Here is a 57671-nt window from a genome sequence, read left to right on the forward strand (position 1 = left end):
AAACGCTTCGGCGATTTTCAGCCGGACCATGGCATCGCGGTAATCCTTTTATTTCAATGGCGTAATATCATCGCTGGGTAAAGACAAAAATGACTAGGGAACCCTCAGCCCTGTGGTTGAGGGCAACAGACCGCAGGTATTTGCAACGTCGTACACCTTTTCTGAAGCCGCCTCGCAGGTTTCAACTTCTCTTTTCTTACCCTCTTTTTCGTAGGGTTATTCGAGCGTATGTTTCTTCCACGCCAGCAAAATCTGGCGTCGGGATTGGCATCCTGGTTATTATTGGAGACGGCGTAAGTTCTTGTTACGCCGCGCGTCTGGCTACATCTCAATGGTGGGCTGGGCGGGGGCGTCGCAAGACGCGCCGGTACACTCCAAGCCGGTAATGCCAACTCCGTTCAGACCTGCCACCCGGGAAATTGGCATTTCCCTGGTCGGTTTATTAACTGATTGGAGAAAAATATGAATACCAGCAACGCACTTTTCACTACCCCATTCGATCACAACACCAACTTCATCGACCTTGCCGACAACTGCGAACGGTTTTGCGAGGCTCTGGTAGAAGAAAACGATCCTGCAAGAAAAATGGCTCTTTGTGGCCGTCTTGCCACCAGCCTCGCCCTGCTCCGCCCCATGCTGCTGGAGCCTGTTCCCGAATATTTGCAGGAACGTCTTACAGTGGATGCTTTTCCCTTCATTCGCCCCCAATTTGCCCCTGAGCCAGATCAGCAGTGCCGTTACTGCGAAGAGATCACTCAATTGCTCATTAGCGGCGTACTTGCACCCGAAGCCGTTTGTTCCCCCTCACCCTAACCCTCTCCCAAAAGGAGAGGGGACAGTCCGTGATCGCATTCCCTCTTCCACAGGAAGCGAGCATCAGACCACACTATTTTTCACATATATAAACAAGGTATTAATCATGGATCTACGTATACCCACCGGACCAGGCGCTGATCGCCAATAAAATCCCCCTTACCGCTGATATGGCTTCCCGTCTCGCAAAGACATTCAACACCAGTGTCGAATTCTGGCTGAACCTACAGAAAAATTCTGATAACCCGCGGTAATAATCCGCCACCAGTAACACACCAACCACCACGTACCTGCTACGATAAACCACACTCATTTTTCAGGAAGAAACCATGCGTCAACGTACGATTGTCTGTCCGATCATTCAGAACAACGGGGCTTATCTGCTGTGCAAAATGGCCGATGACCGTGGGGTATTCCCCGGCCAGTGGGCGCTTTCCGGGGGCGGGATGGAGCCAGGAGAAACCATGGAGCAGGCGCTGCGCCGTGAAATTCGCGAAGAGCTGGGCGACGCACTGGAAATAACCGACGTGAAGCCCTGGGCCTTTCGCGATGATATCCGCGTGAAAACTTACGCCGACGGCAGCACGGAAGAGATTTATATGATTTACCTGATCTTCGACTGCTACAGCGCCAACCGTGAAGTGACGTTTAACGAAGAGTTTCAGGAGATAGCCTGGGTACAGCCGGAGTCGCTTAAAACCCTGGATCTGAACGAAGCCACACGCATCACCTTCGCCCAGAAAGGGTTGCTGTAATCCTCACGCGGGTACGCGGGCGAGAAAAACGCTCGTGTACCGGATAAATTTACCAATAAACACCCCGGCAAACACCCCACCGGAGATAATTGCAAAGGCGCTCATGGCGGGCTGTTGCAGTGTTTGCGGCGAAATGGCGCTCATCACACCCAGCACATATTTCACCAGAAACGCCAGCATCATAAACGGCAGCGCGGTATAGTCGGCCGCACGGGAAATACTGCGCGGTGCGGCAGCTCGGGCAACGGCTGTAGACCGAATCAAAACGTACCCCAGCGCAGCCCCCGCCAGAATACCTGCAACCCACAACGCGAGTGTTGTCACTGTAATCTGGCGGTAGATAACCAGGTCATAAATATCCCATACCAGAAAAATGGCGGGAACAATCGCGAGTTTTTCCAGGGTGACCGTGGCAGGCTTGCGCGCCCGGATCCCGCGAGAGATAAGAAACACAAACAGCACCCATACCCAAACGGGCGTATGAGTCAGAATACCATTCAGGAAATCGAACATGGCGCTCACCGCGTGTTATAGCGACCGTTATCGCATCGGATAATTATTGCGCAAATTAATCCGGACGCAATCCCGATCAGGTTATTTGAACGTCACGGTAAATGTGGCTGTCGCGCTGTAATCACCAGGAAGCGGTGCATTCGTCGTCCAGACAAATCCTGCATAGTAATCGTGCGTAAGCTGCTCCCCACTAATCACACCAATGGACTGCGGTGTGTTCAACGCAATACGCGGCTCCATCAGACTATTGGCGGAAATAATGAAACCAAAACCACTGCTAGCCGTTGGCATAATAATTACGCCATCTTTTACCGGATTCGTTGAACTTAGCGTCATCAGCAGCGTCTCACCGGTGCAAGTTTTGCCGCTGGATTCGCGGGTTAAATCCACCTGAAGGGTAAAAGGCTTGGTTTTTTCTAGCTTACCCGGCGTGGCCCAGCTTCCGTTGATCGTCCCGAAATCGAGCGTGTCCGGCACCAGCAACACTTTCGGCGTGCAGGCCAGAAACGTGATTTTATCCAGCCCGGTGATGGTCAGGTTAAAGTTACCATCTTCGGTTACCGTTCCGCCCCGTAAGCCACCTACCCCATCCACCTGGAACAGCGACAGGCTGACATCCCCCATCACTTTGCCATTTGCCGCCGCGGGACGCCCTGTGGTTTTAATGTAAACCTGATAGGTAAGTGAGAAGGTCTGCGACGTGGCAGGTGAAGAGCATCCCCCTTTCCCGTCAGACTTGCACACCGTGCCGGGGCCGATTTCAATTCTTTCGCCTTTTTTCAACTTATAATCGACATTTCTGAAAGTAATGCCAATCTCCAGCGAATCGTGCACATTCTTCACCGCATCCTTCGGATCCAGCCATAGATAGGCACTTTCGCCTTGTGGGTGCTTGTCCGAATCAGAGCAGGTAAACGTCGCAGTAATAGGCGATGAAACCCATATTTTGGTGTTGGTGCCAAAATCACCTACGGATGCCTTTATCACGCTATCAATAGCGACATATTGGCTAACCGAGCCTTGCGCCTTGCAGGTTAGCGCCATCGCGGTGGAAGAAAATAACCCGAAGCAAAAGACCACGACGGCGTAGACCAGGTGTCGTCCCTGAATTTGCATTGCGCTCTCCTTTATCGACAAATTGCGTTAATTTCGCGATAACCCGCTTTTGCCTGATTATCCGGATGTTCATCCGGAAGCTTAATGCGGCACTGTTCGTCAGCGCCTGCACCCCAGCGAATCGTGATCTCTTCACCTGCCGTTACGCCGGAAACAAAAATATCCCCGTCAGTCCCGACGATGCCATTGTTACGCTCGCCACGGCTATAGGCTTGCGCCCCAACCGGGGGAACGCTGCTATCCGGGAGCTTGCTGTGGATCAACACGCTGTCCCCTCGCCAGGTTTCAAACGTGACCCGCGTGATAGCACCCCGGGTAGGTACGTTATTCTGCGTCGCCACGGGCACGTCAAGATCGTCCGGGAAATCACGGGTGTTTAACGACCAGGCATTGTTGCGGTACGGGATCGCATTCGGCGCAATCGCATAGCCCGAATCGTTAATCCGCACGCCGGTCTGATTCTCAACGCCCACACCTTGCGCATTTTGCGCTTCAATTAAGGTAAACGTGGTTCCCGGCGGCTGCGACAGCGTCACCCCACCCCGGTGAGCAACAATGCCTCCCGCCAGGTTCATGCTCGTTTGCTGCACATTTTCCGCCGTGGAGTAGCCCAGCCACAGGTTCCCGGCTCCGCCGCGATACCCCATGCTCAGATCGCCTGCCGTTCGTTCCGAATCATTCTGCTCAACCTGCATGGCATAGCTGAGGCGGTTATCTTCCAGCATTGATCCGCTTAAACCGGCTGATGACGACACGTTACCAGCGCGATCGGCATGAAGATCGGTGGTCGCCGTCGCCGGATGGCTGCCAAAGTTCAACGGTAGCGACAACCGCAGATTGACGCTGCTGTCATTTGAGAAGTAGTGGTTACGGGTGTTCTGGTAATAAAGGCTCCAGCTCACATTACCCAGTCGTGAGGCAAAACCGGACTGAACCGTGGTGTCTTTTCCCGCCTCTTTCCAGTAGCTTTGCTGGCTGAACGTCAGATAAAACTGGCTTGTATCGCCAATCTGCTGGCTCATCGAGATATCCAGCCGCGCTTTTTTGGTCGCATAGTGAGTGTCATAACCCACTTCAGGCTTCGAAATGACCCACTCAGAATCGGTCATACTGGTGTCGTCCCAGTAATACGTTTTGTACCGACCATTATCCCAGCGACGACGCTCCTGAACGGATTCCTGAAAGTCGTAATAGCCAGAAGAAGAGTAACGGTAACCCGCTACCTGAAAATCCGTTCGGGAGTCCATAAATGACTTGGCGTAGAGGAAACGTGCACTGCCCCCCTGCTCAGCATCACCGCGTGCCAGGCGCGTATCCGATAAAGAGAGATCGACCGATACTGCGCCAAAATGCCCCATATTTTTGCCGACACCCAGCGCCGCACTCCGATAATGCTCGGCTGAAAGCATGCCACCAGAAAGAGTGATCGAGTCGCTTGCCCCATAGGAAAGCTGGCCTTCCGCAAATGCCGGGGCATAACCATCAGCACCGTCGTGATACTTCCCGGCGGCGATATCATAGTTCCACTGACCGTTTCGTATCAGGCCTGGCAGAACGGTATAAGGGATCACCATGTTCGTTCTGCGCCCGTCGGTTTCGATAACCGTGATGTACAGATCGCCACTCTGGCTAACAGGGACGACGTCATCAAAAGCAAACGGCCCTGGCGGGACGTTAGTGGAGTAGATCAGGTATTTATTCTGACGCACCTCCACACGGGCGTTGCTTTCCGCCACGCCTCTGACGACCGGCGCATAGCGTGACTGACTCTCTGCGCGCATCATGGGCTCCGACGCCAGCTGGGCTCCACGAAACGGAATGCTGTCGAAGAGCGCCGTTCCGGTGCTCGTCTGCCCGAGCAGCAGGCGGCTCTTGAGCGAAGGGATCGCCCTTTCTGCCCATGAAGAGACATTTTGCCAGTAACTCGACTCCCCGCTTCGCTTAGTCAGATTCGCCATATGACGCAAGCGCCATGCGCCAATGTTGATGCCATTATTCAGATAAAGATAAGCGTATTGACTCTCCTGACCACCGCTCTTGTTGTTGCTTGCCACGAGGTTATAGTTCACAAAAGCGGCGTTAATACCGTCGTCGTAACGCGTCGAGGAGACAGCCCCTCTCGGCTGAGTGAGCATACTCAACTGAGGGACCTGAATATCCAGCCGATGCTCCGCCATCGTGAACCCTATCGACGCCCCGTTAATTCGTTGTTCGAGAGGATAGCAACTCTCTTTATCGTCGGCAGGTATCGCGACTGACCAGGCACGAAGCTGCTCCGCACTGATGCAGGGGTGGAGCATGTTGTCGGCTTTATCCTGCAAAATCTCGACGTCACGCTGTTCGACCAGTTTCTGGTTTACATATATATCGAGTGAATAGGTTCCGGGAATAATACCGGAGTCAGGATCAATCAAATTGATGAAAGATTGATCCCCATTACCGTGGAAAAAAGAGGTGTTGTACTCGCTCTGAGCCGCACACTCGGTGCCAGAAACCAGCAAAGAGGTGAGAGCACACAGGGGAATCCATGCTCGTTGCATAATGGTTCATCCATGACATTATTAAATAACCCGCAACGGTGGCTTAATTTATATTGACGTCAACAATGCCGCCATAGTCATTAATATAGGTTAAGCCAACAATCCGCGATCCTTTTGGAAAAGAGATGGTTTCACTACTAAAAGGTAAAACCATAGGTGCACTCATTTTTAATTGCTTTGATTTAGGAGGCTGAATAATTAATTGACTCAGGCTGATATGCAATGGCCCGTCATTTTTAACGTTCAAAGAATCCGTTTTCTTTATAAATTTTAAATGACTTACCTGCTCCTCAAGCGTGGTTTTTAAACCCACTGGACGATAAAAAAGTTTGAGACGTGTCCGGATAGCCAGTTGCATTACATTTGGCTCGCTGGCGCGAGGAGGAATTTCTTGTACGTTAATCCAGTACAGACTTTCTCGATCGCTCGGCAATCCCTTACCGGAGTAAATAAAACGCAACACGGCAGATTGATCGGATTTTACTTTCAGGACCGGTGGAGTCACCACCATCTCTTTCCCGGGTTTATCAGAATCTTCATCAAGCCATGTCTGAACGATATAGTTCTTCTCCGACGCATTATGCAGCGTCAGGGAAGCGGATTTGTACTCACTCGAATAAATAACCCGCGAACTCTCAATCTGGATAGCTGAAAAGGCCGATACGGAATACAACACCAGTAAACCAATAATGAGCGACTTCATAATACCACCCTAAAAAGCAGGCCCGAAGGCCTGCTCCTGCTATTGCTGAACAATGGTGAAATTAGCCGTTGCGTTTGCTTCCCCGGTGGTAAGCGCAGCCTGGTTGTAGGCGTAATAGTTGGCTTTCAGGAAGAATGTTCCACCGCCCTGATCGTTTTCAGTAATCGTAATGCTGGCATCATCTTTATCCAGCGTCTTGGATAAGGTGATATTATTATCTGAAATATCCTTGATCTGAATCCCCACCCCTTTCGCCGTAGTGCTGGCGCTGGTGTTTTCTAAATCAAGAACGTTCGGTTGACCAGACGGGCTCGTTCCATCGAGCACGAGATAGTAAGTTCCTGGCTGGCAGTTCGTCAGGTTGATAGCAAAACCGACTTCAGGGCCACTGGCATCTTTTAACAGCGTTTCCTTCGGTACTGTCCCCATAGGTACGGTAATCTCGGCCTTATCCGCACCAGAAATCTGGCATGTTGAGGAACCAATTTTACCAATGAACTTCAATTTACCGTCCGCTGCATGAGCGAAAGAGGTAGCGAGTCCCAACACAACCATGGCCGCGCAAAGTGATTTTAATTTCATATACAGCTCCTTCTGTTTTTTACAATAAATAACGGGCGAACACCGGGTTATCATCCTTTCCTGGCTGAAACACGGTTTTCAGAATGCCTTTACATCCGTAGTGAGATAATTATAAAGCCCTGTCAGGCTATCAACATGTAACTTGTTATAAATATTCCGGCGGTGAATGCTGACCATCTTCTCGCTAATATCGACCTGCCGGGAGATCTCTTTATTTCCCTTCCCAGTGATAATAAAAGGCATAAGATCAATTTCTCTGTGCGTGAGAGTTGCTTTTTTCTTAATCATCGCCCAGGTTTTATTGGTTACGGATTTTGAAATAATCTGCCCGGCGTTATCTTTAATCATGAAACTACTTATTTTTTCGCGAGACTCACTATTATCAATCAAAAAATCCGCAACAGAATCAAGTACAATATTCTCAGTAACGTCAACAATTCGTTCATTGGCTGTAATGATAAGAATATTATTTAATATGTTTTTGCGCTTTAATTTCAATAGCAGAAACAACAAATCATGACTGGCGAAAGCGTAATCAACTATAATCGTTACTGGAGATGCCATTGCGATATCAGGCAACATACCTTTCGCTTTTTTAAAGCTCAAAAAAAAGAGTTCGCGTTTCTCTTTAGAACAGGTTTGTATGATTTCTTTAAGCCCAATCCTGAACCAGGAATTATCAGATACACAAATAATCATCGTCCATAGCCTTATAATGATCCATGTATAACATTCCGCGAATAGAGCCTGTGAATAGATTTACCCCTGTGCTACTGCAAAAAAATCACCCAGCCACTGTGCTTATTCCATATGACATTATTCAGATCAAAATGAATGAGATGCAAATAAGAATATGGGCACCAAGTGTAAGAGCAATCCTAAAAATGATGCTACAAAAAGTGCGATCCTTAGAAAAAAATTACGACAAATTAGTTAGTTAGAATATGTTAATTTAAGTATAACCATTTTAATACAATCCAAAAACATGGTTGAGGCATGATCCTGCGCAAATTAATGTGAAGTTTTTTAAAACACTACTTTGCCTTCACAGATTAAATTACATGCAGAATCATGCCTCCACGCTGAATTACAGCGATATTTTCAGGCGTCTTACGGCCTCTTTCAGCTGCTCATCCGTTGGCGTAACGAATGACATACGCAGCGTGGTGTGATCCGGTTCGTTGCAGTAGAAGAACTCACCCGGCACAAATACGACACCGTTGCTGAGCGTTTTTTCCAGCCAGCGGGTGGTATTGATGCCGTTATTCATCTTCGCCCACAGGAACATACCGCCTTTTGGCTTATGGAATGACATCACATCGCCCAGCTCCGCTTCCAGCTCACTGGCGAAGGTCTGATATTTCTGGCGATAGGCTTCGCGGATCATTTTAATTTGATCCGCCAGACGGCCGGTTTTCAGATATTCATAGGTCATCAGCTGCGACAGGGTGCTGGTATGCAAATCGGTCGTCTGTTTCAGATTCACCACCGCGCGTTTCAGCCACTCCGGTACCAGCACCCAGCCCACGCGAGTTCCCGGCGCGAGGATTTTAGAGAAGGTGGAGGTATAAACCACGTTCTCTTCGTTGCCAATATCTTTGGCATGGGCAATTAGCGGGCGGAAGACTTCGTCCGTGTAATTAATTTCGCTGTACGGATCGTCTTCAATAATCACGAAATCATAACGCAGGGATAATTCCACCAGCTGCTTACGACGGGCTTCAGACAGCGTTACGCCGCCAGGATTACCAAAGGTCGGGACAATATAAACCGCTTTGATGGTCTTTTTAGCCACCAGCGCTTCAAGCTCATCAACAATCATGCCGTCGCCGTCGGTACCCACCGATTCAAATTGCGCCTGCGCCAGTCCAAATACCTGCAAAGCAGCCAGATACGTAGGACGTTCCACCACGACGATATCGCCTGGGTTAATTAATGCGCGGGCCAGCACATCAAGGGATTGTTGCGAACCGGACGTAATAACCACGTCATCAGCATTACAGGTAATTCCGCGGCCAATACAAATCTGTTGAATCGCCTCGCGCAGGCCCGGAACCCCCTCTGTCAGACCATACTGAAAGGCCTCACCAAAATGCTGTGATAAAACAGCATCTGCGGCAATTTTAAGGCCTTCGTGATCGAAAAGCGCCGGATTAGGAATACCACCGCCCAGCGAAATCACTCCCGCCATTTTGCTATGTTTTAATAATTCACGGATGGCAGATGATTGCAGGCCTTGTGCACTGCTGGCGAGTTTATTAACAGACATTCTCTTGTAACCTTATTTTTTATGATGTGCTCAATCTTAGTATCACATGCAGATTGCTTTGATAACCCTTTTCAGCGCTGGCCGCACGAATGTTCTGCCTGCAAGTGCGTCAACACCCACCACAAGTCAGAATAACCCTCTGGAGTTACAAGAATAAGCAACATTAACAACTACACACTCTCACACCACCCACAATCAGGAAATGGGTGAGGAAATAACATCATCAATCGTGGTGAGGATATATTTTCTCTCAGTGCACCAAACGCAAATATATTCCCCGATTTCACCTGACCTACCAGATTTAAGGATATTCAGGCTCGGAATCTTCCGAGCTTTAGGATTAATCCCTCTTTTATTACCTCGCCAATATTTAAACAATCTTACACAAATTCACATTGCATCCTTTTTTCTTACATTGCGCGGAACGTTTGATGATAGCCCGACAAAATATAGCGATAATAATATCCACAGCCACTGGCCTGTCTTTAATGCTCTCTGCCCATGCTGCCGAGCCGAATGATCAGTTTATTATTCAGCAGCAACGTCAGAAAGCACTTGAGCAGCAACTGACGCCGCCCGTCCCGGATGTGCGTCTTTCGGAGCCATCATCAAGCTTTGGCAGGATTGATTTCCCCACCGAAACGCCCTGCTTCCCCATTCAGCGTGTCGCGCTGAGCGGCCAGGATGCCCTTCCCCACTGGCTACCCTTGCAGCGTATTGCCGATCAGGCTCAGGGGCGCTGTCTTGGCGGCAAAGGCATTAACCTGCTGATGAGTACGATGCAAAACCGCATTGTCGATCACGGCTGGATCACCACCCGCGTTCTCGCGCCCTCGCAGGATTTAAAAAGCGGCACGCTGAAACTGGCGATTGTCCCGGGCTATGTCCGCCACGTGACGCTCACCAAAGAGAGCGACGATTACATCCAGCTTTACAGCGCCTTCCCGGCCCACGAGGGCAATCTGCTGGATCTGCGTGACATTGAGCAGGGGCTGGAGAATTTACAGCGCCTGCCCACCGTGGAAGCCAACATGGAGATCCTGCCCGGCGAAAAACCCGGCGAGAGCGACGTGGTGATCACCCGTAAGCAGAGCAAGATGTGGCGTCTCGGGCTGTCGCTGGACGACGCAGGAACTGAAACCACCGGGCGCTACCAGGGCGGCATCACCTTGTCCCTGGATAACCCCTTCTCCCTGAGCGACCTGCTGTATGTCTCCGCCAGCCACGACCTTAACGACAAGAGCGGCAAGGGCAGCAAAAACTACACAGCGCACTACTCGGTACCGTTTGGCTACTGGATGCTGGGGGTTACCGGCAGTGATTACGACTATCACCAGACCATCGCCGGGCTGAACGGGGATTACCGCTACAGCGGTAAAAGCAAAAACCTCGACGTGCAACTCAGCCGCGTTCTGCATCGTAGCGGCTCGCAAAAAACCACCTTCACATACGACGTGCTGGCACGCGAGACGCGCAATTACATCGACGACACCGAAGTGGGCGTGCAGCGACGTCAGACGGCGGGCTGGCGCGTGGGGCTGGAACATCGCCACTACATCGGCCAGGCCACGCTGGACGCGGGCATCAGCTACCAGCGTGGTACGCGCTGGTTTGGTGCCCAGCCTGCCCCGGAAGAATTTACTGGCGATGCCACCGCCCTGAGCAAAATTACCCAGTTGAGCGCCCAGCTCGATCTGCCGTTTGACATCGGCTCGCAGAACTTCCGCTACAACGTGCAGTACCAGCGCCAAATCAGCAATACGCCGCTGACGCCGCAGGATCAGTTTGCCATCGGTAACCGCTGGACGGTGCGCGGCTTTGACGGGGAACGCACCCTGAATGCCAGCCACGGCTGGTACGTGCGTAACGACCTGGCCTGGAGCACGCCGCTGCCAAACCAGGAGCTTTATCTTGGCGCGGATTACGGTGAAGTGGGCGGTTACAGCTCGGACTACCTGATTGGCAAACATCTGGCAGGCGGCGTGGTGGGGCTTCGCGGCAGCGCGTTCAACACCGGGTATGACCTGTTTGCCGGCACGCCGTTCTCGAAGCCGGATGGGTTCACCACCAGCAATCTTACCCTCGGCTTTAACCTCAACTGGAGCTGGTGATGCGCATCGGAAATCTGGATATCAAAGCCCCGCTGATCCTCGGCGGTGAAGAGAGCGAAGCGGAAGTGCTGGGTGCTACCGTCTGGCTGTGGATGCACTCGCCCATGCACCGGGATGCGCCCCTGCACGCGCTGCCAACGCTGCTGCTGCCCATTATCAAACGCCGCCAGTACGTTCTGATCAGCGAAAACGAACGCCCGGTGTTTTTCCTGAGCTGGGCCTGGCTTAACGAAGAATCGGAAGCGCGCTACCTCACCCGCCCGTCGATTGAGATGAAAGAAGAGGACTGGGACAGCGGAGACCGGATGTGGTTTTGCGACTGGATCGCCCCGTTTGGCCACACCAGCGCCATCAAAAAACTAATCCGCGATGACATCTTCCCTGACCACTGCTGGCGCGCGCTCTATCACCGTGGTGCAGAGCGCGGCAAACGTGTCGTGATGTTCCACGGCGGACACATCAGCCGTACCACCGCACGCGAATGGCAACTGAAACACCCGCTCACCGTCAATCTGCCGGAAGCGCTGAAAGGAACGAACCATGAATAAGAACCTGTACCGGATTGTCTTTAACAAAGCGCGCGGCATGTTAATGGTCGTGGCGGATATCGCCCGCTCTGGCCGCGCCGGTTCGTCCCGCTCATCCGGCATCGGTCACACCCATAGTCGTCTTGTCGGGAAGGTGAGCGCCCTGAGCTTTAGCCTGTGGATGGCAATGGGAGCCATACACAGCGCCGAAGCGGCCATTGTCGCTAACAACGGTGCACCAAAAAACCAGCAACCAACGGTCATCAAAAGCGCCAACGGGACGCCACAGGTTAACATTCAGACCCCGTCCAAAGCCGGGGTATCACGCAACAACTACACCCAGTTCGACGTGGATAAAAACGGCGCGATCCTCAATAACTCCCACAAGAATGTGCAGACCAATCTTGGTGGCATGGTGGCGGGTAACCCCTGGCTTGCCAAAGGGGAAGCCAAAGTCATTCTGAACGAAGTGAGCTCGCGCGATCCGAGCAAACTCAACGGCATGATTGAAGTGGCCGGGAAAAAAGCGCAGGTGGTGATCGCCAACCCGGCGGGTATCACCTGTAGCGGCTGCGGTTTTATCAATGCCAACCGCGCCACGCTCACCACCGGGCAGGCGCAGATGAAAGACGGCAACCTCACCGGTTTTAACGTCGAGCGTGGTGAAGTAGTGGTGGACGGTAACGGGATGGATACCTCCGGCGCAGATTACACCGATATCATCGCCCGCTCGGTGAAGGTCAACGCCGGGCTGTGGGCGAAAGATCTGAAAATCACAACCGGGCGCAACAAGGTCGATGCCGCCCACGAGAAAATCGAAAAAGGCAGCGATGATGACGCCACGCGACCACAGCTGGCAGTGGATGTTTCCAGTCTTGGCGGCATGTACGCCGGTAAAATCCGCATGGTCGGCACCGAACGTGGCGTGGGCGTGCGCAATGCCGGTGCCATTGGCGCGCAGGCTGGCAACGTAACCCTCACCGCCGATGGCCGAATCGAAAATAGCGGAACCCTTCGCGCCAGCGACAGCGCAGCCCTGCGCACCGCTGGCGAAGTATCCAACACCGGTGTGCTGACGGCGGCAAACAACGTGCAGGTCAATGCAGCGAGCCTGACCAGCAGCAAAGAGAGCGTTCTGGCCGCCGGTGTGAACACCGACGGCAAGCTCGCGGATGCCGGGGATTTGCAGCTGACGACCAGCGGGCAGCTCAGCGCCCACGGTCAGACGCTGGCCGGGGGTAACTTCAGCGCCAGCGGACAGGGCGTGGATGTGAGCGGCAGCCAGACTCAGGGTAAACGTGTCACCCTGAACGGTGGCGCGCAGGATGTGACGACTACCAGCGCCAACGTCCGCGCCAGCGAGCTAACCGTCCGTACCGGTAAAACGCTCAATAACACCGGCGGTACGCTGAGCGCTGAGACGGTGAACGTCAGCGCTCACGATCTCGTGAACCAGAAAGGCAAGCTGCTCCAGAGCGGCAGCGGCGCGCTTGCGGTGACACTGCCGGGCAATATTGATAACCAGGAGGGGCAGATTGGCGCGGCGAATGGCGTGCAGCTCGGCGCGGGTACGCTTAACAACACCGAAGGCCAAATCGTTGCCGTGGCGGGGAAAGCCGGGCTTGATACCGGCAGCCTGAATAACGAGCAGGGGCTGATTTCCGCGGCCGCAGGCGACGGCGAAATTCGCAGCCAGCAAAGCGTAAACAACACCAAAGGGCGTATCGAGGCGGCAAAAACTCAGCACATCAGCGCGGGCGACGTGAACAACCAGCAAGGGGTGATTGTCGCCAGTGGCACCACCCTCGCGCTGGGCAGCGGCACGCTTGATAACCGCTCCGGCTCCCTGCTTTCTCAGGGCGCACTCAATATTGACAGCGGCGCTATCAATAACCAGGACGGCTTCCTTGCCAGCGACGGTAATTTTGCGCTTAACAGCGGGGATGTGGATAACACCCGCGGCCAGATTGGTGCGAACCAGAACCTGAATGCCACCTTTGCCGCGCTGCACAATAGCGGCGGTGCCGTGAAATCGGCCGGCGCGATGACGCTGACTGGCGGCGAGCTTGATAACACCGGCGGCACCACCTTCTCGGGTGCCAGCCTCGCGTTCACAGGCGATACGCTGAACAACACCAGCGGGCAACTGGCAGCAGCCGATGGCCTGTCGCTAAACGCGGCAAGCCAGTTGCTTAACTCTTCTGGCGTGCTTCAGGGCAACGGCATTAACCTGACCACTGGCGCACTCGATAACAGCGCCGGAACGCTCAACAGCCTGGACGGGCTGAACCTCTCGGCGGGAACCCTGAACAACCAGGCGGGTACACTTGCCGCCACGGGTGCGGCCGATATCGCGGCAAACAACGTAGATAACCGCAGCGGCGGGCGCATTATCGGCAAATCGGATGCCGCACTGCACACCGACAGCCTGCAAAATGGCGGCGGGCAGATCCAGACCGTTGGCGACCTGTTGCTCGACAGCGCCAGAGGCCTGGTCGATAACGCGTCCGGGCTTATCCGCAGTGGTAAACAGCTGACGGTCACGGCGCTTAACGTCGTCAATCAGAACACCCAGGGCGAAAATCAGGGGCTGGAGGCGCAGAATGTTGCCCTCAAATCAGAGACGCTCGACAACCAGGGCGGCAGCATTCTGGCGAACAACGCACTGGCGATCCGCAACAATGGCGTGCTGAACAATACCGCCGGTGTCCTGTCATCAGCAGGCACGCTTGATGCCAGCGGCAGCGGGCTGAACCTCATCAATGGCGGCGGTACGCTAAAAGCCGGTGAAAACCTGAACGTGCAGGCCGATACTCTCGATGGCAGCGGTCAGCTGTTATCGCTCGGGAATATGACCCTGAGCAGCGCAAACGGCGTCGCCCTCAGCGGCAGCACCCTTGCCAACGGCAATCTTACCTTCACCACGCCAGGGGATATCACCAACAGCGGTAAGCTGATGGCAGGCAGCGCGCTGAATGTGCAAAGCGCCAATCTCACCAACGTTGCCAGCGGTGAAATTAATGCCGGAAGCACCACCCTGAATGCCTCCGGCGCGGTACTGAACTACGGCCTGATCGACGGCATTGCCACGCGTATCAACGCCGACACGCTGACCAACATCGGCACCGGGCGTCTTTATGGCGATACGGTGGGCGTCAACGCCATCACCTTCAACAACCTGGCGGAAAACGGCACGGCGGCCACGCTCGCCGGGCGCGAGCACGTGGATCTGGGCGTGCAGACCCTGAACAACAGCGGCCACGGGCTGATTTACAGTGCCGGGTCGATGCGCATTGGCGGCGCGCTGGATGAGAACGGTACGCCTGTTGGCCGCGCGGCGGCCATCAACAACCACAGCTCAACCATTGAATCTGCTGGGGATATGGCCATTGCCGCCTCGCAGATCAACAACATCAACGATAACTTCTCAACCGAAGTGGCGCTGGTTTCACAAGAACAGCTGACCGAATACCAGCACACCGGCTCGACCAGCCGCTGGAAAGCGGGTGATGAAGGCGTCTGGGTTGACGGGAACTCTTCCGATGGCCTGCGCAACCTCAACACCCCGGAAAAGAGCGGCCACGGTAACGATAACTTCAACCAGTACGACTACACCCGTACCGTTGAAGAGACACGCATCAAAGAGAGCGACCCGGCGAAGATCCTCGCGGGCGGCAATATGATCCTGACGGGCGACCGCCTGTTTAACGATAAGAGTCAGGTTGTCGCAGGCGGTACACTGCTGATTGACCAACTGGGCAGCGTAAAAAACGACGATGTACCCGGCGTGCGCTATACCACCGATAACGGCAGCGTGACCCATTACTACCGTATTCGCCACAAAGGTGATGACGAACAGGGGCGCAGCAGCACCGCGTACACTCCACCGACAGCGATCCAGAGCATTGCGCTGAAGCCAGGCCAGCTTGTGAGCAACGGCAGCGTAGAGGGCAGCAACCTCAGTATTACCCCGCTGGTGTTGCAGGGAACCAATGTGGCGATTGGTCAGGCGGCAGGCGTCAACGCCACACCTGAGCAGACCGTCTCCCCGGGCGAACCGGTGACGCCGCCTGCCGGGCAGCAGTTTGAAGTGACGCCTGCCGACGGTGCAATCCGCATAATCGGCCCGAACACCACCCTGCCGGACAACAGCCTGTTCAAGGTCAACCCAAACGCCGACGTGCCGTATCTGGTGGAAACCGATCCGCGCTTTACCAACGAGCGGCAGTGGCTTGGCAGTGACTACATGCAAAATGCCTTCACCGACGATGGCGATAACACCCTGAAACGCCTGGGTGATGGTTATTACGAGCAGCGTCTGGTGCGCGAACAGGTGATTGGTATTACCGGGCAGCGTTATCTGGATGGCTTCACCAATGACGAAGATCAGTTTAAATCGCTGATGGACAAAGGGATCACCTTTGGCAAGCAGTATTCCCTGAAGCTGGGCGTGGCGCTCACGCCGGAACAAATGGCGCTGCTGACCGGCGATATCGTCTGGCTGGTGAATACCCGGGTCAAAATGCCGGACGGCTCCATGCAGACCGTACTGGTACCGCAGGTTTATGCCAAAGTGAAACAGGGTGACATCGACGGCTCCGGGGCGCTGATTGCCGGGAATAACGTGTCGATGAAGCTCAACGGCGACCTGTTTAACAGCGGAACCATTGCCGGACGTAAAGTGCTGCAACTGGATGCGGACAACATCACCAACCAGTCCGGCACTATTCAGGCCACAGACGTGAACCTGAACGCACGTACCGACATCAACAACATCGGCGCGGCGATTGTGGGCGACAACAGCGTGCTGGCTAATGCCGGGCGCGATATTAACGTCACGACCACCACTACCAGCGGGCAGAGCGTTAACGGCGAAAACAGCTTTACCCGCACCACCATCGACAGCGTTTCCGGCATTTACGTGCAGGGCGACGACGGCAAGCTGGCGCTACAGTCCGGGCGCGACATTACGCTCACCGGGGCGCAGGTGATCGCCAGCGGCGAAAACGGTAAAGCACAACTGGTGGCTGGGCGTGACCTGAACCTGAACACCGTCACCACCGCCAGCAGTGACAATCTGGTCTGGGATGCGGATAACACCCTCAAACAGAGCAGCACAGACCACAACGCCAGCACCGTGCAGGGCGTGGGCGGCGTCGCGCTGGCGGCCAATAACGACATCAACGTGCGCGGGGCGCAAATCACCTCAGACGGCGCGCTGACCGCTGCCGCGAAGCATGACGTGAACATCGAAGGCGTGCTCAACGACAGCCAGCTTGATGAGAAACATAAAGTGGTGGGCGGTAACGGCTTCTTATCTAAAACCACCACCAAAACCCGCGACACGGTAGACCGACAAACCGTTCAGGGCAGCGAACTGAGCGCAGACTCGGTGAACATCGCTGCCGGAAACGATCTCACCGTGGCGGGCAGCAGCGTGGTCGGTTCGGGCGACGTGGCGCTGCGGGCAGGCAACGATTTAACCCTCACCAGCATGGGCGGACGCAATAACGAAACCCATCTGAAAGAGGAGAAAAAATCGGGGCTGATGTCCTCCGGCGGCATTGGCTTTACCGTGGGCTCACGTAAAGAAACCACCGACCAGGCAAGCCAGGCGCTGGCGGGACAAGGGTCGACGATCGGCAGTCTGAATGGCGATACCGTCCTGCTGGCGGGTAACAACTACCGCCAGACCGGCAGCACGGTGGCCTCACCGAACGGCAACGTGGCGATCCAGGGTAAAAACGTCACCATCGAGGCGGCGCAAAATACCTATGCCTCACAGTACAAACGCACCGTTGAGCAGAAAGGCTTTACCCTCGCGGTGAACGTACCTGTGGTGCAGGCGCTACAGAGCGTGATTGCCTCCACGGAGAAGGTCGGGCAAAGCAAAGACGATCGCATCAACATGATGGCCGCCGCTAACGCCGCGTGGGACAGCGCCCGCGCTGCCAACACCATGATGAATGCCGCTCAGGGCGTGATGGCAAACGGCGCACAGGCGGCGGCGCAGAACGTCAGCGTCTCGCTGACCTACGGCGAGAGCAAACAGACCCACACCCAGACCAACGACAGCACCACGGCGCTGGCCAGTAAAGTGAATGCCGGGAAGCAGGCTGTGGTGGTCGCCACCGGCGGCGGTGAGCAGTCTGACATCAATATCATCGGCTCAGACGTCAGCGGCAAACAGGGCACCACGCTGTTTGCTGATAACGACATCAATATTCTGGCGGCGCAGCAGGAGAGCCACGACCGCAGTACCGACAACTCCAGCGGCTGGAATGCCGGGATAGCGGTGAGCTATGGTCAGGGCGGCGCATCCTTTGGCGTCACCGCAGGGGCCAACAAAGGCAAAGGTTACGGCAACGGGGATGAAGTCTCCTGGCGCAACAGCCACGTGGGCGATATGGACGGGCAAACCCGCATCATCAGCGGCGGCGACACCACCCTGCGCGGCGGGCAGTTGCTGGGCAAAGGCGTGGATATCACCGCCGACAACCTGTACATCGAAAGCCTTCAGGACACCATGACCTACAAAGGCGAGCAGAAAAGCATGGGCGGCCAGGTCACCGTGGGCTACGGCTTTGCGGCATCGGGCAACTACGGCCAGTCGAAAGTGAACGCGAACTACGCCTCGGTACAGGAGCAGTCCGGCGTCTTCGCGGGTGACGATGGCTATAACATCAACGTGAAAGGCAATACCGACCTGACAGGCGGGCTGATTACCTCCAGTGAAAGCGCCGAGCTTGCCGGGAAAAACCAGTTCAGCACCGGCACGCTGAGCTGGCGTGACGTTCACAACACCTCGGAATTCGAAGGCAACGGCTTTGGCATTGGTGCCTCGGTCAGCAACAACCCTGACACCGGAAAAGATAAAAACGTCACCTTCGGTATCGGTCACGACAGCGGGAACGACAGCGGCACCACCCGCAGCGGGATTAACACCGGTAATATCACCATCACCAACCCGGACGCGCAGCAGCAGGCTGTCGATGGCGTGAAAACAGATATCACCACCGAAACCGCCGCGGCGAACTCAGGGGCGATTAAGAACAACTTCGACAGAGACGAGGTGTTTAAAGAGCTGAACCTGCAAGTCAGCGTGACGCGTGATTTCAAAGAGAATGCGAATCGCCAGATTGGCGAGTATCTCGATGACAAGCAGGCCGCTGCGCGTAAAGATCTTCAGGACGCCATCGATAAAGGCGATAAAGCGAAGCAAGATGCTGCGATCGAAGATATATACAAACTGCAATATCAGCGCCGCTTCCTGCAAACACTGGTTGGTATCGTTGCCGGGTCGCCGGATGCTGCGATAACCCAGGGCACGCTGTCGCTGGCGGCGACGAAAATGCGCGAAGAGACGCTGAAAAACTCCCTGCTCTTCCCGGGGGTTGTCGATAAAGACGGCAACGTGATCAGTAATGTTTCCGGCCCAAGCGACGGGCTGTACGACGGCGTTAAGCTCGGGGGCGTCCGCGTTGGCCTCGACTTCATCTGCGGCGATAAAAACATCCGCTGCGTAAATGATGAGAATAACAATAACGCCCTTGTTCTCGACGACAAAGGCCGGGTTCAGTACAAAGGGGATGAACGTCATAAGACATTCGACGCCCTGCTGGAAGACCAGACGTTATCTGCCGGGTTGTACGGCCCGACCGGCGGGTTCCAGGGCGGCGTGGGGATGATGAACTCGTGGACCTATTCGCCTGGCTCCTTCCTCGACGATCTGGTGGAAAGCTATGCCGGTACCCATGATTTGGTGGGCGGCCAGCTGCCCGGTTTTTATGATGGTGAAGGGAATACCGCCCGGGGTCGCAGCCCGCTGGCTGACGTGGCGGCCAATACCTGGACCATCGCAGCGATTCCGATTGCCACACCGTTTGCCATGAGCGAACTGGTGTCGCCTGAGCTGCTGCAATTTATTTTCTCAACCTCTCAGTAAGTGAGCGAAACATGAAAAAAAGTCTGCTGGTTCTGTTGCCCCTCCTGCTCACCGGCTGCGTGGTGGGCAATATGGACTCAACCGATTATCAGTACGTGAAATACGCCCAGACCTTCCAGAAGCTGGATAAAACCGGGCGTACCGACACCGCTCAGCGCAAAGAAGATCTTTACAGCTGCGGGGTGCCCAGAAGAGCCAATCTGGATGACGGCAGCTGGAACGGCGGCAGCGCCCGGCCTGGGCAAACGCTTCAGGAAGTGGTTGCCAGAGAAGAGAAAATCTCAAGCTGTATGAAAGCGAAAGGCTACAAGGTCTACGGCTACGATGAGTGCGGCCCGCTGAAAGCCCCGACCGGGCTGTGCCCGAATTAACTTTATCACCTTATTTGGCGTGGATTACCCCGCCTGTATTGCCGGAGCTTTCCGGCAATCATTTCAAAAAAAACGACGAAAGGATGACGGTAAATGAAAAAAATATCTCTGGCGTTAATTATCGCGGCAAGCCTGGCAAGCGGCGCTGCTCTGGCGGATAACCAGACTGTTTCTGTTGGTTATGCGCAGAGCAAAATCGAAGACTTCAAAAATATTCGCGGCGTGAACGCGCAGTATCGCTACGAGTGGGATTCACCGTGGAGTGCAGTAGGCTCATTCACCTATATGAGTGGCGATCAGGATGACCATTACTATGTGGACTCCGATTCGGTGAAAAACCACATTGAAGCGAAATATTACTCCCTGTTGGTTGGCCCGGCGTACCGTATTAATGAGTACGTTTCCCTGTATGCACTGGGCGGCGTTGCACACACCAAAGCCGACGTCGACACCAAATGGGTGAACGCCGGTGATGGTTTTACCCAGAAAGAGAGCCGCTCCGAGAAATCGACCTCTTTTGCTTACGGCGCGGGCGTGCAGTTTAACCCAACTCCGGAGCTGGCGATTAACGTCGGCTACGAAGGCACGAATGCGGATCTGGACGGCAATTACGCCATCAACGGCTTTAACGTAGGCGTGGGTTATCGTTTCTGACAGGTGCGGCCTGTTGCCGGGTGGCGGCTACGCCTTACCCGGCCTACGGTCCAGATATTATGCAGGCACGGCAACAGGCAATGCCTGCATAATATGCGCAATAAACTGCGTAAGTTTCGGCAACGGGCGTAAATCCTGCCGCCAAAGCAGATGCACTGGCCTCGGCTCCGGGGTGTAATCCTCAAGCACCCGCACCAGCCTGCCGCTCGCCAGCTCTTCCGCCACCAGCACTTCCGGTTGCAGGAGTAACCCCGCCCCCGCTCTTGCCGCCATGCGTAGTCCGTAGCCGTCGTTACATCTTAAGATGGCATCACGCTTCCAGCGCACTTCCCCTTCCACGCCCGGCAGCCGCCACTCGTTGCGCGCGGTCCAGACCGTGTGCGACAGACACAGGTGATCCACCAGGTCGGCGGGCGTTTGCGGTGTGCCGTAACGGGCCAGATACTCCGGTGCGGCGCAAATCACCATCCGGTACGGGCAGAGGTATTTTGCCACCAGGTCATCGTGATGGATGTCGCCAATACGAATGGCCAAATCAACACCTTCGTCCACCAGATCCACCATCCGGTTAGTCAGATCCAGCTCGACCCGCACTTCCGGGAAACGCTGTAAAAACGTGGCGGTAAGCGGGGCTACCACGCAGCCACCGAACGACGTGGGCGCGGATACCCGCAAGGTTCCGGCGGGTGTCGCACGCAGACGCTCAACGGCGCGTTCTGCCGCCGATACCTGCTCCAGCACCCGCTTTGCTTCGTCAAAATAGACACGTCCGGCGTCAGTCAGGCTCTGGCGGCGGGTGTTTCGCTCGAGCAGGCGCGTACCCAGTTGAGACTCCAGCAACGCAATGTACTTTCCGACCATCACCGCCGACATCTCAAGGCGCGATGCGGCAAGGGTGAAACTGCCGCTTTCCACCACGGCGATAAAGGTCTCCATGCCGCGAAGCTTATCCATATTGCAAACCTCTGGTTAGTAATCATCTAACTTTAGCCCAGTTTATCTGACTTTTTATTTATTAAAGAATGAAGGCTCACAACATAAGGAGTCTGCTATGAAAATCGTCATTATTGGCGCCAGCGGTACGGTCGGTCGCGCAGTAACGGAAGCGTTAAGTCTTCGCCATGAGGTTATCCGCGTGGGGCGTACGCAGGGTGATTATCAGGTGGATATCACCTCGCAGGAGAGCGTGCAGGCGCTGTTTGAAAAAATCGGCCCGGTGGATGCCATTGTCTCTGCCAGCGGGGGTCTACACTTCGGCCCGCTCGCCACGATGAAAGACAGCGATTTCAACCGGGGCTTGCAGGACAAGCTTCTGGGACAAGTGCGCCTGGCGCTGACCGGCCAGCACTACCTGAACGAGGGCGGCTCTATTACCCTGATTAGTGGCATTGTGGCGCACGAACCCATTGCTCAGGGGGTAAATGCCACTACGGTAAATGCCGCGCTGGAAGGGTTTGTCCGTGCGGCGGCCTGCGAACTGCCGCACGGTATTCGTATCAACCTGATTAGCCCGACGGTGCTTACCGAATCCGCCGAAGCGTACGACGGTTTCTTCCCCGGTTTTGAAAGTGTGCCAGCGGCGACCGTGGCCCAGGCCTATCGCCGCAGCGTGGAAGGCGTGCAGAGCGGGCGGGTGTATACAGTAGGTTATTGAGCCTTACGGGCAGCGCCACCCGGCCTATAAAAGGATCGTGCGGCCTGATGCCCTCACCCCCCCCTCTCCCACAGGGAGAGGGAGCAAACACTAAAATCGGCAACCAGGTTGCCGATTTGCTTTTACCTTGTGCGGCCTGATGCCCTCACCCCAACCCTCTCCCACAGGGAGAGGGAGAAATGCACATCAGCCCACCGCCCCCCAAACAAGGTTGCCGTTATGGAAGGTCGCAGTGCGCGGGGAAATGCGCGCTACAGCTTCGGCGGAACAGGAGGCATCCACCAGCACAAAACTGGCGTCGTCCTGCGCTTTTGGCCACACGCGCTCGCCTTTGTCGTTGAGCGGCAGCACATCACCGGTGGCGATACCCAGTGCGCGGGAAAGGGTTTGCTCGTTCGGGCGAATATAAAGCTGGGCGTAAAGGTTCGCTTTTTCCAGCATATCGCCCAGGCCGTAAGGCGACCAGTGGTCGATCACGCTGTCGGTGCCCGTCATCACAAACACGCCTTTATCACGCAACTGCTTCAGCGGCATGTGCAGAGTGCCAATCGGCACGGTGGAGGCAATTGTCACCTGCTGCGCCGCCATGCGGGTGGCAATTTCATCCACCTGCTGCTCGTTGAGCGTGGCCAGCGCGAAAGCATGGCTGATGGTCAGCTTGCCCTTCAGCTCAGGCGTTTTCTCCACCGTTTCGACCATGTAATTCACCGCCGCAACGCCCGCCGGGCTGGTTTCGTGCAGGTGAATATCCACCCCTTTGTTGTAGTCCAGTGCAATCTGGAACATGGTGTCGAGGGATTTTTCCATCGCGCCATCGACGTTGGTAGGATCAAGCCCGCCAACATAGTGCGCCCCGGCCTGCATCGCTTCGCGCATCAGCTTCTCGGAATGGGATAACAGCAGCCCATGCTGCGGGAAAGCGACAATTTCGCAGTCAAAACCGGGCTTGCGCCGGGATAATACGGCTTGCAGGTTTTCCAGATTTTTCAGGCCGGACACCGGTTCAATATTGCAGTGGCTGCGGGCAATAGTGGAGCCTTTCGACTGGATCAGGCCGATCAGTTTTTCCGCTCGCTCCTGGGTATAAGGTTGCAGCTCTGGTAACAGTTTCTGCTCCAGGCGGATCATGTCCTGGATGGTGGTCCCGGCCGGGCGATTCAGCGAACGCCACGGGCCGCCGTAAAACGTTTTATCCAGATGGATGTGCATGTCACGCATCGCCGGAAGCATCAGTTTGCTGCCCGCATCGTAGTGCGGCAGCGTGGCATCGGCGTGGCTTTTGTTATCCCGTAAAGCGACTATTTTCCCGTCTTTGATTTCCAGCGTTTTCAGCTCGGTGCGGGTGCTGGTCGCGACGCTGCCGTCGAAATTGAACCCGGCTTCCAGCAGGACGTTATCCAGATAGTAGTGTTTTGCGCTGATGCTCATGGGTTTGCCTGTCTCACAGATTTGCTTCGCGGGATCCGCAGCATACGCGACAGAGCCGGTAGCACCAAACAGAGCGCAGGCAGTGACCATTTTGCCGCTCTGGCTGATAAATTCACGGCGGCTTTTATTCTCACTCATCTTTTCTTCCTTTTGCTTAAGCATTCACAATGTGGGTGCCGGTTTCACCGCGCAACGCCGCGGGCAGGCAGTCCGGCGAGGTGATCACCACCCGTTTGCCGCCATGGTGCAGGAATTCCAGTGAGGCGACGATTTTCGGCAGCATACTGCCCGCCGGGAAATGCCCCTCTTCCATATAGCGTGTCATCTGCGCCACGTTTACCGTATCCAGCGCCTGCTGAGTCGGCTTGCCGAAGTTCACGCACACTTTTTCCACCCCAGTGGTGATAACCAGCACATCCGCGCCGATCTCGCGCGCCAGCAGTGCGGTGGAGAGATCTTTATCGATCACCGCATCCACGCTCTGGTAATCCCCCTGCTCGGTGCGAACGACCGGAATACCGCCGCCACCGGCGCCGATCACCACAAATCCCTTTTGCGTCAGCGTTTTGATGGCATCGGCCTCAACGATACGTAACGGCTGCGGTGAGGCCACCACGCGGCGATAGCCCCGGCCAGAATCCTCTACAAAATGCCAGTCCGGGTGTGCCAGCTGTAATTCGTCGCGTTGTGCTTCACTGAAGAACGCACCGATGGGCTTGGTAGGATGGGTAAAGCCGGCATCGTTTTTATCCACCTCTACCTGTGTGACCACCGTCACCGCCTTTTTCTCGCCACGCGCGGCAAGGCGGTTGTTTAACGCCTGCTGGATCAGATAGCCGATCCCGCCCTGAGTATCTGCCACGCAGTTCGCCAGCGGGGTCAGCGGCAACCCTTCACGCTCGTGGGCGATTTCCGCCCGGCGCAGATCCAGCCCCACCTGCGGACCATTACCGTGGGTGAGCACAATGTCGTAATCGGATGCCAGCATCTCCAGCACCGACTCCGCAACGGCTTTAACCGCCTGCGACTGATGTTCAATCGACTGGCTGGCGTTATCTTTGATAATGCTGTTGCCGCCGATGGCAACGACCATGAGCTCTTTCATACGTTTTCCTTCATCATGGTGCGGTATGTTTCCCCTCACCCCAGCCCTCTCCCCAAAGGGGCGAGGGAGTTAACATCCCCTCTCCCCTTTGGGGAGAGGGTTAGGGTGAGGGGCAATCTTTTAGGACTCAGAAACGGGTGCACTTGTGCTCGCCGCTTCGCGGCTATCAAGCACATGCTTCACCACAAACATGCCACCCATCATCAGATACGCGGTGACGAACATCAGCGAACTGCCTTCGGCAAAGCCCACGACCGGCGCGTGGATCACGCCAAACAGTGCCAGCAGCGCGCCAACAGCGGCAGCAATGGCCCCACGCAGCGGTTTATTGATGATGGAGAAGATGGCGATACAGCCCCAGAGCATACTGGCGAGCGGAGCACCGTTGCCCAGATGTACCAGTCCTTCGTAGTAGATGCCTTTGCTGTGCAGCACGTCGGTACCGATTTTCGCCGCATTGGTCCCCGCGGCCCCCATCACGCTGTTCATCATGGTCAGCGCCCAGTTGGCGATCCACGGGAACAGACAGATGAAGATAACGGGTACCTCCACTTTGGGTGTTTCCCTCACCACCTGGTTGGCGGTCACCACGCCGATAAACACCAGAATCGGCACGATGGCGGTCATCGGAATAATGGCGAGCATAAACGCCCCCAGCCCGAACAGCGGCACGATGAACATGGTCACACCGGACGCCAGCGTATAGCCGATGCTCGCCCCCATGGCTTTCCAGCCCGCGTGGCCCACGTAGACCGTCACCGGGAACGGGTTACCCATCAGACAACCCAGCATCGATGCCAGACCGTTCGCCAGCATCACCTTACGGGTTGGGTATTCATCCCCTGCCGCGTGGGCGCTTTCGATGTTTTCCAGGTCAAAGATGTAGTTTGCCAGCCCCAGAGGAACCGCTGATGCCAGGTACGGCAACGCGTGCGGCAGCCCTTGCAGGAAGCCTTCCACATGCACTTGCGGCGGGTTAAAACCAAACGACGACATAGACGCTTTAATCGCTTCCGGGCTTTGCAGGCCGGAGATCCACGCCAGAGCCGTACCGGCAATCAACAGCAGCAGGCCGGTCGGGATTTTGGCGAAGATCGGCTTTTTGCCAAACCAGTTAATGAAGATCAGCAGCAGCACGATGAACGACACGGTCGGCGCTTCGAACGCCTGGAGCATCGGGTTCATCGCCAGCAGCAACAGACCCAGCCCGGACAGGCACGACAGCAGTACGGTACGCGGGATCATCTTGCGGATGGTTTCCCCTAAAAACGAACCGCCCGCCAGGATCATCGCTTCCACAAAGCACCACACCAGACCAATCTGGATGGCAAAATCCGCATCACCCGTTTGCTGATAGACCGGCATCAGCACCAGGAAGGTCACGGTAAAAATCGACGGAGCACTCGGACCGGACGGCAGCGCGGTAACGTCGTTACGCCCGGTCTGGCGCGCCATTTGCAGGCCAAACCACGCATAGCAAATGCTCGCGACCAGTACCGCCAGCCCGAAGGCTGGCGCGATGCGTCCATAAACAATCTCTTTCGGGATGCCGACGACAAAAATGAGCAGCCCCATCATGGTCAGCAAATTGGTCAGGTTGTTGGTCATCAACCCGAAATATGCCGCCCAGTCACCTCTTTTCCACTCCAGTTTCATGTTTTTCATGGATGCTTGCCTTATAAAAAGTAGCGATCGCGGAAGGTCAACAGCGCCTTTTCAAAACAGCTAAATGGCGGGTGAACAATGCCCGCCCCAATCATGCCGATACCCGCATCTTTGTGGGCAATCGCGGTGTTGATCACCGGCAAAATGCCACTGCCAGCCACTCTGGTGATGTCGATGGCGGTCGGGATGCCCATAAACGAGAGCAGCGGAATGGTGACGTTCGGGTTTTCGCCGAGCGTGATTTCCCGCATCTGGCGGGAGAAGTCGATGGCTTCATCCACCGTGCCGCCCACCAGCGCCACAATCGCCGGGGCCGTTGCCATTGCAAAACCGCCGATACCGTAGGTTTCCGTGATTGCGCTGTCGCCGATATCCAGACCTGAGTCTTCCGGTTTGTAACCCGCAAACATCGGGCCAATCACCTGCTGCGCCGGGCCGGTGAACCACTGCCCCGGCAGGCCAGAGATGCGCAGGCCGAATTCATAGCCGTTACGCGCCATGGTGGTGACTACGGTGCTGTACTCAATGCCGTGGGCGGCATCCAGCGCGGCTTTACACATCGCCATCCACGTTGGGCCAGAGAAGTAGTCACTGCTGGCGACAAACTCGAACACTTCACGCTGTTGTTCCACCGGATAACCCGCCTGAATAAGGCCCGGCGTCAGCGCCTGGATCAGCAACGTGGTGCCCGCGTTGTTACGGTTGTGGCACTCGTCGCCCATGTGCAGGGCCTGCGCCAGCATTAAGCGCAGATCGATTTCGCCGATGATTTTCATGGCATCGCGCAGCATCGGGCCAAGCACATCGCGCATCCAGTTCAGGCGGTCGATAACGCTCTGGTCATTGGCGCCCATACGCAGAATTTTTGCCATCTGCTCGCTTAAGTTAGTGAATGCACGGTTGCCGTAGGTTTTGTTTTCGACGATATGCATGAACATCGAGGCTGAGGTAACACCCGCCATGGAGCCTACGCAGTCGTGTTCGTGGCACGGCGAGAAGGTGATCTCACCGGATGCCGCCAGCTTAGCCGCATCATCGAGATCTTTGGCCAAACCTTCAAACACCAGCGCGCCGGTGACCGCCCCTTTCATCGCCCCACACATGTTCTCCCAGGAAACAGGCGGGCCCGCGTGCAGAATGGTGGTACGGGTCATGCCCGGCACCACGTTTATCGCCTGGTCGTAGCCCACCAGCACCGGATGTGACTGAATAATGCGCTCAAGGGCTATTTTGTTGGCGGCGGCAATTTTGTCGGCCAGCGGTTTGCCTGCCAGTTGATCCAGCGCTTCCACGACCTGCATATTGCCCTGCCCCGGCGGCGTCCAGTCCAGCTGAGTCACGGGAACATGCTGCTTTTTGAGGTCGTCACTGAACATCGCAATGCCGACGTTAATGACGTTCAGCGGCTGATTAAATAAAGTCGTCATTATGCTTTCTCCCCTTTGCAGACAAATTCGCGTGCCAGTAATCCGGTATTGGTGCTGCTGCTGGCCCAGATAACGCCGGCATCGGTCAGAAGCTGACACTGCTGAGCCAGTGACGGTGCGTCCCGGTCTGTACCGAGCACGTAGCCGAGGATCTCCAGCGGACGGTTATCGGCCTTCGCAATGGCCTGCGCCTCTTTAATGGCGTCGATCATCACCCCCACCGGATCTTCATGCGCGCCAAAGCCCAGTACGAAGTCCATCACGATCACCCCCACTTCCGGGTCACGTGCTTCCTGTAACAGACGGCTGATGCGGTTGGTCGGGTCGATCATCGGGTGCGGTTTGCCGTTGGTGAAGTCGTCGTCGCCAAAGTCGAGGAAGGTATGGGCCTTACTGACGTTAATGTCGCTGAGACGTTTCGTCGGATCCGGCTGAATGTTGCTGTAGACGTCGTCGAATTTATCGAGCGCGGCGAACATCGCTTCATCGCACAGCGTGCCGCCGCAGAACAGGCCGCGAATGTATTTTTGCTGTGGGGTCAGACGGGCGCGCACCACTTCGATCAGCGGCCAGTTGAGCGGATGCAGATCAAGGGACTCTTTTTTGATACCGGTCAGCAGCACCGCTTTCAGCGCGGCTTCCTTGGTGCCACGGGCAAACTGTAATCCGTCTTCATCAGCAGGAGGGGCATTACGGCCGAGGAAGCACGCGATCACAGGTTTGCGGCAGGCGCGCGCACGTGCCAGCACTTTTTCTGCCACCGCAGGCGCAGGCGGCTTGGAGATGAGCGCAATCACCTGCGTGGCGTCGTCGGCTTCCAGCATGTCGATGGCATCGAGCATCATCAACCCGCCAATTTTTTCACTCAGATCGCGGCCACCGGTCCCAATCAGCTGTGACACGCCGCCGCCGAACTCATGAATTCGCACGCTCAACTCCTGGCTGCCGGTGCCGGACGCCCCGACGATACCAATCGGCCCACGGCGCACCTCGTTGCCAAAGCACAGCGCCGCGCCGTTAATAATGGCGGTGCCGCAGTCAGGCCCCATCATTAACAGCCCTTTCTGGTGGGCCAATTGCTTAAGCGCCAGCTCGTCGTCGAGGCTCACGTTGTCAGAAAACAGCATCACGTTGAGATCGTTTTCCAGCGCCTGACGCGCTTCGCGGGCGGCAAAGGTGCCGTTCACCGAAATCACCGCAAGGTTTGCATCGGGGCGATGGGTTTTAGCACTGGCAAGGGTGGCATAGCGTGCTTCATGGCTGCCGCCGCTCTCTTTGCGGGTGAACAGCGCTTCAATGGCGGCCAGCGTTTCGTCATTCGCCGCAGCGCCTTTAATGACAATCATCAGGTCGCCGTTTTTGGCTTCGGCTAATTCAGGCGTTAACAGCCCAAGATTTTTCAGTACGCCTTTATTCATTTCCGTCGCCATCGCCACAAATGCCTGTTCAACGCCCGGCAATTTATTGGCTTTGGTGGAAACCGACATTAATGAGACGGAATCAAAATAAGTATTCTTTTTTATCACGATTTTCGTTGGCATTATTTTACCTGTATGAGGATAAAAGGGGGCCGCCATCGTGCAAAAGGCACGACGGTAAAATGCTGTGTTTATTCATGGCCAGCCCGGTCAGGCTGGCCGGTTTATTTATGCGCCAGCCGCCAGCAGCAATTCGGCGATTTCATGGAAGCCTTTTTCCCGCGCCAGTTCGAGCGGGGATTTACCGTATTTGTCGGTCATGTGCGGATTAGCGCCGTTATCCAGCAGCAGCTTTACAATTTCCTGCTGCTTTGCGCCGCCATCGTTGAGGACAATGGCTTCCAGCAGCGGCGTCCAGCCCACGAAATTCGTGTGGTTAACGTTGATATCGGTCAGCGCCAGCAGTTCACGTACAATTTCAACGTGGCCTTTTTCGCTGGCAGGCGTGATGCCCACACCGCCAAAGCGCGTCAGCCTTTCCAGGTCAGGGCCAGCCGGAAGAACAATGCGTAAAAGGGTTAAATCGTTGGTCAGGCAGCTAATCAGGAAGGGGTTAAAACAGGTATTATCCTGTTTATCAATATCCGCCCCGGCAGCAATTAAATGCTCCACACAGGCGTATTGTTTATTCAGGCTGGCAATAATAATGGCGGTTCTTTTCTGGCGGTTAGTGGCATTGATATCCACGCCTTTATCCAGACACGCTTTTAGCGCGTTGATATTGCCTTGTTCTGCCGCCAGCAGAAATTCAGTAACGAGTTCATTTGCAGACATATTCAGACTCCCGATGTTTTCATTTCTGATGCCCTGAGAATAGCAACAGCCCCTTCAGAAAAGAATCCGCTTAAATATCATTCACCGGAACATGACAGATTGTTGAATAAAAATTAATAATTGAGCCAAAACGTGCGCCGGTACAATGTTTTTCTTATGTTTGCCTGCTTTTGATGGTGGAAAACAGCATTCTGCTTATGTCTCTCAATCCCTTGCCGGGCGCGGCTCACAATAAATTTCAGGAAGTGTGATGCCGTTCAAATCAGTTGTAACGTCAGTGTTAAAATCTGTTCAAAACTGGTTGCTCCCGAAGGGGATTACAAATAGATTCAACAATGCCGCGCTGGCCTGTTAGCCTGGAGCCTGATGATGAATTCCATTTTTACCGAAGAGAACCTGCTGGCCTTCACCATGGCGGCACGCTACAGCAGCTTTAGCAAGGCAGCAGAAGAGCTGGGCCTGACGACATCGGCCATCAGCTACACCATCAAACGCATGGAAACCGGGCTGGACGTGGTGCTGTTTGTGCGTAACACGCGTAGCATTGAGCTTACCGAATCCGGATTTTATTTTTACCGGAAAGCCACCGACCTGCTGAACGACTTTCACGCCATTAAGCGCGGGATAGATACCATTTCCCAGGGTATCGAAGCGCGGGTGCGCATCTGCATCAATCAGCTTTTATATACACCGCGCCACACCGCCAGGCTGTTACAGGTACTGAAAAAGCAGTTCCCGACCTGCCAGATAACCGTCACCACCGAGGTATACAACGGCGTCTGGGATTCCATCATTAATAACCAGGCCAATATCGCGATTGGCGCACCGGATACCCTGCTCGACGGTGGCGGGATTGATTACACCGAAATCGGCGCTATCCGCTGGGTGTTTGCCATTGCCCCGGAACACCCGCTGGCGTTCACGCCTGAGCCGATAGCCGAAAGCCAGCTGCGCCTGTATCCGAATATCATGGTAGAAGACACCGCACACACCATTAACAAGAAAGTCGGCTGGCTGCTGCACGGACAGGAAGCGATTCTGGTGCCGGACTTCAACACCAAATGTCAGTGTCAGATCCTCGGTGAAGGGATTGGTTTTTTACCGGAATATATGGCGCGGGATGCGGTAGAAGACGGGCTGCTGGTGACGCGGCGTATCAATAATCCACGCCAGGATTCGCGCATGTTGCTTGCCACACAACATGCAGCGACCGGCCAGGTCACACGCTGGATCAAACAAGAGTTTGGCCCCCAGGGTGTGCTGACCGGAATATACAGTGATTTGCTCTGGCGCGCTTAATCGCGGGTTTGTACCCAGAACGCGTGAATAAGACCTGGAATATAGCCAAGTAGCGTCAGAATGATGTTCAGAATAAACGCCCAGCCAAAACCTTTACCCAACAGCACGCCCAGCGGCGGCAGGATGATCGTGAAAACGATACGCCAAAAACCCATACAGACTCCGTGCAAGCTCATTCATTAAAGATAAAAAGAGGACTCCCTCTAAGCGTAGTCAGTTTAGCGGGTGATACTTCTCTGCGTTGGCCTTTTACCCTCTTTTACGCTTTTGACACTGGCTTAATCCTTGCCTTTAGTTTAGCATTTACTTAATTAAGCAAATGCTAAACTAATATGACTGAACTCGAACAACTCCAGGCCAGCGCTGAGCAGGCCGCAGCACTCCTGAAAGCGATGAGCAACGCCCGCCGGCTGCTGATCCTGTGCACGCTGTGCGGTGCACCGGGCACCAGCGCGGGCGAACTGGCGCGTGCCACGGGGCTTAGCGCATCGGCCACCTCGCAGCACCTGGCGCGAATGCGTGAAGAGGGGCTTATCGACAGCACCCGCGATGCCCAGCGCATTCTCTACTTCATTAAAAACGATGCGGTGAATCAGCTCATCAGCACCCTGAAAACCCTTTATTGCCCGTAAGGAGCCGCAAATGTCCCTCCCTCTTATCTCCCCGCAGCAGGCGAATGCGCTGATTACTGAAGGCGCAACGCTGATTGATATTCGTGATACCGATGAATATGCCCGGGAGCATATTCCGCTTGCCTGTTCCGTTCCACTGGATACGCTCCCTGCCGGGCTTCAGACCCAGCCGGGCGAAACGGTTATCTTCCACTGCCAGTCGGGGGCGCGTACCTCGGGCAATGCAGCGCGTCTTGCGCAGGCGGCTTCATCCGCGCAGGCGTATGTGGTTGAAGGCGGAATTCAGGGCTGGAAACAGGCCGGGTTGCTGACCGTTGAAGACACATCACAGCCGCTCCCGCTGATGCGCCAGGTGCAAATTGCTGCCGGGCTGTTGATTTTGTGCGGAGTGGTGCTGGGATATAGCGTCTCCAGCGGCTTTTTCCTGCTCAGCGGTTTTGTTGGTGCCGGGCTGCTGTTTGCCGGGCTGAGCGGCTTTTGCGGAATGGCGCGTCTGCTGAAATTAATGCCGTGGAACAGACGTACCTCATAAGCAGTAATTCATTGAATACACTGTACCCTGCGCCAGACGTGGGCTAAGGTGAAGAACACCACAATGATGAGGAGGTACTATGTTTTCAGTCGGCGATTTTGTGCAGCCACGTATGGGCGGTCCAAAACTGAAAGTGATCGAAGTGAATGGCGAGAGCATCGTGGCAGTACAGGCCAGCAATGAGCAAGGCGAGAAATATACGCTGAAGGCGGCGGATGTCACCCTTTATACCGAAGACGGTGATTTCGGCGTCTGCTAAAGAACGCAGCCGGGCGGAACCTTCCGCCCGGCACACGAATTAAATCAGGAAATCATCCAGTGATTTACCGTTTGCCAGTGCGCTCGCAATAGGTTTTGGCGTGCGGCCCTGACCGGTCCAGGTTTTTTCTTCACCGTTAACGTCGATGAAGCGATATTTTGCTTCACGCGCTTTACGTTTTTTCGCCTGTTGACCCGCGTTGCTCGCTTCAGAGCCCAGCAGATCGGCTGGAGAAATACCGTCAGCTTTCATTCGTTCCAGCAGAGCATTAATTTTATCCTGCTGTTCAGCACGTTGCTGTTCGAATTCAGCCAGCTCGTTACGTTTTTCTTCAGTAACGATCCTGACTTTTTCCAGCATCTCTTCAAGCGCTTCAATAGAGAATTCACGCGCCATTGCACGAAGTGTGCGGATATTATTAAGATTCTGTAACGTCAAAGACATATTAATTGAAAACCTTTTCTTTGTGATAAATCGAAAAATCAACTGACAGAGTAATTCATTTCCCCTGCAATATCCACCCATCGAAACTTAAAGCCATTATTGTAAATGTTTTAAAATATAATTTTGGATGCCGGTTATGTTTCCAGGAAGAGGATTTATTTCTCTGGAGGATAATGACTTGCGTAACAGTATAAATCGCATCGCGTTGCCCCTTACAAAAAAAATGAATATTAATGCATTTATAATGAATAAAACAAACCCTTTCCTGGCAGGATTTTTATCTGCAAAAACGAATAATGAAGAACAATCATCATGGAATGATCGGTTTTCACACAAACCAAAGAATGCCATGCTGAACACCGCACCAGGAGCAAAAACCGATTCATGCAAAAACAACATAACACACTGATTTTAAATCAAATAAAACAGCATGAGAGAGAAAATAGCGAGGCGATTAACAAATACACAATTTCAGAGAATTTTGTGGACAAAAAGGCAATAAATAAAAATTAATCACTAATTGTTAGTTTCAAACCAGAGATATACGCTATACACGTCAAACAAACCAACCTAAAGCACTAAAAGCTGAACGGTAAAGCCCCATTATTATGTTCTTCTCAAGGAGTTCAGACATGTTCTCACCGCAGTCTCGCCTGCGCCATGCGGTAGCGGATACCTTCGCGATGGTTGTCTACTGTTCCGTCGTGAACATGCTGATCGAAATATTCCTCTCCGGAATGTCCTTCGAGCAATCACTTTCTTCTCGCCTGGTGGCTATCCCGGTGAACATTATTATTGCATGGCCTTACGGATTGTACCGCGATGCTGTCATGCGCCTTGCCCGCCGTATCAGCCCGGCAGGTTGGGTGAAAAACCTGGCCGACGTGCTGGCCTATGTCACTTTCCAGTCACCGGTTTATGTCGCGATTTTGCTGACCGTGGGCGCAGACTGGCATCAAATCGCTGCTGCGGTAAGTTCGAATATCGTGGTGTCGATGTTGATGGGTGTGGTGTACGGCTATTTTCTCGACTACTGCCGTCGACTGTTTAAAGTCAGCCAGTACAACCAGGCTAAAGCGTGATGTATCGCGACTGGCGCATTGCCAGTCGCACGCTTACTGCTGTTCGCCGAACAGTCCCTTCAGAAAACGCTCCAGCGCCATGCGAGAGCTGAAACCATGCGGAATACCATAATGTTCATGCGTTTCACCGCCTAAATAGAGCGGGAATTGCTGGTAGTGATCGCAGGTTTTTATATCCGAGGCAGGCTCAGCAAATGAGAGACTTCTGTCTTTCAGCGTCGGGTGAATAATGAGAGCAGTGCGCCCCATTCTGGCTTCACGGTTGACGTAAACATAATTCTCGCCGCGGCGATATCCATAGGCTTTTGATGTCACTTCATCCATGGTAAATCCCGCTTTTTCAAGAACGCGCGCCACCTCATCGGGTCGTAAATACATATTTAATCCTCGTTATCTTTTCCTGCCCGGCAACCTTACAGTATTCAGCATTAGCAACGCTTTCAGAATATTCCATAAACCGCCTGATTAGTCGTGACTCGCTTCAGATAATAAAATCCTGGGCTAAACTCAATGAGAATGCAAAATGACGGAGGATCGCATGTTTAACAGACCGAACCGAAACGATATAAACGACGACGCTCAGGATATTCGTAATGATGTCAGCCAATTAGCGGACACGCTGGAGGAAGTGCTGAAATCCTGGGGGTCAGATGCGAAGGACGAAGCAGATGCCGCAAAACGTAAGGCTCAGTCTCTGCTGCGTGAGACCCGCGCCAGAATGCATGGCCGCTCTCGTACCACGCAGGCCGCCTGTGACGCAGTCAGTTGTGCCAATACCTTCGTCCGTGAAAAACCGCTCTGCGCGCTTGGCACGGTGGCGGCAGTCGGGATTTTTGTCGGCGCCCTGCTCAGCCTGCGTAAATAACCCACAATGAGATGTGCGTCAGCCCCGGTTTGCCCCTGGCTCCGGGGTTTTTCTTTACCTACCGGCTGAAAATACCGTACAGCCTGCCCTGCCCCGCTGTGCTCATCATCGTGGCGATATCCATCTAAATTTCCCATATCTTGTATGGTTGAAACTTATCACAACTACATCTAGTATTCCCTTTAGCAAGATACACACAACCTGACGCGACAATTCGCGCCACTCCTTTATTCTAAATGGAAATACGAATCATGAGCATTATTATTTACACTCGTAACGATTGTGTTCAGTGCCACGCCACAAAACGCGCAATGGAAAGCCGCGGCGTCCAGTTTGAGATGGTAAATGTCGACCTGGTCCCGGATGCTGCCGACACCCTGCGTGCGCAGGGCTTCCGCCAGCTGCCGGTGGTGGTCGCCGGAGAAACCAGCTGGTCTGGCTTCCGCCCGGACATGATTAACCGAATCGCCGCTCAGGCCGCCAGTGCATGAGCGGGCTGGTCTACTTCTCCAGCAGCTCGGAAAACACGCTCAGATTTATTGAGCGCGTCGGGCTGCCTGCGATACGTATTCCGCTCAATGAGCGGGAGCGTATTCAGGTAGACGAACCTTACATTCTGGTGGTACCGAGCTATGGCGGTGGCGGGACGGCAGGGGCCGTTCCCCGCCAGGTAATCCGCTTTCTAAATGATCCACAGAACCGGCAGCTTATTCGCGGCGTAATTGCCGCAGGCAATCGTAATTTTGGCGATGCGTTTGGCCGTGCCGGTGATGTCATCTCTCAAAAATGCGGCGTGCCGTATCTCTATCGTTTCGAACTGATGGGGACACAGCAGGACGTAGAGAACGTGCGTAAAGGAGTGAACGAATTTTGGCAACGACAACCGCAGAACGTGTAATTCAGGCCGCGCCGGATTACCACGCATTAAACGCCATGCTTAACCTCTACGACAGCGAGGGGCGCATTCAGTTTGCTAAGGACCATGAAGCGGTAGATGCTTTTTTTAGCGCCCACGTTCGCCCGAACAGCGTCCATTTTTCCAGCCAGCATGAACGCCTCGACTATCTGGTTAAAGAGGGTTACTACGAAGAACGCGTGCTCACCCGTTATTCCCGGGACTTTGTAGTGACGCTGTTTGAACGCGCCCATGCCAGCGGCTTTCGTTTCCAGACATTCCTCGGCGCGTGGAAGTACTACACCAGCTATACCCTGAAAACGTTCGACGGCAAACGCTACCTGGAAAGCTTTGAAGATCGCGCCGTGATGGTAGCGCTGTCGCTGGCGCAGGGGGATGAAAAACTGGCAGAACAGCTGACGGATGAAATCCTGTCGGGCCGTTTCCAGCCCGCCACCCCGACATTCCTGAACTGCGGCAAAGCCCAGCGCGGCGAGCTGGTGTCATGTTTCCTGCTGCGCATTGAAGACAATATGGAGTCTATTGGCCGCGCGGTGAACTCGGCGTTACAGCTTTCAAAGCGCGGCGGCGGCGTGGCGTTTCTGCTCTCTAACCTGCGTGAAGCAGGAGCACCGATTAAACGCATTGAAAATCAGTCCTCCGGCGTGATCCCGATAATGAAAATGCTGGAAGATGCCTTCTCTTATGCGAACCAGCTTGGCGCGCGTCAGGGCGCCGGGGCGGTGTATCTGCACGCGCACCACCCGGACATTCTGCGGTTCCTGGACACCAAACGGGAAAATGCCGACGAAAAAATCCGTATCAAAACCCTGTCGCTGGGGGTCGTTATCCCGGATATCACCTTTGCGCTCGCCAAAGAGAATGCGGAGATGGCGCTGTTCTCGCCCTACGATATTGAGCGTATTTACGGCAAGCCTTTTGGCGATGTGGCCATCAGCGAGCTTTATCACGAGTTGGTCGCCGACGATCGCATTCACAAAAAATTTATCAATGCCCGCGACTTCTTCCAGCGGCTTGCAGAGATCCAGTTTGAGTCTGGTTATCCGTACATCATGTACGAAGACACGGTGAACCGCGCGAACCCGATTGCCGGGCGCATTAACATGAGCAACCTGTGTTCCGAGATTTTGCAGGTTAACAGCGCCTCCACCTATGACGAAAACCTGGACTACGACCAGACCGGAAAAGATATTTCCTGCAACCTGGGCTCGCTGAATATCGCCCACACGATGGATTCCCCGGACTTTGGCCGTACGGTGGCAACCGCCATCCGTGGCCTGACGGCGGTGTCAGACATGAGCCACATCCGCAGCGTGCCGTCCATTGAGGTGGGGAATGCCGCATCGCACGCCATTGGCCTCGGGCAGATGAACCTGCACGGTTATCTGGCACGCGAAGGGATTGCCTATGGCAGCCCGGAAGGACTGGATTTCACCAACCTCTATTTTTACACCATTACCTGGCACGCGCTGCATACCTCGATGCTGCTGGCCCGCGAGCGTAACCAGCGTTTCGCAGGCTTTGAGCAGTCCCGCTATGCCAGCGGCGAGTATTTCCATCAGTACCTGGAAGGTGACTGGCAACCGAAAACGGAGAAAGTCCGTACGCTGTTTGACCGTGCCGGTATCATCCTGCCCACGCGTGAAATGTGGCTCCAGCTGCGCGATGAGGTCATGCGTCATGGCATCTATAACCAGAATTTGCAGGCCGTGCCGCCAACCGGCTCTATCTCGTACATCAACCACGCCACCTCGAGCATCCACCCGATTGTGTCGAAAATTGAGATCCGCAAGGAAGGGAAAACCGGGCGCGTTTACTACCCTGCCCCGTTTATGACCAACGAAAACCTGGCGCTGTATCAGGATGCCTATGAAATCGGCCCGGAAAAGATTATCGATACCTACGCCGAGGCGACAAAGCATGTGGATCAGGGGTTGTCACTGACGCTGTTCTTCCCGGATACCGCCACCACGCGCGATATCAACAAGGCGCAAATCTATGCCTGGAAGAAAGGCATCAAGACACTGTACTACATTCGCCTGCGCCAGCTGGCGCTGGAAGGCACCGAAATCGAAGGCTGCGTGTCCTGCGCGCTGTAAGGAGAAAGGATGAAACTGTCACGAGTTAGCGCCGTTAACTGGAACAAAATCCAGGACGACAAAGACCTGGAGGTATGGAACCGCCTGACCAGCAACTTCTGGCTGCCGGAGAAAGTGCCTCTTTCTAACGATATTCCTGCCTGGCAGACGCTAAGCCACGCCGAGCAGCAGCTGACGATCCGCGTCTTTACCGGCCTGACGCTGCTGGACACTATTCAGAACACAACAGGCGCACCCGCGCTGATGGCCGATGCGCTGACGCCGCATGAAGAGGCCGTAATGTCGAACATCAGCTTTATGGAGGCGGTTCATGCCCGCTCCTACAGCTCGATTTTTTCAACATTGTGTCAGACCAAAGATGTGGATGAGGCCTACAGCTGGAGTGAAGCGAGTGAGTCACTCCAGCATAAAGCCCGGCTGGTGCTGGAGTATTACCGTGCCGATGAACCGCTGAAGAAGAAAATTGCCAGCGTATTTCTGGAATCGTTCCTGTTTTATTCCGGTTTCTGGCTACCAATGTACTGGTCAAGCCGGGGCAAACTCACCAACACGGCAGATTTGATTCGCCTGATCATTCGCGACGAAGCCGTGCATGGATATTACATTGGCTATAAATATCAGAAAGGGCTGGAGAGTATTAGCGAGGCTAAGCGCGAGGAATTAAAAGGATTCGCGCTGGATTTGCTGATGGATCTCTATGATAACGAGCTACGTTATACCGAAGAGCTGTACGCCGGAACCGGCTGGGAAGAGGATGTCAAAGCCTTCCTCTGTTACAACGCCAATAAAGCGCTAATGAACCTCGGCTATGAAGCTCTGTTCCCGCCAGAAATGGCCGCGGTGAACCCGGCAATTCTGGCAGCGCTTTCACCCAATGCCGATGAAAACCACGATTTCTTCTCCGGGTCTGGCTCGTCATATGTGATGGGCAAAGCGGTGGAAACCGAAGACGAGGATTGGGATTTTTAACGGTTATTGCCCTCACCCCAAAGGTTGAGGGTTGCCCGCAAAACAATACGAGCACGTACAGCTCCCTCTCCTCTTTGGGGAGAGGGTTGGGGTGAGGGGGAACATACGGCTGTGGTGGTCATTCCGTTCACTTTATGTTCCTTGCTACTCTGTCGCCACAATACCCGTGTACGTGCCAGGGTAGCTCACCGCCGCTACCCTGGCGACCCGGGCTTCCGGCAAGAAAATAACGATCATTAATTAAATATAAATCCCATAATTCTCCCCGCAATATTTCCCTGACATCTATACTGTAATTCCACCGTCATATTCGTCTGAATCATTGCGATTCAGACGAAATTTCCCGACCGCGCGACAAAAATCTCAGAAAAATTCAACACCCGCTCAGCCCTTTACTCATGGGAAATTCAGCGATTTGGTCTTCGGCAAAATTCGTGCCATAAGCGGACTGAGGGTTGTCTCAGATTCTGAGTATGTTAGGGTATTGTCAGGTAATTATTCCAACTGGAAACCATATCGACACAATAAATAACGGGAAATACTCTATTGCATGGCAATTAAATTAGAAGTTAAAAATCTCTATAAAGTATTTGGCGAGCATCCACAGCGTGCGTTCAAATATATTGAAAAAGGACTTTCAAAAGAGCAAATTCTGGAAAAAACAGGGCTATCGCTTGGCGTTAAAGACGCCAGTCTGGCCATTGAAGAAGGCGAGATTTTCGTCATCATGGGGTTATCTGGTTCGGGTAAATCCACTATGGTTCGCCTTCTCAATCGCCTGATTGAACCCACCCGTGGGCAGGTACTGATTGATGGTGAAGATATTGCCAAAATATCAGATGCTGAGCTCCGCGAGGTGCGCAGAAAAAAGATTGCGATGGTGTTTCAGTCATTCGCCTTAATGCCACATATGACGGTGTTAGATAATACCGCATTCGGCATGGAATTAGCGGGAATTCCAGCCCAGGAACGGCAGGAAAAAGCGCTGGATGCATTACGCCAGGTTGGGCTGGAAAATTATGCTCATGGCTATCCTGATGAACTATCGGGCGGGATGCGACAACGCGTTGGATTAGCCCGCGCATTAGCGATAAATCCCGATATATTATTAATGGATGAAGCCTTCTCGGCACTCGATCCATTAATTCGTACCGAGATGCAGGATGAACTGGTAAAACTGCAAGCTAAACACCAGCGTACGATCGTATTTATTTCCCACGATCTTGATGAAGCGATGCGTATTGGCGACCGTATTGCCATTATGCAAAACGGCGAAGTGGTGCAGGTGGGAACACCGGATGAAATCCTGAATAATCCGGCCAACGACTATGTGCGCACCTTCTTCCGTGGCGTGGACATCAGCCAGGTATTTAGCGCAAAAGATATTGCCCGCAGATCGCCAAACGGCATTATTCGCAAAACGCCAGGTTTCGGCCCGCGTTCGGCGCTGAAGGTCTTACAGGATGAAGACCGTGAATTTGGCTATGTCATTGAACGTGGCAATAAATTTGTCGGCATTGTCTCCATCGACTCCCTGAAAAAAGCGCTTGGCGAAAATCAGGGACTTGATGCGGCGCTTATCTCGTCTCCGCTTGCGGTCGACGCCGAAACGCCGCTCAGCGAGTTGCTCTCCCATGTCGGTCAGGCGCCCTGCGCCGTGCCGGTTATAGGGGAAGAACAACAGTATGTCGGCATCATCTCCAAAGGGATGTTGCTTCAGGCTTTAGATCGCGAGGGGGCAAACAATGGCTGATCAATCTAATCCGTGGGGAACCACAGAAGCCGCAGACAGCGCAGCACAATCTGCCGATGCCTGGGGCTCATCAACGCCTGCGCCAACAACTGGCGGCTCGGCAGACTGGCTCAACAGTGCGCCTGCACCTGCGCCAGAACACTTTAATATTATGGACCCGTTCCACAAAACGCTGATCCCGCTGGATAGCTGGGTCACGGAAGGGATTGACTGGGTGGTGACTCACTTCCGCCCGGTGTTCCAGGGGATCCGTGTCCCTGTGGATTACATCCTGAATGGTTTCCAGCAGTTGCTGTTGGGGATGCCGGCACCTGTCGCCATCGTGATATTTGCCCTGATTGCCTGGCAGTTTGGTAGCGCAGGCATGGGGATCGCCACGCTGGTCTCCCTGATTGCCATCGGCGCGATTGGCGCATGGTCACAGGCCATGATCACCCTGGCACTGGTACTTACTGCCCTGCTGTTCTGCGTGGTGATTGGGTTACCGCTGGGGATCTGGCTGGCGCGCAGCCCGCGGGCAGCGAAGGTCATCCGCCCGCTGCTGGATGCGATGCAAACCACCCCGGCGTTTGTCTACCTGGTGCCTATCGTGATGCTGTTCGGGATCGGGAATGTGCCGGGCGTGGTGGTCACCATTATTTTTGCCCTGCCGCCGATTGTTCGTCTGACGATACTTGGGATCAACCAGGTGCCAGCCGATCTTATTGAGGCTTCACGCTCGTTCGGTGCCAGCCCGCGCCAGATGCTGTTTAAAGTTCAGCTCCCACTGGCGATGCCAACCATTATGGCAGGCGTTAACCAGACGCTGATGCTGGCCCTCTCCATGGTGGTTATCGCCTCGATGATCGCCGTTGGCGGTCTTGGCCAGATGGTGCTGCGCGGCATTGGCCGCCTCGATATGGGGCTTGCCACCGTAGGCGGCGTGGGCATTGTGATCCTCGCTATTATTCTTGACCGCCTGACGCAGGCTGTCGGTCGCGATTCACGCAGTCGCGGCAACCGTCGCTGGTATACCACCGGCCCTGTCGGGTTAATCACCCGCCCATTCGTAAAATAAGGAACAACGATGCGACATAGCGTACTTTTTGCCACAGCGTTTGCCACCCTTGTCTCCACCAGCACATTTGCGGCTGACCTGCCTGGCAAAGGCATTACCGTGCAACCGGTTCAGAGCACCATTTCTGAAGAGACCTTCCAGACCCTGATTGTCAGCCGCGCGCTGGAAAAACTGGGTTATACGGTCAAGACGCCAAGTGAAGTGGATTACAACGTGGGCTACACCTCTATTGCCTCCGGTGACGCCACCTTTACCGCCGTAAACTGGCAGCCACTGCACGACGATATGTATGCGGCAGCGGGCGGCGATAAGAAATTCTACCGTGAAGGCACCTTCGTGACCGGCGCAGCACAGGGTTATCTGATCGACAAAAAAACCGCTGACCAGTACCACATCACCAACATTGAGCAGCTTAAAGACCCGAAAATCGCCAAACTGTTCGATACCAACGGTGATGGCAAAGCCGACATGATGGGCTGTTCACCGGGCTGGGGTTGCGAAGCGGTCATTAACCACCAGAACAAAGCGTTCGACCTGGCTAAAACCGTTGACGTGAGCCACGGTAACTACTCCGCGATGATGGCTGACACCATTGCTCGCTTTAAAGAAGGCAAACCGGTTATCTATTATACCTGGACGCCTTACTGGGTCAGCGACGTGCTGAAGCCGGGTAAAGACGTGGTGTGGTTGCAGGTTCCGTTCTCTTCCCTGCCGGGTGAGCAGAAAGACATCGACACCAAACTGCCAAACGGCATGAACTATGGCTTCCCGGTGAACACCATGCATATTGTGGCTAACAAAGCCTGGGCTGAGAAAAACCCGGCGGCCGCGAAGCTGTTCTCGGTGATGAAACTGCCGCTGGCGGACATTAACGCGCAGAACGCCATGATGCATGAAGGTAAATCCTCTGAAGCAGACATCAACGGCCACGTTGACGGCTGGATAAAAGCCCACCAGCAGCAGTTTGATGGCTGGGTGAAAGAAGCACTGGACGCGCAGAAGTAAAAACGATCCCCTCACCCCTCTCCCAAAAGGGTGAGGGGTTAACCGCACAAACCCACACATAACAATCCCCCAACATTCACAATCATTGGTTATCATGGTTTCTGGAAAAATAATCACTTAACTTACGATCCCAGAATCTGATGACAAAAAATCCACAAGGGCTTAGCCCGGCACTGATCCTGTTAATGTCCGTGGCGACCGGTCTTGCCGTCGCCAGCAACTACTACGCGCAGCCTCTGCTCGACACCATCGCCCGCGCTTTCAGCCTGTCTGCCAGCTCCGCAGGTTTTATTGTGACAGCGGCTCAGCTCGGCTATGCCGCGGGCCTGTTGTTCCTGGTGCCACTGGGCGATATGTTTGAGCGCCGGATGCTGATTGTCTCCATGACGTTACTCGCCGCAGGCGGGATGCTGATCACCGCCAGCAGCCAGTCGTTAACCATGATGATTGTCGGCACTGCCCTAACCGGGCTGTTCTCCGTTGTGGCGCAGATCCTGGTGCCGCTGGCCGCAACGCTCGCCTCGCCGGAAAAACGCGGCAAAGTGGTGGGCACCATTATGAGCGGCCTGCTGCTCGGGATTTTGCTGGCGCGTACCGTGGCCGGGCTACTGGCAAGCCTCGGCGGCTGGCGTACTGTCTACTGGGTGGCCAGTGTGCTGATGGTTATCATGGCGCTCGCGCTGTGGCGTGGACTGCCGAAAGTGAAGCAGGAAAACCACCTGAATTACCCGCAACTGCTGGGCTCCGTGTTCACGCTTTTCACACAAGATAAACTGCTACGAACCCGCGCACTTCTTGGTTGTTTCACCTTTGCCAACTTTAGCATTCTGTGGACGTCGATGGCCTTCCTGCTGGCCTCGCCGCCCTTTAACTATTCTGAAGGCGTGATTGGCCTGTTTGGTCTGGCGGGCGCAGCCGGTGCGCTGGGTGCGCGTCCGGCTGGCGGCATGGCGGATAAAGGTAAATCTCACCTGACGACAACTTCCGGGCTGATTTTACTGCTGCTCTCCTGGGTGGCTATCTGGTTTGGGCATTCCTCCGTGCTGGCGTTGATCGTCGGTATTCTGGTGCTCGACCTCACCGTGCAGGGCGTGCATATCACCAACCAGACCGTGATTTATCGCGTCAAGCCGGAGGCACGTAACCGCCTGACCGCAGGTTACATGACCAGCTATTTCATCGGCGGCGCGGCAGGTTCATTAATTTCAGCGTCGGCATGGCAACACGCTGGCTGGGCGGGTGTTTGCAGCATCGGGGCAATTGTTGCGGCACTCAATCTGCTGGTGTGGTGGCGCGGATTCCATCGCCAGGAGGCGATTTCTTAAGCTTTACATTGCATTGGGACGTCTTAGGGTGTTAAGGCGTCCCTATGTCTGTTAAGGTTAGCGTAATCATTTATCCCAGAAATTTTAATGTGGCTGACATATTAACAAGCAGCATGAATAGCTCATACCTGTTGGCTTATCCCGGTCCTCACATCCCGTCTTCCAGGGGCTCACGCCCACTCTTTTTTGTGCTCACCGGGTCATGGATTTACCCGGCGCTTTCTGATGGTGACATACGTTTGGCGGATATAACCGCACAAATAATTCATTTACATTATTTGTCACTATCGTTACTATATCGGCTGTAATTAATGAGGTTATGCCCAAATGGATAGTTCGTTTACGCCCATTGAACAAATGCTTAAATTCCGCGCCAGTCGTCATGAGGAGTTTCCGTATCAGGAAATTCTGCTGACCCGCCTGTGTATGCACATGCAGGGGAAACTGCTGGATAACCGTAATAAGATGCTGAAAGCTCAGGGGATTAACGAGACGTTATTTATGGCGTTGATTACGCTGGAGTCTCAGGAAAACCACAGCATTCAGCCGTCTGAGCTGAGCTGCGCGCTGGGTTCGTCCCGTACTAATGCCACCCGTATCGCTGATGAACTGGAAAAACGCGGCTGGATTGAGCGCCGTGAAAGCGACAACGACCGCCGTTGCCTGCATCTGCAACTGACCGACAAAGGTCACGAATTCCTGCGCGAGGTGCTGCCACCTCAGCACAACTGTCTGCATCAACTCTGGTCTGCCCTCAGCACTGCCGAGCGCGATCAGCTTGAGCACATCACTCGCAAACTGCTCACCCGTCTGGATCAGATGGATGAAGACGGTGCCATCCTTGAGGCGCTGCGCTAACGCGACGACACGCTCGAACATCCAGATTTAAAAAAGAAAACTGACAGGCCAGCACGTAACACTGCTGGCCTTTCTGACAACAGGTCGGCTCAGCCGATGTGAAAATAAGAAGATCGTGGAGAACAACAATGAGCGCAAATGCGGAGAACACAACCCCGCAGCAACCGGCCAACAAGAAAGGTAAACGTAAGAGCGCCCTTCTTCTGCTGACCTTGCTCTTTATCATTATTGCTGTGGCATATGGGATCTATTGGTTTTTAGTATTGCGTCATGCTGAAGAAACAGACGATGCATACGTGGCAGGAAACCAGGTACAAATTATGGCGCAGGTGTCGGGCAGCGTGACGAAAGTCTGGGCTGACAATACCGACTTTGTGCAACAAGGGGATGTGCTGGTCACACTTGACCCGACTGATGCCCAACAGGCATTTGAAAAAGCACAGACAGAGCTGGCATCCAGCGTCCGTCAAACCCGCCAGTTGATGATCAACAGTAAGCAACTTCAGGCCAGCATCGATGTGCAGAAAACCGCACTGGCGCAGGCACAAAGCGACCTGAATCGTCGTGTTCCTCTCGGTACTGCCAACCTGATTGGCCGTGAAGAGCTGCAACACGCGCGTGATGCCGTTGCCAGCGCCCAGGCACAGCTGGATGTTGCTATTCAGCAGTACAACGCCAACCAGGCGATGGTTCTGGGGACTAACCTGGAAAATCAGCCTGCGGTAAAACAAGCTGCAACCGAAGTGCGTAACGCCTGGCTTGCGCTGGAACGTACCAAGATTGTCAGCCCGATGACCGGCTACGTCTCCCGTCGTTCCGTACAGCCTGGCGCGCAGATTAGCCCAACCACTCCGCTGATGGCGGTAGTACCGGCTAACAATCTGTGGGTAGATGCTAACTTCAAAGAGACGCAGCTTGCGCATATGCGTATCGGCCAGACGGCGACCGTCGTCAGCGACATCTACGGTGACGACGTGAAGTACACCGGTAAAGTGGTCGGTCTTGATATGGGTACAGGTAGCGCGTTCTCCCTGCTGCCTGCGCAGAACGCCACCGGCAACTGGATCAAAGTGGTTCAGCGCTTGCCTGTACGTATCGAGCTGGATCCAAAGCAGCTGGCAGATCACCCGTTGCGTATCGGCCTGTCTACGCTGGTCACGGTTGATACCGCGAACCGCGAAGGTCAGATCCTGGCAAGCCAGGTGCGAAGCAGTCCGGCTTATGAAAGTAACGCCCGTGAAATTAGCCTCGATCCGGTCAACAAGCTGATCGATGACATCGTGAAAGCAAACGCCGGTTAATCCGAGGTGAGCGTTATGCAACGGCAACAACCGCAAAAACCGCTGGAAGGCGCGCAACTGGTCATTATGACCATTGCGCTGTCACTGGCGACATTCATGCAGGTGCTGGACTCCACCATCGCGAACGTGGCAATTCCAACAATTGCCGGGAACCTGGGCTCGTCACTGAGCCAGGGGACGTGGGTGATTACCTCATTCGGGGTGGCAAACGCCATCTCGATCCCCATTACCGGCTGGCTGGCGAAGCGCGTTGGTGAGGTGAAGTTGTTCCTCTGGTCGACAGTCGCCTTTGTTCTCGCGTCCTGGGCGTGCGGCATGTCCACCAGCCTGACGATGCTGATTTTCTTCCGCGTTATTCAGGGGATTGTGGCCGGGCCGTTAATTCCGCTGTCACAGAGTTTACTGCTGAATAACTACCCGCCCGCTAAACGCTCTATCGCGCTGGCACTGTGGTCGATGACGGTGATCGTCGCGCCGATTTGCGGCCCTATCCTGGGTGGCTATATCAGCGATAACTATCACTGGGGCTGGATCTTCTTTATCAACGTACCGATTGGCGCCATCGTGGTTATGATGACGTTACAGTCGCTGCGTGGCAGAGAAACGCGAACCGAGCAGCGGCGAATTGATGCCGTGGGGCTGGCTTTGCTGATCCTCGGTATCGGTAGCCTTCAGGTTATGCTCGACCAGGGTAAAGAGCTGGACTGGTTCAACTCGCAGGAGATCATCATCCTGACGATTGTCGCGGTGGTGTCGCTAAGCTTCCTGATTGTCTGGGAGTTGACCGACGATAACCCGATAGTCGACCTGTCGCTGTTTAAGTCGCGAAACTTCACCATAGGCTGTCTGTGTATTAGCCTTGCCTACATGCTCTACTTCGGCGCCATTGTTCTGCTGCCACAGCTGTTGCAGGAGGTATATGGCTACACCGCAACCTGGGCGGGTCTGGCCTCTGCGCCGGTAGGGTTGATTCCGGTCCTGCTGTCGCCGATTATCGGCCGTTTCGCCCACAAGCTCGACATGCGCAGGCTGGTGACGTTCAGCTTTATCATGTACGCCGTGTGCTTCTACTGGCGCGCGTATACGTTCGAACCGGGAATGGACTTTGGCGCCTCTGCGTGGCCGCAGTTTATTCAGGGCTTTGCGGTGGCGTGCTTCTTTATGCCACTGACCACCATCACGCTTTCCGGCTTACCACCTGAGCGCATGGCGGCGGCATCAAGCCTGTCGAACTTTACCCGTACGCTGGCAGGCTCCATCGGGACATCGATCACCACGACGCTGTGGACTAACCGTGAATCAATGCACCACGCACAGCTAACGGAAGCGGTGAACCCGTTCAACCCAAACGCTCAGCAGATGTATACCCAGCTGCAGGGTATGGGGATGACGGAGCAACAGGCTTCCGGCTGGATAGCCCAGCAGATAACCAACCAGGGCCTGATCATCTCAGCGAACGAGATTTTCTGGATATCAGCCGGGATCTTCCTCGTCCTGCTGGGGCTGGTATGGTTTGCCAAACCACCGTTTGGTGCCGGTAGCGGCGGCGGTGGGGCGCACTAGTCCTGTGCGCGGGTTGCCCGGTAAGCACAGCGCCACCGGGCAACTTCTACGGTTGTCCAAAACGCGACAGCGATTGTCCGTTCCGATAAAGCAGCGCTCCTGAAATCGATTCACGATAGTGAAAAGACAACAGGAGCGCATCATGCTGAACACACCCGCCGACAAATACCAGCCTTACCCTGCGATTTCCCTTCCCGACCGTCGCTGGCCGGAGCAACGCATCACCCATGCCCCACGCTGGCTTTCCACCGATTTACGTGATGGTAATCAGGCGCTTGCCGAGCCAATGGACAGCGCGCGAAAGCTGCAATTCTGGGATCTGCTGCTGAGCTGCGGATTTAAAGAGATTGAAGTGGCCTTCCCGTCAGCCTCGCTGACCGACTTTAACTTTGTCCGCCAGCTGATTGACGAAAACCGCATCCCGGATGACGTCACCATTCAGGTATTAACCCAGGCGCGGGAAGATTTAATCCTTCGCACCTTCGAGTCACTAAAAGGCGCGCGTCAGGCAACGGTGCATCTCTATAACGCCACCGCCCCGCTGTTCCGCCGCCTGGTGTTTAGCATGGAAAAAGCGCAAATCGTTGAGCTGGCAACACGCTCCACGCGGCTTATCCGTAAGCTGTGTGAAGATAACCCTGAAACCCGCTGGCAGTATGAATACTCCCCGGAAACTTTCTGCTTTACCGAGCCGGAGTTTGCGCTGGAGATTTGTGAAGCCGTGGCGGAGATCTGGCAGCCGTGCGCCGAACGCCCGATGGTTATCAACTTACCGGCCACCGTCGAAGTCAGTACCCCGAACGTGTATGCCGACCAGATTGAGTATTTCTGCCGTCACTTTAGCCGACGCGGTGATGTCTGTATCAGCGTTCACCCGCATAACGATCGCGGTACCGGTGTCGCCAGTGCGGAGCTGGCGGTCATGGCAGGTGCCGACCGCGTGGAAGGGTGCCTGTTTGGCAATGGCGAGCGCACGGGAAATGTCTGCCTGGTCACGCTGGCAATGAATCTCTACAGCCAGGGGATAAGCCCAAATCTGGACTTCAGCGACATGAATCGCGTGGTCGAAGTGGTGGAGAGCTGTAACCAACTGCCTGTACATCCGCGGCATCCGTGGGCGGGGCGTCTGGCCTACACTGCGTTTTCCGGCTCACATCAGGATGCCATCAAGAAAGGGTTTGATGCCCGTAAACCTGACGAGCGCTGGGAGATGCCCTACCTGCCTGTCGATCCGCAGGACATCGGCTGTACGTATGAGGCGGTTATCCGCGTGAACAGCCAGTCGGGTAAAAGCGGCAGCGCATGGCTTATCGAACAGAATCACGGCCTGAAACTGCCCCGCGCGTTACAGCAGGATTTTAGCCAGCACGTTCAGCAAGAAACCGACAACCACGGCAAAGAGATGACGCAGAACGCGCTGTGGCAGCTTTTCCGCAGCCGTTACGGGCTGGTTGCAACCCCACGCTTCGCGCTGCAAACCTATCGCAGTGAAAGTCAGCAGGATGGGCAGTTACGCTTAACCGCCACGGTGGCTACCGGCGGTGGGACACGTCAGTTGGAGGGACAAGGTAACGGGCAGTTATCGGCAGCCGCCAATGGGCTCAGCCGCTGGCTCAACACCCCGTTTGTGATTAAGGATTACCACGAGCATTCGCTGGGCGAACGCAGCGATAGCCGCTCGGTGGCGTATATCCGCTGCCTGTTCCAGGACGGAAGCAGCCGCTGGGGCGTGGGAATAGACAGTGACGTGGCGCGCGCATCCCTTCAGGCGCTGTTCAATGCCGTGGGTTAGTCGTTCCTGAAATAATCGCTGGGTGATATTCCCATCACCCGGCGAAACATCGCCGTAAACGCGCTGTGGCTGCCGTATCCCAGGTCCAGCGCAACGCGCAACACCGGCTGACCTTGTGCCAGACGTAGTAACGCCTCCATGAGACGCGCCCTTCTCACCCATTCGCTATAGCTTAACCCGGTCTGCTGCTGGAAATGGCGATTCAGGGTACGCTCACTCATCCCCAGGATGCTCGCAGCCTGAGTGCTGTTCCAGCTTTCTCCCGGCGTTTGCCGGATTTTCTGGCACAGGTTGCGTAAAGCCTCACTTTCCGGCTCCGGCAGGTGAAACGGCAGCACCGGCATAATGCGGATTTCATCCAGGATCAACTCATACACCCGTTCATCCCGGCTGCCAGGCGCGTAAGATTCGGGAAGCGTAAGGGAGGTGAGGATCAGTTCGCGTAACAACGCAGAGATCTGCACGATCTGACACGACGCAGGGAGATCGGCTCGCGCCAACGGATCGATAAACAGCGTTCGCGCCGCGACATTGCCGGTAATGCGAATCGCGTGCGGTGTGCCGGCCGGTAGCCAGACGCCACGCCCGGGAGGGACAACCCAACAACCTGAAGCGGTATCTACCCTCACCACGCCGCTCAGGCTGTGCAACAGCTGGGCGCAGTCGTGCTGATGCCACGGCTCGCTGGCACCATGAACATAGTCATGCGCAAAAGGAACAAGTGGGCGATGGGTAAATGAGAAGGTTGTGGCTGTGGTCATGGAGTCAAACACCCCTCACCCTACCCTCTCCCTCAGGGAGAGGGAAAAGGCGCACTAAATGTGCAGCTCCTGCAATTTATCTTTCGGCAGGGCCAGCTCTTCATTGCTGTTTACGCGAACGTCACGTTCGATAATATGACGCGCGATCTCCTGTGCTTCTTCCAGAGAGTGCATCTGGTAAGTACCGCACTGATACACGTTCAGCTCAGGGATCTGGTTCTGCTCTTTAACTTTCAGCACGTCCTGCATTGCCGCTTTCCACGCATCTGCGACGCGGGTTTCTTCCGGCACACCAATCAGGCTCATGTAGAAACCGGTACGGCAGCCCATTGGAGAGATGTCGATAATCTCAACACCGTTGCCATTCAGGTGATCACGCATAAAACCAGCGAACAGGTGCTCCAGAGTGTGAATACCTTTTTCTGGCATCACTTCTTTGTTTGGCACGCAGAAGCGCAGATCGAATACGGTGATCGTGTCGCCGTGCGGGGTATGCATGGTCTTCGCCACACGTACAGCAGGTGCTTCCATACGGGTATGGTCGACAGTAAAGCTATCTAATAACGGCATACGTCACCTCCGATAGTGATTTTTTTTAAAATAAACTGAACTCTTCTACAGAATGCGCGTCTGAGTATATGAAAGACGCGCATTTGTTATCATCATCCCTGAATTCAGAGATGTATATTTTGGCCACAGCGATGTGGCCTTTTTCTTTTGTGTCAGGCGTTCTTCGCCAGAAATGCGTCAAACGACTCAGTATCTGCCGCTTCCACCTCTTTCTGACGCACCAGTGATGCTTCCCGCTCGGCAACAAATTCCGCTTCGCTCAGGATCTCTAATGGTTCCTGCCGCAACATTTCACGGTATTCTGCACCCAGCGCGCGTCCTGTACCACCAATGCCCTGATCAATCATAGAACGCAGAATACGCGCAGAGAACGTCAGTTCTGGGTTATCAAAGCTTTCAACCAGTTGCTCGCACACTTTCTGATACTCATCACCGCCGTAGACGCTATCCATCGTCTGCGCGACGCGCTTCAGGTCACGGAACAGATCTTTACCCACTTTAGCCAGCGGGAATTGCGCCGTTTCACAGCCGATACCCAGCGTCAGGCCCGGCTTGCGCCCTTCCAGAATCACGCGATTCCAGTTAGTACGGGTACAAAGCAGTTCGTCAGAACTCATTTCCGGCGCATCCGCCAGCACGCACCAGACCATAAACAGATCGAGGAAGCGAACCTGCTGCTCATCCACGCCAATTGGCGAGAACGGGTTGATGTCCAGTGAACGCACTTCGATGTATTCGATCCCGCCACGCTGCAATGCATCAGACGGCGTTTCACCGCTTCGCGTCACGCGTTTAGGACGAATTGGCGCATACAGTTCGTTCTCAATCTGTAGAACATTACTGTTGATTTGCAGGCGCTTACCGTCTTTTTCGAGGCCGATTTTTTCGTACTCTTCCGACGGCGTTTTGATCGCCCGCTTCAATCCTGCCACATACTCATGCAATTCGTTAAACGTAATACCGAGATTGCTTTGCGATTTATTGGTATAGCCAAGGTCGCTCAGGCGCAGGGACGTTGCGTACGGTAAATAGTACATCCCGCATTCGGTCTTCTCGAACGGCAATGTGGTCGGCTTCCCTTGCAGGAACGACGAGCAAATTGCCGGCGAAGCACCAAACAGATAAGGAATGACCCAGCCAAAACGGTAATAGTTGCGGATCAGGCGGAAATAGCCCGCTGAAATCGCTTCTTTGTCCGTTTCACCACACTTTGCCTGCCAGAAAGCCATCGGCAGAGAGAAATTGTAGTGCACGCCGGAGATAGTCTGCATCAGCGCGCCGTAGCGGTTTTTCAGCCCTTCGCGATACAGCGTTTTCAGACGGCCAATATTTGAGGTGCCGTACTGAGCAAGCTCAATCTCCTGACCCTGCTCGATATAGCACGGCATACTGAGTGGCCACATACGCTCATCACCCAGGTTACGGGCGGTATAACGATGAACGTCACGCAACAGCTTCAGCATATGATCGATATCGTCATCTACTGGAGTAATAAACTCCAGCAGCGCTTCAGCGAAATCAGTTGTGATCCATTTATGTGTCAGCGCCGAGCCCAACACCTGTGGGTGGCCCGTGGTCGCTAAGCTACCATCTGCGTTTACACGCAGCGTTTCTCGCTCAAGACCACGCTGAATACCCTTCAGAGCCTGAGGGTGGTTTTCCAGCCAGGCCAGCGCCTGTGATACGTCCGGGATCAAATTGACCTCCCGCCTGTCAAAGTAATGTTACTCAGCATAATTGTAATGGTTGACGATTGAAGGTCGCGTATTCATTCCACCAATTAGTGCCACCACGTCATACCCTGTAGTGTTACCCATGCCACGAGAACATAGCGCAACGCCTTGCCAAGGCACAAAAAAAAGAGCACCGGCCCCCAGGAGATGCGCATCCATCCCGCCAGCAGGCACAGCAAATCACCTATTACAGGCATCCAGCTTAATAACAGCGTGGCAGCGCCATAGCGTTTTAGCCAGCTAACTGCCTTTTCCTGCCAGCGCGATTTTTCACGCAGCGGAAAGAAACGCCCAAGAATAACGTTAGTCAGCCCTCCAAGGCTATTACCCATTGTTGCTATTAATACCAGCAACCACGGCTGACTCACTCCCGATAACAGCATGGCGACCAGCACAACCTCGGAATTACCCGGTAGAAGTGTGGCGCTTAAAAAACTGCTGGCGAATAGTGACGAAAGTGACAGCAGGTCACTCACAGAAGACGGACATCCACTGCATCCATGCCAGCATCGCGTGCGGCTTGCAGACCAAAATCTGCATCTTCAAAAACAACGCATTTAGCCGCAGGCACACCCATTAGCTCTGCACAAAGCAGAAAGGTGTCCGGTGCGGGTTTGTGGTTTTTAACATGATCGGCGGCAACCACAGCAGAAAAATAGTGACGCAAGCCAAGATGGCTGAGTAGCGCCTCTGCGATTGCACTTTCACTGCCCGTCCCGACCGACATAGGGCGACGCCCATGCCACTCTTTCACCACATCAATTAAGGGCAAAGGACGAACCGTGTCTAAAAGCATGGCTTTCACTGCATCTGTTTTTTCACGCGCGAGCTGGTGCGGGTCGAGATCGGCCTGATTCAGTTCAATCACCGCCTCGGCAATGCGCCAGGTGGGGGAACCGTTGAGGGCAACCATAGACTGCAAGTCGAAACGCATCCCGTATCGGCCCAGAACTTCAGTCCAGGCTTTGCGGTGTGTGGGTTCGGTATCCAGGATGGTGCCATCCATATCGAAGATCAAACCGTCATACTGTGCGTACATCGTGCTCTCGCTAAACGATTAACAAGACATTACTTTATCGTAAACGGTGGTTTTTGTCGCTGACAGAGAGAATGATTACTGACGGAACGTCGAAGGAATAAACAAAGAGGGGATAATGGTGCATCCGGGAGGATTACTCGGCTTACGCCTCGCCCTACCGGCCGTTGCTGAAGCAACGTTATCCTCCCTGGTGCTTGCGATTTGCTCGCAAACCTTAAAACAACAGTATTGCTGTTATCTCGGAGAATATGGTGCATCCGGGAGGATTCGAACCTCCGACCGCTCGGTTCGTAGCCGAGTACTCTATCCAGCTGAGCTACGGATGCATCGGGATTTACTACTGTACTACTCGATACTCATATCACTTCTAAGCAATATGAAGTAATAGATGGTGCATCCGGGAGGATTCGAACCTCCGACCGCTCGGTTCGTAGCCGAGTACTCTATCCAGCTGAGCTACGGATGCATCAGGATTTACTGCTGTACTGCTCGATACTCATATCACTTCTAAGCAATATGAAGTAATAGATGGTGCATCCGGGAGGATTCGAACCTCCGACCGCTCGGTTCGTAGCCGAGTACTCTATCCAGCTGAGCTACGGATGCATCAGGATTTACTACTGTACTACTCGATACTCATATCACTTCGAAAGCAATATGAAGTAATAGATGGTGCATCCGGGAGGATTCGAACCTCCGACCGCTCGGTTCGTAGCCGAGTACTCTATCCAGCTGAGCTACGGATGCAAAATGGCGGTGAGGCGGGGATTCGAACCCCGGATGCAGCTTTTGACCGCATACTCCCTTAGCAGGGGAGCGCCTTCAGCCTCTCGGCCACCTCACCACACAACGCCTCTTTCGAGTGCTTCGAGTAACTCGTTAAGAGCTTCTCGTCGCTGCGTGGCGCATATATTACTTTCTGGGACTTATAAGTCAAACAATTTTCCACATGCTTTTATCGTTTGCACAAATCACACGCAATTCGCATGTAAAAGCCGCAAAGAGGGTGTTTTATAAGCGGATTTTGCAGGGTTCTGCGCAGTATTCATGAGGCATAGCGCCGCTATTGGTAAGAGATAAGGCAAAGAGAAAGGCGAAAAAGCGAGCAGTTGAAATCGAATGGTAACTTTAGGCAGGAAGAATGTCTGGAAGGTTGCGTCTCGCCAGACAGCGAGACGCGATAATATCAGTAACTGGACTGCTGGGATTTTTCAGCCTGGATACGCTGGTAGATCTCTTCACGGTGGACAGATACTTCTTTAGGGGCGTTTACGCCGATGCGTACCTGGTTGCCCTTCACCCCTAAAACTGTCACGGTGACCTCATCCCCAATCATGAGGGTCTCACCAACTCGACGAGTCAGAATCAGCATTCTTTGCTCCTTGAAAGATTAAAAGAGTCGGGTCTCTTGTATCCCGGCATTATCCATCATATAACGCCAAAAAGTAAGCGATGACAAACACGTAAAGTGTAAGCAGTCACGGCATCACATTCTGTTAAACGTAAGTTTAGCCGATATACACAAACTCAACCTGACTTTATCGTTATCGATAGCGTAGTGAACAAGACGCCATAACGTTGCCGCCATGACGTCTGCTTACGCTTTGTAATTATTACAGTTTTGCGCTTACCCAGCTTTCAACGCTGGCCAATGCCGCAGGAAGTGCCGCTGCATCCGTACCACCGGCTTGCGCCATGTCTGGACGACCACCACCCTTGCCACCCACCTGCTGGGCGACCATACCAACCAGTTCCCCTGCTTTAACGCGGTCAGTCACATCCTTAGAGACGCCCGCAATCAGAGAAACCTTACCTTCTGCCACTGTCGCCAGAACGATAACCGTTGAACCGAGCTGGTTCTTCAGATCGTCGACCATAGTGCGAAGCATCTTAGGCTCAACGCCTGCCAGGTCACTGACCAGCAGTTTGACGCCTTTAATCTCTACCGCTTTGCTGGAGAGGTTTGCACTTTCCTGCGCAGCTGCTTGTTCTTTCAGCTGTTGCAGTTCTTTTTCCAGTTGACGCGTGCGATCCAGCGCAACACGCACTTTCTCGCCCAGGTTCTGGCTATCGCCTTTCAGCAACTGTGCAATATCATGCAACTGGTCGCTCTGCGCGTGCAGGCTGGCAATTGCACCTTCGCCGGTAACCGCTTCGATACGACGAACACCCGCCGCAGTACCAGACTCAGACACGATACGGAACAGACCGATATCACCGGTGCGCGCAGCGTGAGTACCACCGCACAGTTCGGTAGAGAAATCGCCCATGCTCAGTACGCGAACACGTTCGTCATATTTCTCGCCAAACAGCGCCATAGCGCCTTTTTTCTTCGCCGCATCGAGATCCATGATATTGGTTTCGATGGCCAGGTTACGACGGATCTGCGCATTCACCAGATCTTCAACCGCGCGGATTTCGGACGGTTTCATCGCTTCAAAATGCGAGAAGTCGAAACGCAGCACTTTATCGTTAACCAGTGAACCTTTCTGCGCAACGTGCGTACCCAGAACATCACGCAGTGCGGCGTGCATCAGGTGCGTAGCGGAGTGGTTCAGACGAATGCGCGCACGGCGTGCTTCGTCAACGTTCGCCTGAACGCCCTCGCCTACTTTCAGTGAACCGGAAACCAGTTTGCCCTGGTGTCCAATTGCCTGACCGTATTTCTGAGTGTCAGTCACGCTGAAGCTAAAGCCGTCGCCTTTCAGTTCGCCTTTATCGCCAACCTGACCGCCAGATTCAGCATAGAACGGCGTTTTGTCCAGAATAACCACGGCGTCCTGGCCCGCGCTGATGCTGTCTACGGATTTACCGTCAACAAACAGGGCAGTCACTTTGCCGGTCAGTTCCAGATTGTCGTAGCCTTTGAACTCGGACGCGCCATCAACGCGGATCATCGCGTTGTAGTCAGCGCCAAAACCGCTGGACTCGCGCGCACGACGGCGCTGCTCTTCCATGGCGGCTTCGAAGCCCGCTTCGTCAACTTTGATGTTGCGCTCGCGGCAAACGTCAGCCGTCAGGTCAACCGGGAAGCCGTAGGTATCGTACAGACGGAAAGCAGTTTCGCCATCCAGTGTGTCGCCCTTAAGTTTCGCCAGCTCTTCGTCCAGCAGCGCCAGGCCGCGTTCCAGAGTACGTGCAAACTGCTCTTCTTCGGTTTTCAGAACATGCTCAACCTGCGACTGCTGGCGTTTCAGTTCGTCACCTGCCGCACCCATCACGCTTACCAGAGGGCCAACAAGTTTATAGAAGAAGGTGTCCTTCGCGCCCAGCATGTTGCCGTGACGAATCGCACGACGAATGATACGGCGCAGCACGTAGCCACGGTTTTCATTCGACGGGATCACGCCATCAGCAATCAGGAACGCACAGGAACGAATATGGTCT

At 54.4% G+C, this 57671-nt stretch carries 51 protein-coding genes, 5 tRNA genes and 1 pseudogene (1 of these 57 running past the window's edge); 28 read left to right on the forward strand and 29 right to left on the reverse strand.

Going from position 1 to position 57671, the window contains the following annotated elements:
- Positions 1 to 462 precede the first annotated feature (462 nt).
- The 3 genes and pseudogenes from M987_RS23550 (at position 463) to nudI (ending at position 1568) form a co-directional block, all read left to right on the forward strand.
- The gene (locus M987_RS23550) at positions 463 to 813 is read left to right on the forward strand and encodes a hypothetical protein (RefSeq protein ID WP_014071440.1); all 351 of its coding nucleotides are present in this window, start codon (positions 463 to 465) and stop codon (positions 811 to 813) included.
- 152 nt (positions 814 to 965) lie between these two features.
- Positions 966 to 1067, forward strand: a pseudogene (locus M987_RS24960) (helix-turn-helix transcriptional regulator); the annotation flags it as partial.
- A 75-nt stretch (positions 1068 to 1142) separates the two neighbouring features.
- On the forward strand, positions 1143 to 1568 hold the full coding sequence (gene nudI, locus M987_RS00260; protein WP_014071441.1) for a nucleoside triphosphatase NudI: 426 nt from the start codon (positions 1143 to 1145) through the stop codon (positions 1566 to 1568).
- Between the two features lie 3 nt (positions 1569 to 1571).
- Here nudI and M987_RS00265 read toward each other — a convergent pair whose 3' ends face one another.
- From M987_RS00265 to M987_RS00295, 7 genes are all read right to left on the reverse strand, one after another.
- On the reverse strand, positions 1572 to 2081 hold the full coding sequence (locus M987_RS00265; protein WP_014071442.1) for a DUF6622 family protein: 510 nt from the start codon (positions 2079 to 2081) through the stop codon (positions 1572 to 1574).
- A gap of 81 nt (positions 2082 to 2162) precedes the next feature.
- Complete coding sequence (locus tag M987_RS00270) at positions 2163 to 3197, reverse strand: fimbrial protein (protein WP_014071443.1); 1035 nt, start codon at positions 3195 to 3197, stop codon at positions 2163 to 2165.
- 11 nt (positions 3198 to 3208) lie between these two features.
- Positions 3209 to 5737, reverse strand: coding sequence for a fimbria/pilus outer membrane usher protein (locus M987_RS00275; protein ID WP_014071444.1), 2529 nt, complete (start codon positions 5735 to 5737; stop codon positions 3209 to 3211).
- A gap of 43 nt (positions 5738 to 5780) precedes the next feature.
- Positions 5781 to 6440, reverse strand: a complete 660-nt coding sequence (locus tag M987_RS00280; protein WP_014071445.1) for a fimbrial biogenesis chaperone — start codon at positions 6438 to 6440, stop codon at positions 5781 to 5783.
- Positions 6441 to 6479: 39 nt separating this feature from the next.
- On the reverse strand, positions 6480 to 7022 hold the full coding sequence (locus tag M987_RS00285) for a fimbrial protein (RefSeq protein WP_014071446.1): 543 nt from the start codon (positions 7020 to 7022) through the stop codon (positions 6480 to 6482).
- Between the two features lie 78 nt (positions 7023 to 7100).
- Positions 7101 to 7721 carry a LuxR C-terminal-related transcriptional regulator gene (locus M987_RS00290; RefSeq protein WP_014071447.1) on the reverse strand — a complete coding sequence of 207 codons (621 nt, stop codon included), beginning with the start codon at positions 7719 to 7721 and terminating at the stop codon, positions 7101 to 7103.
- A 388-nt stretch (positions 7722 to 8109) separates the two neighbouring features.
- Complete coding sequence (locus M987_RS00295; RefSeq protein WP_014071448.1) at positions 8110 to 9291, reverse strand: aminotransferase-like domain-containing protein; 1182 nt, start codon at positions 9289 to 9291, stop codon at positions 8110 to 8112.
- Positions 9292 to 9779: 488 nt separating this feature from the next.
- On the opposite strand from M987_RS00295, the gene M987_RS00300 reads away from it, so the two are divergent.
- The 5 genes from M987_RS00300 (at position 9780) to M987_RS00320 (ending at position 20899) form a co-directional block, all read left to right on the forward strand.
- A complete protein-coding gene (locus tag M987_RS00300; protein WP_245551554.1) occupies positions 9780 to 11402 on the forward strand; it encodes a ShlB/FhaC/HecB family hemolysin secretion/activation protein in 1623 nt (540 codons plus the stop codon).
- Positions 11402 to 11950 (forward strand): toxin-activating lysine-acyltransferase, encoded by a 549-nt coding sequence (locus M987_RS00305; RefSeq protein ID WP_014071450.1) that lies wholly within the window; start codon positions 11402 to 11404, stop codon positions 11948 to 11950. The genes M987_RS00300 and M987_RS00305 overlap by 1 nt, the downstream gene beginning before the upstream one ends.
- The gene (locus M987_RS00310; protein ID WP_014071451.1) at positions 11943 to 19874 is read left to right on the forward strand and encodes a two-partner secretion domain-containing protein; all 7932 of its coding nucleotides are present in this window, start codon (positions 11943 to 11945) and stop codon (positions 19872 to 19874) included. The genes M987_RS00305 and M987_RS00310 overlap by 8 nt, the downstream gene beginning before the upstream one ends.
- A gap of 11 nt (positions 19875 to 19885) precedes the next feature.
- A complete protein-coding gene (locus M987_RS00315; protein WP_014071452.1) occupies positions 19886 to 20245 on the forward strand; it encodes a hypothetical protein in 360 nt (119 codons plus the stop codon).
- A gap of 93 nt (positions 20246 to 20338) precedes the next feature.
- Positions 20339 to 20899 carry an Ail/Lom family outer membrane beta-barrel protein gene (locus tag M987_RS00320; RefSeq protein WP_014071453.1) on the forward strand — a complete coding sequence of 187 codons (561 nt, stop codon included), beginning with the start codon at positions 20339 to 20341 and terminating at the stop codon, positions 20897 to 20899.
- A 57-nt stretch (positions 20900 to 20956) separates the two neighbouring features.
- Here the strand turns inward: M987_RS00320 and M987_RS00325 are convergent, their stop codons facing one another.
- Entirely contained in the window at positions 20957 to 21853 is an 897-nt protein-coding gene (locus M987_RS00325; RefSeq protein ID WP_014071454.1) for a LysR substrate-binding domain-containing protein, read from the reverse strand.
- Positions 21854 to 21950: 97 nt separating this feature from the next.
- Here M987_RS00325 and M987_RS00330 point away from each other — a divergent pair, with 97 nt between their 5' ends.
- On the forward strand, positions 21951 to 22553 hold the full coding sequence (locus M987_RS00330) for a short chain dehydrogenase (RefSeq protein WP_014071455.1): 603 nt from the start codon (positions 21951 to 21953) through the stop codon (positions 22551 to 22553).
- A gap of 186 nt (positions 22554 to 22739) precedes the next feature.
- Here M987_RS00330 and M987_RS00335 read toward each other — a convergent pair whose 3' ends face one another.
- The 6 genes from M987_RS00335 to M987_RS00360 all read right to left on the reverse strand — a co-directional run bounded on the left by M987_RS00335 (position 22740) and on the right by M987_RS00360 (position 30430).
- Entirely contained in the window at positions 22740 to 24119 is a 1380-nt protein-coding gene (locus M987_RS00335) for an amidohydrolase family protein (RefSeq protein ID WP_014071456.1), read from the reverse strand.
- A gap of 16 nt (positions 24120 to 24135) precedes the next feature.
- A complete protein-coding gene (locus M987_RS00340) occupies positions 24136 to 25086 on the reverse strand; it encodes a carbamate kinase family protein (protein WP_014071457.1) in 951 nt (316 codons plus the stop codon).
- Between the two features lie 120 nt (positions 25087 to 25206).
- Positions 25207 to 26751, reverse strand: coding sequence for a hypothetical protein (locus tag M987_RS00345; RefSeq protein ID WP_014071458.1), 1545 nt, complete (start codon positions 26749 to 26751; stop codon positions 25207 to 25209).
- An 11-nt stretch (positions 26752 to 26762) separates the two neighbouring features.
- Positions 26763 to 28178 carry a YlbE family protein gene (locus M987_RS00350; protein ID WP_014071459.1) on the reverse strand — a complete coding sequence of 472 codons (1416 nt, stop codon included), beginning with the start codon at positions 28176 to 28178 and terminating at the stop codon, positions 26763 to 26765.
- Positions 28178 to 29719, reverse strand: coding sequence for an acyl-CoA synthetase FdrA (fdrA, locus tag M987_RS00355; protein WP_014071460.1), 1542 nt, complete (start codon positions 29717 to 29719; stop codon positions 28178 to 28180). Before fdrA ends, M987_RS00350 begins: the two co-directional genes overlap by 1 nt.
- A gap of 105 nt (positions 29720 to 29824) precedes the next feature.
- Positions 29825 to 30430, reverse strand: coding sequence for an ankyrin repeat domain-containing protein (locus tag M987_RS00360; protein ID WP_014071461.1), 606 nt, complete (start codon positions 30428 to 30430; stop codon positions 29825 to 29827).
- 369 nt (positions 30431 to 30799) lie between these two features.
- Between M987_RS00360 and M987_RS00365 the strand changes: the two genes are divergently transcribed.
- Positions 30800 to 31729, forward strand: a complete 930-nt coding sequence (locus M987_RS00365) for a LysR substrate-binding domain-containing protein (RefSeq protein ID WP_014071462.1) — start codon at positions 30800 to 30802, stop codon at positions 31727 to 31729.
- Here M987_RS00365 and M987_RS00370 read toward each other — a convergent pair.
- Positions 31726 to 31884 carry a YqaE/Pmp3 family membrane protein gene (locus M987_RS00370; RefSeq protein WP_002903230.1) on the reverse strand — a complete coding sequence of 53 codons (159 nt, stop codon included), beginning with the start codon at positions 31882 to 31884 and terminating at the stop codon, positions 31726 to 31728. The genes M987_RS00365 and M987_RS00370 overlap by 4 nt on opposite strands.
- A 177-nt stretch (positions 31885 to 32061) precedes the next feature.
- Here M987_RS00370 and M987_RS00375 point away from each other — a divergent pair, with 177 nt between their 5' ends.
- The 3 genes from M987_RS00375 to M987_RS00385 all read left to right on the forward strand — a co-directional run bounded on the left by M987_RS00375 (position 32062) and on the right by M987_RS00385 (position 33152).
- Complete coding sequence (locus tag M987_RS00375) at positions 32062 to 32361, forward strand: ArsR/SmtB family transcription factor (RefSeq protein WP_014071463.1); 300 nt, start codon at positions 32062 to 32064, stop codon at positions 32359 to 32361.
- A gap of 10 nt (positions 32362 to 32371) precedes the next feature.
- A complete protein-coding gene (locus tag M987_RS00380) occupies positions 32372 to 32893 on the forward strand; it encodes a rhodanese family protein (RefSeq protein WP_014071464.1) in 522 nt (173 codons plus the stop codon).
- Positions 32894 to 32972: 79 nt separating this feature from the next.
- Entirely contained in the window at positions 32973 to 33152 is a 180-nt protein-coding gene (locus M987_RS00385) for a hypothetical protein (RefSeq protein ID WP_014071465.1), read from the forward strand.
- 39 nt (positions 33153 to 33191) lie between these two features.
- Here M987_RS00385 and stpA read toward each other — a convergent pair whose 3' ends face one another.
- Positions 33192 to 33596, reverse strand: coding sequence for a DNA-binding protein StpA (gene stpA / locus M987_RS00390; protein WP_014071466.1), 405 nt, complete (start codon positions 33594 to 33596; stop codon positions 33192 to 33194).
- Between the two features lie 136 nt (positions 33597 to 33732).
- On the opposite strand from stpA, the gene M987_RS24590 reads away from it, so the two are divergent.
- Both M987_RS24590 and alaE read left to right on the forward strand, forming a co-directional pair.
- Entirely contained in the window at positions 33733 to 34005 is a 273-nt protein-coding gene (locus tag M987_RS24590; protein ID WP_014071467.1) for a hypothetical protein, read from the forward strand.
- A gap of 223 nt (positions 34006 to 34228) precedes the next feature.
- Positions 34229 to 34678, forward strand: coding sequence for an L-alanine exporter AlaE (alaE, locus tag M987_RS00395; RefSeq protein WP_014071468.1), 450 nt, complete (start codon positions 34229 to 34231; stop codon positions 34676 to 34678).
- 33 nt (positions 34679 to 34711) lie between these two features.
- On the opposite strand, the gene M987_RS00400 is transcribed toward alaE, so the two are convergent.
- The gene (locus tag M987_RS00400; RefSeq protein WP_014071469.1) at positions 34712 to 35056 is read right to left on the reverse strand and encodes a DUF2002 family protein; all 345 of its coding nucleotides are present in this window, start codon (positions 35054 to 35056) and stop codon (positions 34712 to 34714) included.
- Between the two features lie 160 nt (positions 35057 to 35216).
- On the opposite strand from M987_RS00400, the gene M987_RS00405 reads away from it, so the two are divergent.
- From M987_RS00405 to leuA, 13 genes are all read left to right on the forward strand, one after another.
- Positions 35217 to 35543: an ElaB/YgaM/YqjD family protein gene (locus M987_RS00405; protein WP_014071470.1), complete on the forward strand. Its 327-nt coding sequence runs from the start codon at positions 35217 to 35219 to the stop codon at positions 35541 to 35543.
- Between the two features lie 251 nt (positions 35544 to 35794).
- On the forward strand, positions 35795 to 36034 hold the full coding sequence (gene nrdH, locus M987_RS00410; protein WP_014071471.1) for a glutaredoxin-like protein NrdH: 240 nt from the start codon (positions 35795 to 35797) through the stop codon (positions 36032 to 36034).
- Positions 36031 to 36441 (forward strand): class Ib ribonucleoside-diphosphate reductase assembly flavoprotein NrdI, encoded by a 411-nt coding sequence (gene nrdI / locus M987_RS00415; RefSeq protein WP_014071472.1) that lies wholly within the window; start codon positions 36031 to 36033, stop codon positions 36439 to 36441. The genes nrdH and nrdI overlap by 4 nt, the downstream gene beginning before the upstream one ends.
- On the forward strand, positions 36414 to 38558 hold the full coding sequence (nrdE, locus tag M987_RS00420; protein WP_014071473.1) for a class 1b ribonucleoside-diphosphate reductase subunit alpha: 2145 nt from the start codon (positions 36414 to 36416) through the stop codon (positions 38556 to 38558). The genes nrdI and nrdE overlap by 28 nt, the downstream gene beginning before the upstream one ends.
- A 9-nt stretch (positions 38559 to 38567) precedes the next feature.
- Positions 38568 to 39527, forward strand: a complete 960-nt coding sequence (nrdF, locus tag M987_RS00425) for a class 1b ribonucleoside-diphosphate reductase subunit beta (protein WP_014071474.1) — start codon at positions 38568 to 38570, stop codon at positions 39525 to 39527.
- Between the two features lie 550 nt (positions 39528 to 40077).
- Complete coding sequence (gene proV / locus M987_RS00430; protein ID WP_014071475.1) at positions 40078 to 41280, forward strand: glycine betaine/L-proline ABC transporter ATP-binding protein ProV; 1203 nt, start codon at positions 40078 to 40080, stop codon at positions 41278 to 41280.
- Entirely contained in the window at positions 41273 to 42337 is a 1065-nt protein-coding gene (proW, locus tag M987_RS00435; protein WP_014071476.1) for a glycine betaine/L-proline ABC transporter permease ProW, read from the forward strand. The genes proV and proW overlap by 8 nt, the downstream gene beginning before the upstream one ends.
- Before the next feature lie 9 nt (positions 42338 to 42346).
- Positions 42347 to 43342 carry a glycine betaine/L-proline ABC transporter substrate-binding protein ProX gene (proX, locus tag M987_RS00440; protein ID WP_014071477.1) on the forward strand — a complete coding sequence of 332 codons (996 nt, stop codon included), beginning with the start codon at positions 42347 to 42349 and terminating at the stop codon, positions 43340 to 43342.
- Between the two features lie 140 nt (positions 43343 to 43482).
- Positions 43483 to 44667 (forward strand): MFS transporter, encoded by a 1185-nt coding sequence (locus M987_RS00445; protein ID WP_014071478.1) that lies wholly within the window; start codon positions 43483 to 43485, stop codon positions 44665 to 44667.
- A 327-nt stretch (positions 44668 to 44994) separates the two neighbouring features.
- Positions 44995 to 45525 (forward strand): transcriptional repressor MprA, encoded by a 531-nt coding sequence (gene mprA, locus M987_RS00450; protein WP_014071479.1) that lies wholly within the window; start codon positions 44995 to 44997, stop codon positions 45523 to 45525.
- Positions 45526 to 45653: 128 nt separating this feature from the next.
- Positions 45654 to 46826, forward strand: coding sequence for a multidrug efflux MFS transporter periplasmic adaptor subunit EmrA (emrA, locus tag M987_RS00455; protein ID WP_014071480.1), 1173 nt, complete (start codon positions 45654 to 45656; stop codon positions 46824 to 46826).
- Between the two features lie 15 nt (positions 46827 to 46841).
- Positions 46842 to 48389: a multidrug efflux MFS transporter permease subunit EmrB gene (gene emrB, locus M987_RS00460; RefSeq protein ID WP_014071481.1), complete on the forward strand. Its 1548-nt coding sequence runs from the start codon at positions 46842 to 46844 to the stop codon at positions 48387 to 48389.
- Positions 48390 to 48531: 142 nt separating this feature from the next.
- Entirely contained in the window at positions 48532 to 50181 is a 1650-nt protein-coding gene (gene leuA, locus M987_RS00465) for a 2-isopropylmalate synthase (RefSeq protein WP_014071482.1), read from the forward strand.
- Here the strand turns inward: leuA and M987_RS00470 are convergent.
- The 12 genes from M987_RS00470 to alaS all read right to left on the reverse strand — a co-directional run.
- Positions 50178 to 50942: an AraC family transcriptional regulator gene (locus tag M987_RS00470; protein ID WP_014071483.1), complete on the reverse strand. Its 765-nt coding sequence runs from the start codon at positions 50940 to 50942 to the stop codon at positions 50178 to 50180. The genes leuA and M987_RS00470 overlap by 4 nt on opposite strands.
- Positions 50943 to 50996: 54 nt before the next feature.
- The gene (luxS, locus tag M987_RS00475) at positions 50997 to 51512 is read right to left on the reverse strand and encodes an S-ribosylhomocysteine lyase (RefSeq protein WP_014071484.1); all 516 of its coding nucleotides are present in this window, start codon (positions 51510 to 51512) and stop codon (positions 50997 to 50999) included.
- A 152-nt stretch (positions 51513 to 51664) separates the two neighbouring features.
- Positions 51665 to 53209: a glutamate--cysteine ligase gene (gshA, locus tag M987_RS00480; protein ID WP_014071485.1), complete on the reverse strand. Its 1545-nt coding sequence runs from the start codon at positions 53207 to 53209 to the stop codon at positions 51665 to 51667.
- 83 nt (positions 53210 to 53292) lie between these two features.
- Positions 53293 to 53721: a YqaA family protein gene (locus M987_RS00485; RefSeq protein ID WP_064555818.1), complete on the reverse strand. Its 429-nt coding sequence runs from the start codon at positions 53719 to 53721 to the stop codon at positions 53293 to 53295.
- Complete coding sequence (gene yqaB, locus M987_RS00490) at positions 53718 to 54284, reverse strand: fructose-1-phosphate/6-phosphogluconate phosphatase (protein WP_014071487.1); 567 nt, start codon at positions 54282 to 54284, stop codon at positions 53718 to 53720. The genes M987_RS00485 and yqaB overlap by 4 nt, the downstream gene beginning before the upstream one ends.
- Before the next feature lie 249 nt (positions 54285 to 54533).
- Positions 54534 to 54610 (reverse strand) — tRNA-Arg (locus tag M987_RS00495).
- 63 nt (positions 54611 to 54673) lie between these two features.
- Positions 54674 to 54750: transfer RNA gene (locus M987_RS00500), tRNA-Arg, on the reverse strand.
- A 63-nt stretch (positions 54751 to 54813) separates the two neighbouring features.
- A tRNA-Arg gene (locus tag M987_RS00505) sits at positions 54814 to 54890 on the reverse strand.
- A 64-nt stretch (positions 54891 to 54954) separates the two neighbouring features.
- Positions 54955 to 55031: transfer RNA gene (locus M987_RS00510), tRNA-Arg, on the reverse strand.
- Between the two features lie 4 nt (positions 55032 to 55035).
- Positions 55036 to 55128: transfer RNA gene (locus M987_RS00515), tRNA-Ser, on the reverse strand.
- A gap of 342 nt (positions 55129 to 55470) precedes the next feature.
- Positions 55471 to 55656 (reverse strand): carbon storage regulator CsrA, encoded by a 186-nt coding sequence (gene csrA, locus M987_RS00520; RefSeq protein ID WP_000906486.1) that lies wholly within the window; start codon positions 55654 to 55656, stop codon positions 55471 to 55473.
- Positions 55657 to 55897: 241 nt separating this feature from the next.
- Positions 55898 to 57671, reverse strand: the 3' portion of a protein-coding gene (gene alaS / locus M987_RS00525; RefSeq protein ID WP_014071488.1) for an alanine--tRNA ligase. The gene runs 854 nt beyond the window's last position; 1774 of the gene's 2628 nt are visible here — the last part of the coding sequence; its start codon lies beyond the right edge, outside the window; the stop codon is at positions 55898 to 55900.

Source organism: Enterobacter soli ATCC BAA-2102, from assembly GCF_001654845.1.
Taxonomy (GTDB): domain Bacteria; phylum Pseudomonadota; class Gammaproteobacteria; order Enterobacterales; family Enterobacteriaceae; genus Enterobacter; species Enterobacter soli.

Excerpts from the sequence above, each read along its gene's own strand:
- M987_RS23550 (WP_014071440.1), top strand. The coding sequence starts at position 463 with ATGAATACCAGCAACGCACTTTTCACTACCCCATTCGATCACAACACC.
- nudI (WP_014071441.1), top strand. The coding sequence starts at position 1,143 with ATGCGTCAACGTACGATTGTCTGTCCGATCATTCAGAACAACGGGGCT.
- M987_RS00265 (WP_014071442.1), bottom strand. The coding sequence starts at position 2,081 with ATGTTCGATTTCCTGAATGGTATTCTGACTCATACGCCCGTTTGGGTA.
- M987_RS00270 (WP_014071443.1), bottom strand. The coding sequence starts at position 3,197 with ATGCAAATTCAGGGACGACACCTGGTCTACGCCGTCGTGGTCTTTTGC.
- M987_RS00275 (WP_014071444.1), bottom strand. The coding sequence starts at position 5,737 with ATGCAACGAGCATGGATTCCCCTGTGTGCTCTCACCTCTTTGCTGGTT.
- M987_RS00280 (WP_014071445.1), bottom strand. The coding sequence starts at position 6,440 with ATGAAGTCGCTCATTATTGGTTTACTGGTGTTGTATTCCGTATCGGCC.
- M987_RS00285 (WP_014071446.1), bottom strand. The coding sequence starts at position 7,022 with ATGAAATTAAAATCACTTTGCGCGGCCATGGTTGTGTTGGGACTCGCT.
- M987_RS00290 (WP_014071447.1), bottom strand. The coding sequence starts at position 7,721 with ATGATTATTTGTGTATCTGATAATTCCTGGTTCAGGATTGGGCTTAAA.
- M987_RS00295 (WP_014071448.1), bottom strand. The coding sequence starts at position 9,291 with ATGTCTGTTAATAAACTCGCCAGCAGTGCACAAGGCCTGCAATCATCT.
- M987_RS00300 (WP_245551554.1), top strand. The coding sequence starts at position 9,780 with ATGCTCTCTGCCCATGCTGCCGAGCCGAATGATCAGTTTATTATTCAG.
- M987_RS00305 (WP_014071450.1), top strand. The coding sequence starts at position 11,402 with ATGCGCATCGGAAATCTGGATATCAAAGCCCCGCTGATCCTCGGCGGT.
- M987_RS00310 (WP_014071451.1), top strand. The coding sequence starts at position 11,943 with ATGAATAAGAACCTGTACCGGATTGTCTTTAACAAAGCGCGCGGCATG.
- M987_RS00315 (WP_014071452.1), top strand. The coding sequence starts at position 19,886 with ATGAAAAAAAGTCTGCTGGTTCTGTTGCCCCTCCTGCTCACCGGCTGC.
- M987_RS00320 (WP_014071453.1), top strand. The coding sequence starts at position 20,339 with ATGAAAAAAATATCTCTGGCGTTAATTATCGCGGCAAGCCTGGCAAGC.
- M987_RS00325 (WP_014071454.1), bottom strand. The coding sequence starts at position 21,853 with ATGGATAAGCTTCGCGGCATGGAGACCTTTATCGCCGTGGTGGAAAGC.
- M987_RS00330 (WP_014071455.1), top strand. The coding sequence starts at position 21,951 with ATGAAAATCGTCATTATTGGCGCCAGCGGTACGGTCGGTCGCGCAGTA.
- M987_RS00335 (WP_014071456.1), bottom strand. The coding sequence starts at position 24,119 with ATGAGTGAGAATAAAAGCCGCCGTGAATTTATCAGCCAGAGCGGCAAA.
- M987_RS00340 (WP_014071457.1), bottom strand. The coding sequence starts at position 25,086 with ATGAAAGAGCTCATGGTCGTTGCCATCGGCGGCAACAGCATTATCAAA.
- M987_RS00345 (WP_014071458.1), bottom strand. The coding sequence starts at position 26,751 with ATGAAAAACATGAAACTGGAGTGGAAAAGAGGTGACTGGGCGGCATAT.
- M987_RS00350 (WP_014071459.1), bottom strand. The coding sequence starts at position 28,178 with ATGACGACTTTATTTAATCAGCCGCTGAACGTCATTAACGTCGGCATT.
- fdrA (WP_014071460.1), bottom strand. The coding sequence starts at position 29,719 with ATGCCAACGAAAATCGTGATAAAAAAGAATACTTATTTTGATTCCGTC.
- M987_RS00360 (WP_014071461.1), bottom strand. The coding sequence starts at position 30,430 with ATGTCTGCAAATGAACTCGTTACTGAATTTCTGCTGGCGGCAGAACAA.
- M987_RS00365 (WP_014071462.1), top strand. The coding sequence starts at position 30,800 with ATGAATTCCATTTTTACCGAAGAGAACCTGCTGGCCTTCACCATGGCG.
- M987_RS00370 (WP_002903230.1), bottom strand. The coding sequence starts at position 31,884 with ATGGGTTTTTGGCGTATCGTTTTCACGATCATCCTGCCGCCGCTGGGC.
- M987_RS00375 (WP_014071463.1), top strand. The coding sequence starts at position 32,062 with ATGACTGAACTCGAACAACTCCAGGCCAGCGCTGAGCAGGCCGCAGCA.
- M987_RS00380 (WP_014071464.1), top strand. The coding sequence starts at position 32,372 with ATGTCCCTCCCTCTTATCTCCCCGCAGCAGGCGAATGCGCTGATTACT.
- M987_RS00385 (WP_014071465.1), top strand. The coding sequence starts at position 32,973 with ATGTTTTCAGTCGGCGATTTTGTGCAGCCACGTATGGGCGGTCCAAAA.
- stpA (WP_014071466.1), bottom strand. The coding sequence starts at position 33,596 with ATGTCTTTGACGTTACAGAATCTTAATAATATCCGCACACTTCGTGCA.
- M987_RS24590 (WP_014071467.1), top strand. The coding sequence starts at position 33,733 with ATGTTTCCAGGAAGAGGATTTATTTCTCTGGAGGATAATGACTTGCGT.
- alaE (WP_014071468.1), top strand. The coding sequence starts at position 34,229 with ATGTTCTCACCGCAGTCTCGCCTGCGCCATGCGGTAGCGGATACCTTC.
- M987_RS00400 (WP_014071469.1), bottom strand. The coding sequence starts at position 35,056 with ATGTATTTACGACCCGATGAGGTGGCGCGCGTTCTTGAAAAAGCGGGA.
- M987_RS00405 (WP_014071470.1), top strand. The coding sequence starts at position 35,217 with ATGTTTAACAGACCGAACCGAAACGATATAAACGACGACGCTCAGGAT.
- nrdH (WP_014071471.1), top strand. The coding sequence starts at position 35,795 with ATGAGCATTATTATTTACACTCGTAACGATTGTGTTCAGTGCCACGCC.
- nrdI (WP_014071472.1), top strand. The coding sequence starts at position 36,031 with ATGAGCGGGCTGGTCTACTTCTCCAGCAGCTCGGAAAACACGCTCAGA.
- nrdF (WP_014071474.1), top strand. The coding sequence starts at position 38,568 with ATGAAACTGTCACGAGTTAGCGCCGTTAACTGGAACAAAATCCAGGAC.
- proV (WP_014071475.1), top strand. The coding sequence starts at position 40,078 with ATGGCAATTAAATTAGAAGTTAAAAATCTCTATAAAGTATTTGGCGAG.
- proW (WP_014071476.1), top strand. The coding sequence starts at position 41,273 with ATGGCTGATCAATCTAATCCGTGGGGAACCACAGAAGCCGCAGACAGC.
- proX (WP_014071477.1), top strand. The coding sequence starts at position 42,347 with ATGCGACATAGCGTACTTTTTGCCACAGCGTTTGCCACCCTTGTCTCC.
- M987_RS00445 (WP_014071478.1), top strand. The coding sequence starts at position 43,483 with ATGACAAAAAATCCACAAGGGCTTAGCCCGGCACTGATCCTGTTAATG.
- mprA (WP_014071479.1), top strand. The coding sequence starts at position 44,995 with ATGGATAGTTCGTTTACGCCCATTGAACAAATGCTTAAATTCCGCGCC.
- emrA (WP_014071480.1), top strand. The coding sequence starts at position 45,654 with ATGAGCGCAAATGCGGAGAACACAACCCCGCAGCAACCGGCCAACAAG.
- emrB (WP_014071481.1), top strand. The coding sequence starts at position 46,842 with ATGCAACGGCAACAACCGCAAAAACCGCTGGAAGGCGCGCAACTGGTC.
- leuA (WP_014071482.1), top strand. The coding sequence starts at position 48,532 with ATGCTGAACACACCCGCCGACAAATACCAGCCTTACCCTGCGATTTCC.
- M987_RS00470 (WP_014071483.1), bottom strand. The coding sequence starts at position 50,942 with ATGACCACAGCCACAACCTTCTCATTTACCCATCGCCCACTTGTTCCT.
- luxS (WP_014071484.1), bottom strand. The coding sequence starts at position 51,512 with ATGCCGTTATTAGATAGCTTTACTGTCGACCATACCCGTATGGAAGCA.
- yqaB (WP_014071487.1), bottom strand. The coding sequence starts at position 54,284 with ATGTACGCACAGTATGACGGTTTGATCTTCGATATGGATGGCACCATC.
- csrA (WP_000906486.1), bottom strand. The coding sequence starts at position 55,656 with ATGCTGATTCTGACTCGTCGAGTTGGTGAGACCCTCATGATTGGGGAT.